The sequence below is a fragment of the Streptomyces sp. NPDC087270 genome (assembly GCF_044744625.1).
In the GTDB taxonomy this organism is placed as follows: Bacteria; Actinomycetota; Actinomycetes; order Streptomycetales; family Streptomycetaceae; genus Actinacidiphila.
Map to the genome: position 1 here is coordinate 1 of NZ_JBIUYR010000004.1, position 48,060 is coordinate 48,060.

Consider the following 48,060-nt stretch of genomic DNA (forward strand, 5'->3'; position numbering starts at 1 on the left):
GCTCCCGCAACCCAGCAAGACCAGCACGCTCAACGCCCACGGTCCTCGCAACTCCCACAGATCACGGGTGTTGCGAGGACCACTAGAACCCAAGCCCGCCTGCGGGCCCTGCGTCGTGTCCGGCTACCGCCGCGTCACTTCAGCTCTGCCGGCGGGGTGCGCTGCGGGTCGACCTTCTGCGTGCGCACCAGCTGGCCCCAGACCACGTAGCGGTAGAGCGAGGTGTAGACGGGCGTGCAGGTGGTGAGCGTGATGTAGCGGCCCGGCTTGGTCTTGCCGGACTCCTTGGGGACCTGGTCGGTCACCGCGACGTTGTACTTCGAGGTCTGGTCGAGGACCTTGTAGACCTTGTAGACGTACCAGGTGTCCTTGGACTCGAAGACGATCGGGTCGCCGTCGTGGATCTTGTCGATGTTGTGGAACTTGGCGCCGTGGCCGTCGCGGTGCGCGGCGACGGTGAAGTTGCCGGTGCTGTCCCAGGGCATCGCGGACGGCGTGGGCTTGGTGTAATAGCCGGCCACGCCCTCGTTGAGCACGTCGGTGGAGGTGCCCTTCTTCACCAGCACCTCGTAGTGCTTGCCCATCGCCGGCACGTGCAGGAAACCTATGCCGTCCTTGGTGTCCAGGCCGCGCGGGGCGCTGTTGCCGCCGCCGGACGGGCCCTGGGCCCAGTCCTTGCGGACCTTGTCGCCCGCCTTGCGCGCGTGCCGGTCGGCGATCACGTTCGTCCACCACAGCGAGTAGACGACGAACAGCGCGAGGACCAGCCCCACGGTGATGAGGACCTCGCCGATGACGCTGATGGTGGCCGCGACTCGGCCCCGCCCGGTGCGGTTCTCGGTGGTCACGCTGTTCCGTTCTGTTGTCGCGCCCTCAGCCATTGACGAGCGCGTCGGGCTTGCCCTTGCTGCGCGCACGCTCCTCGGTGAGCTTGCCCCAGACGATCAGCCGGTTGGTGCTGGTGAACTCGGGGGTGCACGTGGTGAGCGTGATGTAACGGCCCGGCTTGGTGAAGCCGGACCCGGGCGGTACGGGTTCGAGGACGCTGACGTTGCTGGGCGGGGTGGTCGCCAGCGAACTGGTCACGGTGTAGGTGTAGTACGTGGTGGAGGTCTCGACCACGACCTGGTCGCCGGCGACCAGGTGGTTGATGTAGCGGAAGGGCTCGCCGTGGGTGTTGCGGTGGGCGGCGACCGCGAAGTTGCCGGTCTTGTCCCACGGCATCGCGGTGTTCACGGGAGCGCCGTCGTAGTGGCCGATCATGCCCTTGTTGAGCACCTTGGTGGTGCTGACGCCCTGGGCGATCGGGGCCTTGACGTCCAGCTTCGGGATGTACATGATCGCGAAGCCCTGGCCGGGGGAGAAGGTGCCCGCCGCCCGGCTGGGATCACCCGAGCCGCTGTCCCACTGGTGCTCCAGGTTGTTCGACGCGCTGTTGGCCTGGGCGTGCGCCCGGACGTTGGTCCACCACAACTGGTAGGTGACGAACAGCAGCATCACGACGCCGAGGCTGATGAACAGCTCGCCGACGATCCGGCTGATCACCACCGCGGGGCTGTCCTTGGCGGCCTTGGCGGCCCTGCGGGCCTCCACCCGGCTCAGCGGCACGGCCGGCTGCTGCTCGGCGTGCTCTGCGGCGGAGCCGGCAGCGGCGTTCGCCGCGGCCGTGGAGGGGCCGTTACGGCCCCGGGCCCGGTGGCCGCCGCCGCGGGCGGCCGCCTTGCGCCTGGCGGCGCGGCCACCGTCCACTCCGGCCGGCCCGGCACCGGGTGATCCTGGCACCGGCGCGAGGGTGGCCGTGGGGCCCGGCCCGTCCGCGTCGGCAAGGAGGGGCATCTGCGCGGTCTCGTCCGGCTCCGGCACGGACAGGGGTTCGGGTGCCGGGGCCGGGGCGGGGGCGGGGGCGGGTGAGCGAACGGGGCCGGGCATCAGGTCCGGAGCGGCCGGTTCCCCGATCGGCGCCGGCTGTGCCGGCGGCGGCTGTGTCGGCGGCGCCATCGGCTCGGGCTGCGGCTGCCGTGCCATCTCCTCCGCGCGGAACCAGGGCGAGCCGTGTGACTGCGGAGGTCCTTGCGGCCCCTGCGGCTGCGACTGCGGCGGGCCCTGGTGCTGCGGCGATCCCAGCGGCCCCGGCGAACCCAGCGGCTGCGGCGGACCCTCGACCACCGGAGGGCGGCCGGGCAGCGGGTCGTTGAGCGGGTCCGCGAGCTGTCCGACGGCAACCTCGAACTGCCCGGTGTCCTCGTAGGACATCGGGCCGTCGGAGGCACGCTCCGGCCGGAGCGTGGTCACCTCCCGGCCTTCCCGACGGGTACGCCCGTCCCGACCACCGGGGCCAGTCCGTGCGACCGTTCCACCGCCTCCGGTTCGCCGCACTCGGCGAGCCAGTTGGCGAGCATGCGGTGTCCCCACTCGGTGAGCACCGACTCCGGGTGGAACTGCACGCCCTCGACGGCGGCCTCGCGGTGCCGGAGCCCCATGATGATCCCGTCCTCCGTCCAGGCGGTCACCCGCAACTCGTCGGGCAGCGTGTCCCGTTCGACCGCGAGCGAGTGGTACCGGGTGGCGGTGAAGGGCGAGGGCAGCCCCGCGAAGACGCCGGAGCCCTCGTGCACCACCGCCGAGGTCTTGCCGTGCAGCAGTTCCGGCGCCCGGCCGACCACTCCGCCGTAGGCCACCGCCATGGACTGCACACCAAGGCAGACGCCGAAGACCGGTACGCCGGTTTCCGCGCAGTGCCGGACCATGTCCACGCACACCCCGGCCTCCTCGGGGGTGCCGGGGCCGGGGGAGAGCAGCACCCCGTCGAACCCCTCGTCGGCGGGCGCGAGTTCCACCTCGTCGTTGCGCAGCACCTCGCACTCGGCGCCGAGTTGGTAGAGGTACTGGACCAGGTTGAAGACGAAGGAGTCGTAGTTGTCGACCACGAGAATGCGTGCGCTCATCGGACTGCGGCCACCCCGTGCTGGACTGCGGTCATCCCGTTGTCGACGGTCACGTCGTTGAACGGCAGCAGCGGCTCCGCCCACGGGAACACGTACTGGAAGAGGATGTAGACGACCGCGAGGACCAGCAGGAGTGAGATCAACGCCCTCACCCACAGGTTGCCCGGCAGATGCCGCCAGATCCAGCCGTACATGCGGTGCCTTCCTTCTGAGTCCCCGCAACAGGGTAAAGGGAGATCGGCGACCAAGGGGGGTCCATGGGACAAAGCTTCGGCATGGGATCGACCTGTGCGCGCGCCCGTGCGGGCCGGTCGGCGGGGCCGTTCACGGCTGGTCCACAGGCTTCGCATAGCGGAGGTCCACCGATCCGGTGTAGCCGGGCAGCGTGGTCCGGCCGGCTGCCGCCACCTTCCAGCCGAGGCCGTACGCCTGCACGTACTGGAGGTAGTTGCGGATCGCCGGGCTGGCGTCGATCGCCTTCCGCAGCCGGCTCCGGTCGCCGATCGCGGTGATGCGGTAGGGCGGGGAGTACACCCGGCCCTGGAGGATGAGGGTGTTGCCGACGCAGCGGACCGCGCTGGTCGCGATCAGCCGCTGGTCCATGATGCGGATGCCCTGGGCGCCGCCCTGCCACAGCGCGTTGACCACGGCTTGGAGGTCCTGCTGGTGGATGACCAGGTCGTTCGGCTGCGGGTCGGGCACGCCGGGCACCAGCGGGGTGGCGTTCGGCGGGGCGTCGTCGAGCGTGACCTCGAGGGCCGGTCCGGTCAGCGGGGAGGTGCCGGCCGCCTTGCCGAGGGCGTCGATCCGGGCCCGCTCGGCGGGGCTGAGCCCGCCGCGCTGCCGGGTCAGCCGGTCCACGTCGGAGCGCACGTCCGCGAGCGACTTGTCCAGCTTCTCGTTCTGCGCGTTCTTCGCCCGGATGTTGTCCGACAGCTTCGGCAGCGGGTCGTCGCTGCGGATGTCGACGCCCTTGGCGGTGTCGAAGCTGGTCCAGAAGATCAGTCCGGCCAGCGCGAAGACTCCCGCACTGAGCACGCGCAGCGCTACCGTGCGGGATACAGCGCGAGATGTAGGGGCGGGGGAGGTGCCACCGGCTCCGGTCACCAAATACCCTTCTCCTTACAACCCAAGGGAAGCACTACGCTAACGGACGCCCGGGAGCGGCACCGCCTCCCACCGTCCCTCACCCGCCAGGCTGACCCCACAGACCCGTGCGGTTACGCAGCGCATCGACAGGAGATCCCTCGTGCCGAAGTCACGGATTCGCAAGAAGGCGGACTTCACCCCGCCGCCCTCCAAGGCCACCGCGATAAAGCTCGGCAACCGCGGCTGGGTCGCGCCGCTGATGCTGGCGTTCTTCGTCGTCGGGCTGGCCTGGATCGTCCTGTTCTACGTGACGCGGGGCGACCTCCCGGTGGACGCCTTCGGCAACTGGAACATCGTGGTCGGCTTCGGCTTCATCGCCGGCGGCTTCGTCGTCTCCACGCAGTGGAAGTAGCACGTCGGGGTTGGTCTCGCGCACTTGTCCACACGGTTATCCACAGTGGGGAAAAGGTCAGAAGATCTGTGGATAACCTCTACGGAGTTGACGCCGGTACGACCGGTGGTCGCTGCGGCGGCCACCGGTCTTTCGTTGATCTTGCAGGGAAAACCTGGTCAAACCGGGTCCGGTGACCCTCCGCACAGCGCTTCCCACCAGTTGTGCACAACGCGGTGAGCCGCCTCAGGAGATTCCGTCCCGCTGTGGATAACGTCTGATCAACGCCAGGGACACGGGCCGGCTCGACGGTCCTCCACGGTCAGGACGTGACTTGCGCCACAGCCACGCCGATGATGGCGATCGAGGCCAGCAGCACCGCCGCGGTGGACCCCCACTGCACCGCTGACCGCCGCTCCCGCGGGGCGTAGAGCATCCCTATGGCCACCAGGGTGCCGGCCACCAGACCGCCGACGTGCGCCTGCCAGCTCACCCCGCTCCAGGTGAAGCTGAAGAGGATGTTCAGGCCGAGCAGGATCAGGATCGGTCGCATGTCGTAGCGCGCCCGCCGCATGTAGACGGCGGTCGCGCCGAACAGTCCGAAGATCGCCCCCGAGGCGCCGATGGTGAGCGCGTCCGGCGCGAGCAGCAGCACCGCGGCGCTCGCCCCCAGCGCGGAGACGAAGTACAGCGCGAGGTAGTGCGCCCGGCCGATCCGCTGCTCCAGCGGGGCGCCGATCCACCACAGCGTCAGCATGTTGAAGCCGATGTGCAGCGGGTTGGTGCGCTCGTGCAGGAACGCCGAGGTGATCACCCGGTACCACTGACCGTCGGCGGCGCCGCCGCACACCTGGTGGCCGAACATGTCGTGCCCGCAGACCGCGTACAGCCCGTAGTTCTCCGACACCGTGCCGGCGCCGGACCCGCCGACCGCCAGCTCCACCAGCCACAGCGCGACGTTCACCGCGATGAGGATCTTCGTGATCAGGAACGGGTCGCCCGCACCCACCCGGCCGCCGGTGACCGTACGGGGCTGGGAGGTGTGGTGGGCGGACTGGTTGGCCTGGGCCACGCAGTCCGGGCACTGGAACCCGACCGACGCGCTGACCATGCACGCCGGGCAGATCGGCCGCTCGCACCGCGTGCAGCGGATACCGGTCTCCCGGTCCGGGTGCCGATAGCAGCAGACCGGCTGGTCCATGAAGTCCACTCCCCTGACGACACCCGACGACAACTCGCGCGCACCTGTGCCCGCGCCCTGCGCCGGCTGTGCACCCGTACGCCCCGCCCACTAGTACGTGCGGGCGGGGCGCGGTGTTCCCCGAAGACTACGGGATCGGCGTCAGGAGGTGCGCCGCTCGATCAGCACCGTCTCCAGGACCACGTCGCTGAGCGGGCGGTTGGTGTGCGGGTTCGTCGGGGTGCCGACGATGCCGTCCACCACCTTCCGGCTGGCGTCGTCGGCGACCTCGCCGAAGATGGTGTGCTTGTGGGTCAGCCAGGTGGTGGGCGCCACGGTGACGAAGAACTGCGAGCCGTTGGTGTTCGGGCCCGCGTTCGCCATCGCCAGCAGGTAGGGCCGGTCGAAGGCCAGGTCGGGATGGAACTCGTCGGGGAACTCGTAGCCGGGGCCGCCGGTCCCGTCCCCCAGCGGGTCGCCGCCCTGGATCATGAAGCCCGACAGGACGCGGTGGAAGACGGTGCCGTCGTAGAGCTTCCCGTGCGACGGATCACCGGTCCGCGGATCGGTCCACTCCCGGCTGCCCTCGGCGAGCCCGACGAAGTTCGCGACCGTCTTCGGGGCGTGGTTCGGCAGCAGCCGGATCACGACGTCCCCGTGGTTGGTCCGCAAGGTGGCGTAGAGCTGCTCGGCCACGTTCTACCTTCCATGAATCTTCACTGACAGGGACAAATCCTCGCACGGTCCGTCCGGTGCCGTGGGCCCGATCGCCGTCCCTGCCCGGGCCACCGCGGCGGGTACCACGGGAATCGGGCCGACTGACCCGTATGGCTTGCCGCACATGCCGTACTTCGGGCGGCCGGGCATGATTTCAAACCGGGTGGACAGGCGAAAACCGTACGCCACCGAACCACCGAGGAGGAGGTTCCTGTGACCCGCATCGACAGCGTGCGCCACGCGGCCGACGTGACGAAGGACAGCGTGCGGCACGCCGCGGAGGTGGCGGCACCGTACGCGACCACGGCGAAGGAGAACGCTGTGGTCTACGGCAGGCAGTACGGCAGGCAGGCCGGCGTCTACGGGCGCCAGGCGGGAGCCGTCGCCAGGCAGCAGTACGAGGCCAAGCTCGCCCCCCGGGTCGGCCAGGCCCGTGACCAGGCGTGGGCCGCGGTGCCGCCCAAGGCCGCGAGTGCCGTGGAGACCGCGGCCCGCCGCACCGCGGACGGCGCGAAGGCCGCCACCGAGTACACGGCCCCGAAGGTCGGTACCGCGGTCGCCGCGACCCGTTCCGTGGCCGGGCCGGCCAAGGACGAGGTCGTGCTGCGCGGTGCGGCCGCCCTGCAGGCCCTGCGCGGCCAGGTGTCCGCCACCGACATCGACCGGCTGGTCCGGCGCCGGGTGTTCCGCAGGAAGGCCGGGCGGACCGCTCGCGACGTGGTGCTGGTGGCCGTGTGCTGCGGCGCCGCGGTCGCCGCCTGGAGGTGGTGGAACAAGCAGAACAACCCGGAATGGCTGGTCGAGCCGTCCGAGGCCACCGATGTGGCGGACCGGGCATCGATGAACGGCAGCGCCACCCTCACGGTGGTGGACCCGCTCGACGGCGGCTCCGTGAACGGCTCTTCGGCCGGCTCGGCGTCCACGATCGACCACGTCGACGGCTCCGCCGGGGCCGGCGACCTGGACGACGAGGTACGCGCGAAGCAGGCGGAGGCGGACCGCAAGCGGGAAGAAGGGGACCAGTAGGAACCCGGCGGACCTGCTCCACACCGCTGGGAACCGCACCGGCCGGCGTCGCCCCGACGCCGGCCGGTGCGGCGTCGGGGGAGCGGTGAACGTCGGGGATCTGGTGGACGTCAGGGACCCGGTGGACATCGGGAGTGGATGCCCGTGCGGCGCGGTGGCCGCTCGGCTCAGGCCGTCGCCGCGTGCTCCGCTTCCGAACCGGCGCCCGACTGCTCCGGCATCATCGGGTCGGCGTCTTCGGCGTGCTGGTCCAGCACTGCGGGGACGCCCTTGAGCATGCGCAGCGCGAACACCGAGCCGACCAGCATCACCGCCGCGGCGGCCAGCATGGTGATGTGCATGCTGTGGGTGAACGCCTGCCGGGCCGCGTCCACGACGTGCTGCCCGGTCGCCCCGGCGAGCTGCCCGCCCGTCTGTACCCCGCCCGCCACGGACTCACGGGCCGCCGCCCTCTGATCGGCGCTCAGCTGCCCCGGCAGCCGCAGGTCGTTGCGGTACAGGGTGGTGAGCACCGAGCCGAGGATCGCGATGCCGAGCGCGCCGCCCAGCTCCATGCCGGTCTCGGAGATCGCCGCGGCCGCACCGACCCGCTTCCTGGACACGCTCGCCAGGATCGTGTCGGAGGTGACGGCGAAGGTGAAGGTGACGCCGAGGCCGTTCACGACGAGGATCGGCAGCAGGTGCCAGTAGTCGGTGTGCGGGGTGACCCGGGCGAGCGCCGCGGTGCTCACGGACATCAGCAGCAGGCCGAGCGCGACCGTACGGGCCCGGCCCACGCGGTGGACCAGCACCGAGGAGGCGGGCGCCCCGACGGCCGCCGAGAGCGGACCGGGCAGCAGCGCGAGGCCCGCCATGAGCGGCGACCAGCCGTGCACGACCTGGAAGTAGAGCGAGCAGGCCAGCGAGAGCGTGGACGAGGTGAACAGCGCGACGGTGTTCGAGGCCAGGGCACCGGAGAACGCCGCGTTGCGGAAGAACCCCAGGTCCAGCAGGGGCACGGCGAGCCGCCTCTGACGGCGCAGGAAGGCGGTCAGGGAGATCGCCCCGACCACCGCGCTGATCCACACCGCGGGGTCGTCGACGCCGTTGCGGGCGGCGGTCTTGATCGCGTAGATGATGCCGAGCATCCCGACGATCGACAGCGGCACGCTGATCCAGTCGAGCCGGCCCGGGTGCGGGTTCCTGGACTCCGGCAGGATGACCGTGCCGACCGCCAGCACCAGTGCCATCAACGGCACGTTGATCAGGAAGACCGAACCCCACCAGAAGTGGTCGAGCAGCAGACCGCCGACGACCGGGCCGAGCGCGAAGCTGGCCGCGCCGACGCCGCTGCTCACCCCGATCGCGGTGGTGCGCTCCTTGGGGTCGGTGAAGGCGTTGCGGACCAGGGACAGGGTGGAGGGCATGATCGTCGCCCCCGCGACGCCAAGCAGCGCGCGGGAGGCGATCAGCGTCCCCGGGCCGTCGGCGTAGGCGGTGAGCGCGGAGGCGGCGCCGAAGCCGGCCACGCCCATCAGCAGCAGCCGCTTGCGGCCGATCCGGTCGCCCAGGCTGCCCGCGAAGATCAGCAGACCGCCGAGGACGAAGCCGTACACGTCGACGATCCACAGCAGTTGCGTGGAGGACGGGTGGAGCTGGTCGGACAGGCTCGGCAGCGCGTAGTTCAGCACGCTGTTGTCGATGCCGAGGAGGGCGGCGGCCACGCAGCAGATGGCCAGTACGGCCCAGCGGCGGCCCCCGTCCACCGCACCGGGCGTCGGGGTCGGAGATGTCGTCGTCATGGGGACGAGCGTGGGCGGGGGCGCTGACCGCGCGCTGACCGGCGGCGCACCGCGCGCTGACAGCGGATGTCCGTGCAGGTCGGGGGGCTGTGCGCGCGGGTCGGGTGCTGTGCGCGCGGGTTCCGCGGGACGCGCTGGGGGGAGGTCGCAGGGGTGGTGCCGGGGCGGTGAGCGGCCGGCCGGCGCGGGGAGCAGCGGGCAGGAGTGGGGCGCAGCGACCGCGAGTCGCGTCACACGCCCACGAGGTACTCCGTCGCCCGGGCGAGCGCGGCCGCCCGGTCCAGCCCGGCGGTGCTCGCGTACGCCTGCTCGTAACGGCCGTCGCCCAGTGCCGTACGAGCGGCGGCGTCCGCGGCCCGGGCGTCGGGTCCGCCGGGCGGGCCCCCGCGCAGGGCGTGCGCGGCACCGAGCAGCAACGCGGCCCGGTGCGGGTCGCCGGTCAGCACCGCGAGCCCGGCGGCGGCCACGGCCACGAGCGCGCCGGTCATCGGGAACTGCATCGACACCCCACCGTTCGTGGCTGCCTCCCGAAGCCGGTCCCGGGCACCTGCCGCGTCGCCCTTGGCCACCGCGATCCGCCCGAGTGCGACCAGCGCCGAGGAACGCATGCTGTCGCTGGAGAACCAGCCGCGCGGGCACTCCTGGAGTGCCTGCTCGCACAGCGCCCGTGCCCTCGTGAGGTCGCCGGCCAGCCGGGCGGCCTCGCCGAGCCCGAGGTGGGCCATCGCCAGCGTCTCCGGCGAGCCGGCCCGCCGGGACAGTTGCAGGGCCCGCTCGCAGTACGCGGTCGCGGCCTCGTACTCCTCCGCCTGCAGGCTGTACGCGGCGCGGTTGCAGAGCAGTTCGGCCATGTCCAGGGCGGAGTCCAGTTCCTCGGCCAGTTGCAGGGCGCGGCCGAGCAGGTCGATGGCCTCTTGGAGCCGGCCGCGGTAGTCGGCGAGATCGGCGAGCACGTTGAGGCAGGTGATCATGCCCCAGCGGTCGCCCCGCTGCTCGAAGTACTCGAAGGCGAGGCCGCATTCGCGCTGCGCGGCGTCCGCGTCGGCGTGCGACATCCACGCCTGGAAGCCGGCGCCGAGGTGGCCCAGCGCGCGGTACCACGGGTCGTCCCGCTCGGAGAGCACCTCCTCCAGCACCGCGAGGGTGTCGAGGCTCTCGTCCGGCGCCCCCGCGAACGGCGCCCACAGCAGCGTGAGGACGGGGAAGCGCCGGGATATCCGCTGCATCCGGTCGACGACGACGGTGGCCGCCGCCACGTGTTCGGCGTACGCCTCGGCGTCAGAGAGCGCGCCGACCACGGCCAGCACGCAGAGGGCGTACTCCTCCTCCATGCCCTCCGGCGGGTTCGGCCCGAGTTCCGCGAGCACCTGCCGAGCGGCCCTGAATCCCTCGTAACGCACCCCGCGCAGCAGCCAGTACGACGACAGCGCCGCGATCAGCCGCATCGTGGCGGGGATGTCGCCGGCGGCGAGGGAGCGGTGCAGGGCGGCCCGGAAGTTGTCGTTGTCGTCGGAGTACAGCCGCAGCCACTCCACCTGTTCTGCGCGGCGCAGGTGCGGGTCGGCGTCGAGCGCGAAGTCCAGGAAGTAGGCGATGTGGGCCCGTTGGGTGCGCCCGGCCTCGCCTGCTTCGGCCAGCCGCTCGGCGCCGTAGGCGCGGATCGACTCCAGCATGCGGTAGCGGACCCGGCCGGAGGGGTCGGGCTGCTGGGCCACCACGAGGGACTTCTCGACGAGCGCGGCGATCAGGTCGAGGACGTCGTCCGGGGCGATGCGGGGAGTGCCGGCGGCGGGAGGACGGCTCCCGTCGGCGCCGGTCCGGTCGGACTGGTCAAGTGGGTCGGACGGCTGCTCGGGCTGGTCCGCGCAGACCACCTCCGCGGCGGCCAGCGTCCATCCGCCGGCGAAGACCGAAGCACGGCGCAGCACCGCCCGCTCGTCCGCCGGGAGCAGCTCCCAGCTCCACTCCACGACCCCGCGCAGGGTGCGCTGACGCGGCTGCGCGGTGCGGCTGCCACGGGACAGCAGCCGGAAGAGCGCGTCCGGCCGCACGCCGAGGCTGTACGGCACCTCGTCGTCGGTGGCGGGCAGCGCGCCGAGCCGGGCGGCGATGTCGACGACCGACAGCGAACGCAGCCGGGCCGCGGCCAGCTCGATCGCCAGCGGCAGTCCGTCGAGGGCGGTGCACAGCCGCAGCACGGCGTCCACGGTCGCCGGGTCGGCGGTCGGGTCGAAGTCGGGACGGACGGCCTCGGCACGCGCCACGAAGAGCCGCACCGCAGGGGAGGCGAGCACCATGCCACGGTCGGCGCCCGGCTGCGGAAGCGCCAGGGTCGGCACCGGGCAGAGCACCTCGCCGTTGATGCCGAGCGCTTCGCGGCTGGTGGCGAGGACCCGGAGCAGGGGCAACCCGGCGAGCAGGCGCTCGACGAAGTAGGCGGCCTCGGCCACCACGTGCTCGCAGTTGTCGAGTACGAGCAGCAGCGGGCGGTCGGCCAGCGCGGCTGTGATCCGGGCCAGCGGGTCGGGGGTGGCGCTGCCGCCGCCGCCCGCGGCGCCGGAGGTGGTCGCGGCCCCCGGGCCGCCGGCCGGCAACAGCCCGCCCTCGCGAAGTCCGAGGCCGGCGAGGACAGCCCGGGCCAAGGCTGCGCCGTCGTCGAGGCCGGCCAGTTCCACGAACCTCACGTCGTCCGGGTGCCGCCCGGCCACCTCCACCGCGAGCCGGGTCTTGCCCGCGCCGCCGGGGCCGATCAGCGTGACCAGCCGGCGGTGCGCCAACTGCTCGCCGAGCCGGGCGATTTCCGTCTCGCGGCCAACGAAGCTGGTGAGCTGGGCCGGAAGTTCGTGGTGGGCCCGCGGCGATGTTCCACGTGGAACATGAGCCTCCGGGACTGTTTCACGTGGAACATGCGCGGTTGTCCCGAGCGGTACGGCCGCGGGCCCGTCCGGGGAGGGGGGCGCGGGCGTGGTGCCGCCCGGCGCCGTCGAACCGGCGGACGCGGGCAGCTCCGACGTACCTGTCCCGACGGCCGGGCTGCCCGGTGCCCCGCTGATCGCTCCACCCAACGGCCGGTCCAGCGACAGGTCCAGCGACAGGTCCGGCGACCGGTCCGGCATCAGCGCCGGGTCGCCGCGCAGCACCGCGAGGTGGACCGCGGCCAGCTCCGGCCCCGGGTCGGCCCCCAGCGAGTCGGCCAGCTCCCGCCGGGCGACGTCGTACGCCGCCAGCGCCTCCGCCTGCCGCCCGCTGCCGTACAGCGCCTGCATCAACTGCCCCCGCAGCCGCTCCCGCAGGGGATGCGCGGCCACCAACTCCCCCAGTTCCGCGACCACCTCGCGATGCCGGCCGAGCGCCAACTCCGCGTCGACCCGGTCCTCCACCGCCCCCAGCCGCAGTTCCTCCCACCGCGCCGCCTGGGCCACCACGAACGGCGCGTCCCCCACATCCGCCAGCGCGGGGCCCCGCCACAATCCGAGGGCGTCCCGCAGCCGCCCGGCGGCCACGTCCGGCTGCCCGGCCGCCAGCGCCTCCCGCCCGCGCCGCGCCAGCCGCTCGAACCGGTACGCGTCCACCTGATCCGGCTCCGCCGCGAGGCGGTACCCCGACGGGTGCCCCTCCACCGCCACCGGCAGTACCTGGCGCAGCCGCGAGATCTGCGACTGCACCGCGTTCGCCGCCCCGGCCGGCACGTCCGCCCCGTACAGGCCGCTGATCAGCCGATCCGCCCCCACCACCCGCCCGGCATCCAGCGCGAGCAGGGCGAGCACGGCCCGCCGGCGCGGCCCACCCAGCCCGACCTCGGCGCCATCGACACCGATGACCCGCGTCGCCCCCAGAATCCCGAACATCACCACACCTCCGATTCTGTCGCACCCGCGGCCCCGGGCCCAGGTTCGACGAATCGCCCCGCGACCGGACCCCGCCCCAGGGTCCCGGGCCGCCCTCAGCCAGGAAGCGCCACCCCGCCGCCGACGCCCAGGTCCGCGTCGAGCTTGGCGACCAGCGAGGCACCGAGCCCCGGCGCATGGCGCGCGGCCCACTCCTCGGTCCGCGCGAGGAACCCCCGCAGTTCCCTCTGCACCCCTGCCAGCAACCCGGGCAACTCCGCCGGCGCGATCTCCACCGGCGGCCCCACCTGAGGCCCGACGACCGCCGGACCCACCACCGGCCCGTCCGGCCACACCCGCACCACCGCGCCGTCCCACTCGAACCACGGCGCCGGGTCGTGCCCGAGCCACGGACCCTCGCCCCCGTCGGCGACCTCACACCACTCCCGCCAGTCCTCCAACCCCGAGCAGCACCCCGGAACCACCACGGCCCCGGTCCCCTCGTCCCGCACCCGCAGCCCGCCCGGCGCGATGACCTTCTCCACCGCCAGCAGCCCCCGCACCAACTCCTCGGCCCCCACCGCCGCCCCCTCGTCCCCGAGCAATCCCCCGTACACCGCCATGGTCGCCAGCACGGTCCCGACCTCCGCCGCCGTCATCCGCCCGGACACCCGTACCCACCCGAAAGCCGGCACCCCAGAGGCGACCTCCCACGGCGCCGCCCCCACCTGCCCCGCCACCTCGACCACCGCATCCATCTCCACCATCCCCCCACCATCCCAGCCCCCCAGCCACCAAACCCCGCCCTTTCCCCGGCCGGGCCGTCTCCCCATGCCCCGCGCGCGAAAGGCCGAGGGGCACGGGGGACGCGCGAACGAACGCGGCCCCTCCGCGCACGTGGCGGGTTCCAGCGATCGCGTCGAGGTGGGTGAGTATCGACCGCTCGAGCGTCCCGGGACCGTCCGGCCAACGAGGCCCTCCCGGGCCCACCGGTCCTCCCCAGGCGTTGAGGGCTCACCTCAACACCACGCCACGGCGGGCCAGGACGGCAAGGACGGTGTCGCGGGCCCGAACCCGCTGCCGGCTGTCCCGGTGTCCGGGCTTGCTGCCGTCGCGGCGGCGTACCGCCTAGCAGGCGTCGTACCGCCACGCACCGTTCTCCAGGGCCCACGCCTGGCCGTCCTGGTCAAGGAGGCTGTTGTCGTACGTGTAAGTGACGGTGCCGAGGGTGCCGGAGAGCCGGTCCACCGTGACGGTCTTGAGCTTCTGGTGGCCGTACGCGGTGACGCTCTGCTGGAGTTCCTGGCCGTAGGTGTGCTTGTCGGTCTTGGCCTGGCAGCGCTCGGACAGCATGGCGTAGCCCTTGTCAGCGTCCGGCGCGAAGTAGGCCGTGGAATAGGTCCGGACCGCCGCGACGAGTTCGTCCTTGCCGGCACCCGCGGCGCCGCTCGGGGTGGCGCGGCTGATCGCGGTAGGTGTCGAGCCGCTGCTCGATACGGCCGTCGCGGGAGTGGCCGTCCCGGCATCGTCGTGATGGTGGCTCGACGAGCAGCCGGCCAGCGCGACCAGCGCGGCGACGGACACGACGGCAATACGGATGCGCATGTTCCCCCCGAGATCAAGTCCGAGCGGTCACACCGTAGCGCCGTCCCTGCCACCAATGGGTGCCGTATACGTGCCGAACGCTCAGCGGCCCCTTCACCCGAGACGGGTGAAGGGGCCGCTGAACTGCGAAGCACACGGTGGAGCCTAGGAGATTCGAACTCCTGACATCTGCCTTGCAAATTCTTCCGGGGCAGGTTCGTGACCTGGGCGGATGCGGCCATCAGGCCACTGGCCTGGGAAAACACCCCCCTTGTTTCCGCTGGTGGTGAGGGCCCTCGCGAGGCGTGTGTGCTAGATGTGTGCCGCCCGGCCGACGCGTTGTGTGCCCTGGGGGCGACCACCCGCCGGCATCAGCCCTGCTCATCTCGGGGCCGCCTGCACACTCGGACGGGCACCCGCGAAGACGAGGCCGCCGACCCGGACCGCAGCAGATGCGGAACGGGTCGGCGTCCGGGTGCCACTACGTGGACTCCTCTTGCACGGTTGGCCGACACCGCGAGAGTGCGGGGGTTCGGCCCAGTCGCACTAGAAGTTGCGCATCACCAGCCTCACGACGAGGACGGCCAGGCCGGCCACCCACCGCCACAGGCGGTTGCCCGCAGCATCGGCGAAGCCCCGGGCCACCCAGGACCACAGGACGAGGGCCTTGCGGACCCGGGGGCTGCGGGACTCGGACGGGCCACAGCGCTCACAACGCGCAGACGGCTTGCGGGAACCGCGGTTGGGGGGACGACGGTTAGCCCGCCGCCCACGGCGGGGACGGTTAGCCCGCCCGCGGCGGCTCTGGGCTGCGCCCTTGGGCGACGCCCGCCGACGCCGGCGATTAGACTTGCTCATGAGGGATTCCTTTGCGATGCATCTGCATGACGGGGTTCCTCGGAGGGCCCGGTGCGGTCCGGTTTTCGAGGCCGTGGACCGGCCGGGCTCCTTCAAGGCGTGGCTGGATAGAGCCGGTGACCCGGAAGGGCGGCGGCTCACGGAGGTAAACCAGTACCTGACCTGCTTTCTCACATGATTAGACGCACCGACGTCAAAACTGCCCGTCGAATGCACGCTCTAGGGCTTCACATCTTGCAATCCGGCGAATAGGATTCGACGGATTGCTGGAGATCCTACACGCCCGCTGACTGCCGGAATAACACCCGCCCGAAAAGGGCGGAGTCAAGATTGCACCTCCGTCCACGCACGAGACGCGAAGATCACCATGTCTACCATCCCACCACTCCGATGAACGGCCATTTCCCCGAGGAGGATACGCGCGGCATCTTCGTCGCCGTGCTCCAGAAGCATTTCAACAGTGGACTGAAGCTGCACTACCGACGCTGAGATACTCATGTGGCGTAAGATCCGGAATGCCTCATTCCGCTTGCCAGCCCCGAGGAGTGCGAGGACCTCCCCAGTCGGCGAGCGCTTGCCGACCGCCGGGAGGGACGGCGCCTGCGCGTTGCGCCGGTCCCCCTCGCCACGAACCAGTGGACATCCGCTGTTGCGCCGGTCCCCCTCCATCGACACCGACCTGGCGGCGCGTCGATCCTTGCAGGCCGAGGAGCCGCAGCAGACTTCATGGCGCATGTCGATCAACTGGTCAAGCTGGTAAGGAACGCTGCGCCCCGCAGCCACCGCTACCTTCGCCGCCTCGGAGTACAAGCGGGCCAGAGACCGCTCCTGTGGAGCTCGCCGCCCGTGGAGCCAGTGGGAGACCGCAGCTTCGGAGACACCGACCCGCCGCGCCACCGATGCCATCGTGAGCGGTGCGAACAGGGAGTACAGCTCGTTCAGGGCAGCGGTGAATTCCCGCTCGATCCGCCCGTCAATGTCGACTTTTACCGTACGCGGCACAGGACCTCCGGCTGCTTACGCGAGGGAGAGCGCGACCGCCATGCGGCGACGCGGGTCGACACTACATCGGCCAGCGGGCCCTCGGAAAGCTGTTGCAAGGAGGAATACCCTACCGCGCTGTAAAGAATCCTGTTCGTGCACCCCGCTGCCGGGAAGGGCGCATATCTGCACGAAGCACCGCAACTAGAACATACGGGCTCATCGTGTCCCGCCGTGACCGTGGTATAAATAATCCGGTGGCAGTGGGCTCTCAGCACGACAGCCCGCCCAGCCGCCCCTTGAACTACTTCCGAAGATCCGGTGGTGCTGGTGCGAATGTCCGACCTCCCCTCGTGGGAAGACACTTCCCTGGGAACGATGAAGCGGGTCGCCCTCTGGCTGGTGACCGTTGTCGGTGAAGGCGAAGTCTTCACGAAGGAAGAGCTGCGCCGAGCGTTCCCCGGTGTCTCGCAGGTCGACAGGCGCATGCGCGACCTGCGGGACTTCGGGTGGGTGATCAGCACGAACAGAGAGGACGGGAGCCTCGATCCGGTGGAACAGCGGTTCGTGAAGCCCGGGATCCCCGTCTGGGAGCCCGGGAAGGCAACCCGTCCGCGTGGCACGATCGCCATCGGGGCCGGCAGGCGGCGCGAGGTCATCTCCGGTGACGGCAACATGTGCCGCTCGTGCGGCATCACGCCGGGTTCCGTCTACGAGGGGACCTACGAGCAGGCACAGCTCGACATCGCGCGACGGGACGTGCTCCATCCGGATGGCACCACAAAAGAAGAGCTGGTCACCGAGTGCCAGCGGTGCCGCCTCGGTGCCCGTGAACTTGTAGTGGATCTGGCGAAGGTGCTGAGCGCCGTCAACGCGCTGCCCGTCGCAGAGCGCCGCGCTCTTGCCGGCTGGGCCGAGGCGGACGAGCGGGTCTTCAGCGCGGCCGAGCGGATCTGGGGGGAGTACCGCTCCCTGCCTGAGGAATCCCGCGTCGCAGTACGTGCGGCGCTCGGGCTCTGAACAGCACCGCGAACAAGATATCCAGCAGGGGGAGAGTGCAGTGACACAGGACTACGGGCGTCCCGCCCGCGCCGAGGAGAACCGCGCCACGGTGGCCCGGCGGCTCAAGGAACTCGCCGATGCCGACGGGGCCCGCGAGACCCTGACGATCGAGTGGCGGGGCAAGCCCGGCCACTTCGACGTCATCGAGATGCAGGTGGGGGACCTCTACTACAACCCGGCCACACACCGCATCCGCGCCCAGCGCAGCCACGACGTGGGCCGGGACAGGCTGCTGGACACCGAGCCCTGGAGCAACAAGAGCCAGGAATACCTCGACCTCCTGCTCAAGGCCCTGCCTTCTGATCCCTCCCGGCCGGACCCCGAGTTCGTCCACCTGGCGGAGAGCCTCCGGGACTACGGGCAGAACGACCCCGGCCTGATCACCCGTGACGGCGTCCTCGTCAACGGCAACACCCGGCGGGCTGCGCTTCTGCAGGAGTTCGGGCCGACCCGCGCCATGCGCGTCGCTGTCCTGCCTGAGTCGTGCGACTGGTCCGACATTGCCGCCGTCGAGCTCTCGCTCCAGCTGCGCAAGGACCACCGCAGGGACTACTCGTACATCAACCGGCTGCTCGCCATCGATGAGATGGCGGCGCAGGGAACCTCACTGCCGGCTATTGCGACGGCCTTCCGCAGCACCGTAGATGCGTGTCGGCGGGACCAATGGGTCCTCAACATCATCCGGACCATGATCAAAAGGAGCGAGGCCAGCGGGAAGGCGCTCCCCCTCATCGCGTTCGAGGACCACACGGAGAAGCTGCGCGAGCTGCACCGCAAGTACGCCAAGGAGACCGCCAGCAATCCGGACAAGGCGGAGCTGATGCTGGAGTCCCGCCTCTCAGCCATCGCTCTGGGCTTCTCGAAGACCGACGTGCGGCTCATCGAGTCCGACTTCCAGGACCGCTACCTGGCGAAGGCCCTTCCCGAGGGCCTGCAGCCCGCAGCGCCGGCTGCGGGCGAGGTGAAGATCCCCGGGCTGGCGCGGTCGGTGAAGGGACCGTCCGACAGGCTGGCCTCGGCCCGCGCGATGACCGATGCGCTTCTCCAGGCCAGGGCGCTCAGCTCTGCGGATGTATCGCTCAGCAGCCGCGACGGGGTCCGTGCGCAGAACACGCTCGCGACGTACAAGAACGCCTTCGAGGAGTCTTTCGAGTTCGCCGGCAAGGACGCCCGGGTCCGCAAGCGCAAGCAGGCCGCTCCCGCCCGACTGGCCGACGCGTGCCAGGACATTGACCAGTGCGTCACCGACCTCGTCATGTCCCGCAGTTCGCGCAGCCTCGACGAGGACGCCTTCGATGACGCCGTGGCCAAGCTCAGGAAGAGCCTGGGTAAGCTCGCCGTCGAGGTCAAGCGCACCATCCCCGAGCCCGGGGACGAAACCTCCTGGCTGGTCGGACTGCTCAAAGAAGGGCTGTGAGTGCCGGACACCGCTGCTCCCAGCCTCGTTCTCGGGTTCGACATCAGTCGGACCCGGGCGCTGCTGCGCACAGTTCCCGAGTACAAGGCAGACTTGGCCCGGCTGCTGTCCCGGTTCCCCAGCGGCCGGATGACCGAACTGCTCGCCGCCGCGATCCCGGTCGATGAGTTCGTCGCGGGCCTCGAAGTGCTCGCCGACTGGCCCGACCCGGACGGCGTCGTCTGGGACGGCGCCTTCCAGGCACTGGTCGAGGAGATGCTCGATACCGCCGAGACCGCGGAGCGGTTCCTCAACGGCGGGACCGACGGGGAAGCCGTCGCGCCGGACGACCTCGACGGCCTGCTGGGCGACGGATGGCGCGGCGATCTGACCTCCTTCCAGCAGCGGGACGCAGCCCGGCTGCTGTCGCTGCGGCACGGGGCGAACTTCAGCGTGCCGGGGGCCGGCAAGACCCGGGTAGCGCTGGCCGTGTTCGCCGCGCTCCGCGAGCGCGGCGAGGTCGACCGGCTGCTCGTCGTCAGCCCCAAGTCCGCCTACGAAGCCTGGCAGTTCGAGAGCCGTGTCTGCTTCGAACGGCCGTTGGACGTCCAGGTGGTCGGCAGCCGGATGCCCGAGTCCGCCGACGTCCTCCTGGTGAACTACGAGCGGCTCGGCCGTTCCCAGTTCGGCCTGGCCGAGTGGCTCACCTCCGTGCCCACGATGCTGGTCCTGGACGAGGCCCACCGCATGAAGCTCGGCGGCGCCGGCGTGTACGGAGCCGTCTGCCTGGCGCTGGGGCCGCTGAGCACCCGCCGGCTCATCCTCACCGGTACCCCGGCGCCGAACGGGGCGAAGGACCTGGAGAACCTGCTGTCGTTCGTCTGGCCCGGTCATGGCCGCCGGGTGGTGACGCAGGCCGTCGACGGGGGCGACCTCGCCGAGGCCAGCCGCGTCCTGCGTCCGCTCTACACCCGCACCACCAAGCACGAGCTCGGCCTCCCGCCTGTCGACCTGCGGCTGCGGATGCTGCCTATGCCCCCGCTGCACCGCGAGATCTATGACGCGATGGTCGGCCGCTTTACCGCCCGCGCCGAGGCCAGCCGCTCGGACTTCCAGGCGCTGGGCAAGGCGGTGCTCCGCCTGCTGATGGCCGCCACCAGCCCGGCCCTCCTCGTGGAGGGCGCCACCAAGTACGAGCCCCTCTCACTCCGGGTACCGCCGCTCACCGTCCCCGAGGGCGACCCCCTCATGGCGCTCCTCCGGAAGCTGCCGAGCTACGAGGTGCCGCCCAAGTACCAGGAGGCGCTGGCGATCGTGGCGGCCAACGCCGCAGAAGGGCGCAAGACGCTGGTGTGGGCCAGCTTCGTGCGGAGCATCACCACCCTGGAGCGCCTCTTCGCGGACTACCGCCCAGCCGTCGTACACGGGGGGACCCCGGACAGGGACGAGCAGTTGCGCCGGTTCCGCGAGGACGGGGACTGCGCGGTCCTCATCTCCAATCCGGCCACGCTCGGCGAGGGCATCAGCCTGCACCAGGTCTGCCATGACGCGGTTTTCATCGACCGCGACTTCCAGGCCGGACGCTTCCTCCAAAGCCTTGACCGTATCCACCGGCTCGGGCTCGCCCCCGATACTGTGACCCGCATCACTGTCCTGGCATCAGAGGGGACCGCAGACGAGGTTGTCGCCATGCGCCTCAGCGAGAAGCTCGACTTCATGGGCAGGATCCTCGACGACCCCTCGGTCCAGATGCTCAGCGACCTCGAAGAGGAGCCGGCCTTCGCCGCAGGCATGGACGCGGCGGACCTTCAGGCCCTGCTCCGCCATGCCCGGGGAGCAGAAGCCGAACACAGCTGATCCCGCCCGGTGGTCCTCGGATCAGAGCGAGCCGTGGTGCAGCAGCCGGTCCAATGCGTCCGCCTCGCGCTGGAGCACGGTGCGGCCGTCCCCGTCGCTGAAGGCAAGCAGCCTGGACCCCGTATCAAGACCTGCTTCGGCCAGCAGACCGAGTGGCAAGGCGACTCGTCCGTCGTCATCGACAGCGGTTTCAGCGAGTTCGCGGATCATGGCACCGAGTTCCCGCCTGCCGCGGTGCCTGTCCGCTAAGCAGGGACGGATAGGGTCACGTCCTGTGGATGACGGCATTGACGGGGTACAGGCCCCACTGTGGGGGCCGCAGCCTGAGCAGGATGCGGAGCTGGAGGCCGTGGCGGCGGCGATCCTGCGGCAGGATCTGGACGGAGCGCGCTTCGCCGGTGCGATCCGCAGGAGCATCGACATGCTCCTCGACGGGCAGCACACCGGCCGCTTCCGCTGGGAGCAGCTCTACAAGACCGAGAAGGCCCATATGGGGACCCTCGTCGAGATCAATCTCCAGCGTGAGTTCGGCTTCGGCGACGGGGAGGCGATGGACTACCGCATCGTCGGCATCGACGTGGACTGCAAGTTCTCCCAGACCTTGGGCAACTGGATGATCCCCCCGGAGGCCGTCGGGCACCTGCTGCTGGTGGTCTGGGCCAACGACGTCAAAGCGCAATGGTCCGCCGGCCTGGTGCGCGCGGCTCCCGGCAGTCTCAACGCCGGTGGGAACCGCGATGCCAAGACCACCCTGAACAAAGCAGGGCGGGAAGCCATCCGCTGGCTTTTCCGTGAGGCCCCGCTCAAGGAGAACATGCTGCTCGGGCTCTCGCCGGATGATGCGGACTCGGTCTTCGCCCAGAAGTCGGGACAGGGCCGGGTCGACGAGCTCTTCTTGCGTGCCCAGGGGAGGCGCGTCAGCCGGACCGTGGTCGCCACCGTGGCCATGCAGGAGGACTACATGAAGCGGGTCCGCTACAACGGCGGCTCCCGCTCGCGCCTCCAGTCCCGCGGCATCGTCATCCTCGGCCATTACACAAGCCACGGCGACATCGCGCGTCTGCTGGGCGTGCCGGTCCCCCAAGCAGGCGACTCGGTCAGCGTCCGGCTCGCCCGCCGGCAGGCGTACCACAGCGACGCGCCCTACATAGAATTGAACGGGGAGCAGTGGGTACGAGCACTGCCGTCGGACCCCGAAGAGACCGTTCCGAAACTGCCCGAGATATGAGCGCGAAAGCAAACGACGCCGACGCAGGCGCTGCATGGACAGCGCCGAAGGGCTCGTGGGCCTCATCAGCCGCCAACCGGCGCAGCATGCTGGGAAACCGCGCTCGCGATACCGCCCCGGAGCTGGCCCTGCGCTCCCTCGTCCACGCGGCCGGGCTGCGCTACCGCGTCGCGGCCAAGCCGCTGCCCGGCATGCGCAGGACCGCCGACATGGTGTTCCGTCCTGTCCGGGTCGCGGTGTTCGTCGACGGCTGTTTCTGGCACGGATGTGGCCAGCACTTCGTGCCACCGAAGACCAACCCCGACTATTGGCGGGAGAAGATCGGCGGCAACATGCGCCGCGATCGCGAGACCGACGCACGATTGGAAGACGCCGGATGGCTAGTCCTGCGCTTCTGGGAGCACCAGGCGGCGGGCGAGTGCGCGGCGGCCGTGGTCGCGGCTGTCAGCGAGCGCAAGGCAATGCGGGAGCGCCGGAGCGGACCGTGATCTGGCCGGGGCCGGCATTGTGCCTGCGCCCCGGCCCAACGCGGCTCAGCTGATCTTGGCTTTGTTCACGGCGAACAGCTCGTGCCTCTCGTGGCCTTCCTGACCCACAAAGGCCTTGAACTCGCCGAGGGTATAGGCGTAGGTGCCGCCAGAGCGCTTCGCCCGCTCGATCACGAAGTCCCTCTCGAGGTGGGCCAGATGGCGCTCCACCTCGGGCTCGCTCAGCTCCACCCCGCCCTTCTGGAGCTTGGTGATGATCTGGCTCATGCCGACCGGACGGTCAGCCCCGCGCAGAAGCTTGTAGACGGGGTCGTGGATCACCTCGGTGGTCTCCACAAGTTTGACAGGCTTGCCCTGCTTCGTAAGAGCCGCGTGAATGGACTTCCCAACCGCTGCAGCCACAGGCGGGGGGAAGGCGTTGCCGATCTGGCGGTACCGCGTGGTCTTGCCGCCAGTGAACTTCCACTCCCCTTCCTCCCAACCCTGGATGCGGGCGACCATCTCGCACGTCAGCTTCGGTCCTGGCTTGCCTTCGGGCGCGGTCCACCCAGCCTTCGGTGGCGCGTCAGCCACACCCATGGCATCTACGCCCAGCTTCGCCCATGCGGCCTTGGCCCTGGTGGGTCCGAGGTCGGCGCCGCCGTGCTTCTTCGAGCCGCCGACAATCGTCGGGGCGATGCTGAGAGCGCCCTGCGCCCATGCCGCAGCGCCCTTCCAGCCCTCGGAACCCATCATGCGTTCCAGGGTTCCGCCCACCGTCGGCTTATCCCCTTCGAGCGGTTCAGGCCAGGTGAAGTATTCGGCGTACTCGCGTTGCAGGGCGACCAGCACGAAGCGGGGCCGCAGCTGCGGGACGCCGAAGTCCGACGCCTGGAGCAGCCTCCACGAGGCCACGTAGCCGCACCTCTGAAGCTCGTCCAGTACGTGCTGGCGGTACGCCGCGAAGCGGTTGGCGCTGAGGCCGCGCACGTTCTCCAGCAGGAGGGCCTTCGGCTCTACAGTCTTAACCTGGCTGACCGCCCAGGCGAAGAGATCGCGCTCGTCGGTGGCCCCGAGCTGTTTGCCGGCGATCGTGAAGGGCGGGCAGGGCACCCCCCCGGCGAGTAGATCGATGCCGTGGTAGTCCTCCGGGTGCCACACGTCCCGGCTGGCCACATCGCCCTCTACGACCTGCCAGTCCTTCCGGTTGCGCCGAAGCGTCTCCGCTGCGTTGGGGTCGAGTTCAACCGCCAGCTTGTGCCCGAAGCCTGCCCGCTCCAAGCCCAGGGCCTGGCCCCCCGCCCCAGCGCAGATCTCGACCGCAAGAAGCTTCGACATTCGTCCTCCATCACGTGCACACCGCCGGGCCGACAGACCGTGGTCCGGCCTCTTTCGCTCTGCGCGTCCGATGAGATTCGAACGCACTAGCGACCCGTCCTCTGCGGACGAACATCCCAGCTTCTTTCCGGACAGTCCAGCATGACGGCCGAGTACATCTGACCGTGAACGCGAACCCCGGCACGCCAGTCTAAGTGCAGGTCGAACCACAGCCTGGGACGCCGCCCCCGCATCGGCTCAGCGCCAGTCACCACAGTGACCCACCCGCGCCTCTGGCTGCGGCAAGCCCTGCCTAGTCGTCCCGGGGCGCCTACGGATCTGACAACGCGAGCTTCCCTTCAAGACCGCGGCTGCACAAGATCGGCCCACTGAGCTGCTGCGAGTCCTGGTCGGACCCTGGTCGTTCTTCGAGTCCGAGTTCGTTGTGTTCGACGTCTCGGTGCCCTTGCTGGTGCCGTGCGCACCCGTCTCGACGACCTGCACAGAAAGCCCAGCGAGCGGCGGCCGAACTGGCGACGCTGGAGCAGGCTGCGGCCTGATGTGTGCCAGATAGGTGCTGAACGCCAGCGGCCCCTTCACCCGAGACGGGTGAAGGGGCCGCTGAACTGCGAAGCACACGGTGGAGCCTAGGAGATTCGAACTCCTGACATCTGCCTTGCAAAGGCAGCGCTCTACCAACTGAGCTAAGGCCCCGTGTCGCAGACAGCGTACCCGTTGCGGGGGGTCGAGCTGAAACGGGTTGAGGGGGTGGGACGGGTGGCACCCTCGCGCCCGGGCGGGGGCACTGGCAGAGTCGGGTCCGACGGATCGGGGTCGGTGAAGGGGGCGGACGGCAGGCCATGGGCGAGGTCTTCGCGGGTCGGTACGAGCTGGTGGACCCGATCGGGCACGGCGGGGTCGGGGCGGTGTGGCGGGCATGGGACCGGCGCAGGCGGCGATACGTGGCCGCGAAGGTGCTCCAGCAGAGTGACGCCCACGCGCTGCTGCGCTTCGTACGGGAGCAGGCGATGCGGATCGACCACCCGCATGTGCTGGCCCCGGCGAGCTGGGCCGCGGACGACGACAAGGTGCTGTTCACCATGGACCTGGTGTGCGGCGGGTCGCTGTCGCACCTGGTCGGGGAGTACGGCCCGCTGCCGCCGCGGTTCGTGTGCGTGCTGCTCGACCAGCTGCTGGCCGGGCTGACCGCGGTACACGCCGAGGGCATCGTGCACCGGGACATCAAGCCCGCCAACGTCCTGCTGGAGGCGACCGGCACGCGCGCCCCGCACGTGCGGCTGTCGGACTTCGGGATCGCGATGCGCAAGGGCGACGCCCGGCTGACCGAGACCAACTACGTGGTCGGCACCCCCGGCTACTTCGCCCCGGAGCAACTGCTCGGCGCCGAACCGGACTTCGCGGCGGACCTGTACGCGACCGGCCTCGTCACGCTCTACCTGCTGGGCGGCCGGAAGCCGGACGCGCAGGCGGTGCAGGACCGGTTCCTGGAGATGGGCATGCCCCCGGCGCCGTTGGGCGTGCCGGGCCCGCTGTGGCAGGTGGTCGGCACCCTGCTCCAGCCGGACCCGTACGCGCGGTTCCGTACGGCGACGGGCGCGCGCAAGGCGCTGGGGGCCGCCATGGAACTGCTGCCGGAGGGTGCGCCCGGCGAGGAACCGGTGGAGATCTTCGACCAGATCGGCCCGCTGCCCCCGGGCTTCGGCCCGGACGGGCCGACCGTCGCGGACCGGGTGGCCGGCGGCCCGCTGACCATCGACCTGTCCGGCCCGCCAGCAGAGCCTGCAGAGCCCGCGGAATCCGCAGGGCCCGCAGGGCCCGCAGGGCCCGCAGAATCGGCCCAACCCGCCGCCCCGCAACCGTCGTTCCCGTACCCGCCGGCCCACGGCCCCGCGACACCCGGCCCCGCAGCTCCCCGCCCCGCAACTCCCACTCCCGACCCGACCGGCGCCGCCCAGGCCCAGTCCTCGGCCGCCCGAGCCCCACGGCTGCCTGCCGGGACGCCGTACCCGGAGTACCCGGAGTCCGTACCCGCCCCGCAGCCGCCCGGAAAGCGCCGCCAGGCGCGCCACGCCGCCCCGACCCCTGCCGCGGCCTCGGAGGCCGTCCCCGCGCCCGCCATGGCGCCCGACAGCCCGCAGGGGCCCCCGACCCACCCGCCCACCCGCCCCGACCACGTGGCGCTGCCGCTGCCCGAGCCGGTCCCCTCGGCCGGGCCCAGCCATGCCGCCGCCCACTCCTCCGCCGACACCGCCTCCACCGAACTCCCGGCCCGCCGCGCCAAGCCCGGCCCGCCGGCCAGAGTCGCGGTCCCCGTCCTGGTCCTCGCCCTGCTCTGCTTCGCGGTCGGCATCGCGGCCCTGATGGCGTCCTGAGCGAACCCGACGTCCCAAGGTCCCGATGTCCCAAGATCCCGACGTCCCGGGACCGCGCGGGCTGCGGAAGTCCGCGCCGGGTCAGCCCCGTGCCGGCCGCCACCGTGCCGCGCCGAACCACACCGCGAGCACGAGCAGCAGCAGTGTTCCCACCGCGAACGCCCCGTACGCGACCAGGCGCAGCGCCGAGGAGGACGAGCCGCCGGTCGCGGTGCCGTCGGCCGCCGCCACGTCATGCGCGTCGACGCCGATCCCGGCCGCGCCCGGGTTCCCCGAGTACGCCGGGGCGGCCTGCGCCGCGCCATGCACCTGGACCCGCAGCGTGACCGGCACCGGCCCGCTGACCTGCTTGGCGACGTCCGGATGCACGGTGACCGCGAAGTAGTACCAGCCCGCGACCGCCACCCGCTGCACCATGTCGTCGTCCGACGAGCGGTTCGCGTAGGCCACCGTCGGCAACTGCTCGACCAGCGAGGTGGGCGCGCCGGAGTACGAGCCGTCGGCACCGTCGACGTACTGCCGGACCGGGCTGAAAGCCGTCAGCCGCACACCGGTGTTGACGAAGTCGAGCGAGCTGCCGATCAGCGGCGCGCTGGAGAAGTCCGCGAAGACGGTGGGCTGCTGGCCCCAGTCCACCGGGACCTTGTAGAAGCGGGTCTCGCCGGGCAATACCCGGTCCTTCCAGACGCCGGTCCTGATCGCGGCCGCGGTCTCGAAGGAAGGGCCGCCGGACGCCTGCCGCACGGTGCCGGTGGTGAGCGGGGTCGGGGAGGCGGTGGCGCCGGTCGTGGCGGGGGCGGGCGGCGGCACGGAGCCGGGCTTCAACGGCGGTTCGAGCACGTAGCGCAGTTCCAGCGGCCAGGCCGCCTGATCCGAGCCGGGGTCGGAGGTCCGGTGCACCTGGAGGGTGTACTGGTCGGCGCGCCGGCAGTCGTCGTCCTCGTCGCCGGTGGCGCGCTCCACCGCGGTGCCGACCGGGCGGGCGTCGCCGTCGTCGTCGAAATGGCCTTCGCGGCTGTCGCACTCCGAACCGTCGGCGCTGACCAGCTTCAGCTCGAGGCCGTCGTCGTAGGTCACCTTCGAGCCGGACCGCGGCACCGCGAACGCCGAGGCGTAGGCGGAGGACTTCGCGTCCAGCGCGATGCCGTACATCCGGGTCTCGCCGGGCTTGATGCTGTCCCGGTACGTGACGCCGGCCTTCATCGCGGGCGCGTCGGCCGTGGTCGCCGCGCCGTCGAGCACGCTGCCCCGCGGCTGCCAGGTGGCCGGCGCGGTGGGTGCCGGGGCCGGGCTCCCGCCGTCCGCCGCCGCCGGGCCCGTGGCCGCGGCCAGCAGCAGTAACGCGGCGGCCACACCGAACGTCGTGCGCTTCATCCCCTGCTCCTGTCCCCACCGATCAGAGCGCGATGCACCGGCACCGTATCGAAGCCCGCGGGAACGGCGAAGGCCCCGGTCGCGCTGTGCGACCGGGGCCCGGAGATCGCCCCCACGCCTTGCGGCGTCCTGCTAACGGCGTCTCACACGTCTGTGCCGGAGCCACCCGGGACCGTGTCAGTGGCTTCCGTCCACAGGTCCTGCTCGGCGCGGTCCGCCTGGATCTGCCGGTACACGAACAGCCCGGCAACGGCGGCCAGGGCGATCAGGAGAATCTTCTTCATCGCCTGACCCTCCTCCTTCTAGCGTGAGACGAGCTTCTGACCCGCCCGACTATACACAGCAGCCGATACCGAACGGTTACCTGGCACCGAAAACGGGTAGGGCATCACGCCCGGTGGAAGTAGCGCTCCCGCGACCGGCCGAACCTCACAGGCGCCGAACCCCACCCAGCCGAACCTCACCCGCCGCGGAACCCCGACGCAGCGGCCTCGGCCGGAGAACGACGAAGGCGGCCCGGTCCTCAGGGACCGAGCCGCCTGTCTGCGAGTGGGGCTACCAGGACTTGAACCTGGGGCCTCTTCCTTATCAGGGAAGCGCTCTAACCGTCTGAGCTATAGCCCCGCGCTGCACCGAAAGATTAGCGCACCAGGGGCCGTGGCCCAAAATCGGTTACTCGTCCTCGGCGAGAGTCAGCTCGATGCCGCCCACGAAACCCGAGGAGAGGTTGTAGATGAAGGCACCGAGCGTCGCCAGCGCGGTGGCGAGCACCACGTCGATGACCGCGATCACCGTGGTGAAGAGCATCACCCGGGACAGCGACAGGAAGCCGACGAGGTCGAAGCCGCCCTTGCCGCCCTCGGTGGAGGTCGCGTCGCTGATCGTGGAGCCCACGGCGCTGAACACGCCGATGGTGTCGAGCACCATCCACAGCACGGCGACCGCGATGATCGTGCAGATGCCCAGCGCGATGGAGAGCAGGAAGCTGACCTTCATCACCGACCACGGGTCGGCCTTGGCCACCCGCAGCCGCGCCTTGCGGGTGCGCGGCGCCGTCCGGGCCGCGGGCCGCGGTCTGCGCACCCCGGCCGCCGCCGGCGAGCCCGAGGTCCCGCCGGGAGCCCCGGCAGGAGCGCCCGGCGGGCGAGGCGGCGCATAGGCGGCCGGCGGCTGATGCGGCGACTGACGGGTGTCCGTCACGGTGTGTCCCCCCTCCTGCGGACCCTTGCGGTCCGCGGAGCCGCTAGGCCCGGCTCCCCCGGCCGAGCCATGGGCACCGCCTGTCCGGCCGGCACCGTGCGCACCGCCCGTCCTGCCGGACCCGCCCGCGGCGCCCATGGCTCCACTCACGGCTTACTCCTCTGGTTCACCGGCCGCGGGCTCGGTGCCCGGGACCGCAGCGTCATGCCCTGTCGTGCTCGTGTCGTCCTGCGCCGCTGCCTGCGCCGCCGCGCCGTCCTGCTCATCCGGCTCCGCGCCGTCCAGCTCCACGCCGTCCGGATCATCCTCCGCTTCGGCGTTCCGCGCGATACCTACCACCGCGTCCCGCTTGCCGAGATTGATGAGCTGAACGCCCATGGTGTCACGACCGGTCTCCCTGACCTCGTTGACCCGCGTGCGGATCACACCGCCGCTGAGCGTGATGGCGAGGATCTCATCGGTCTCCTCGACCACCAGCGCCCCGACCAGAGAGCCCCGGTCCTCCACGATCTTCGCTGCCTTGATACCGAGCCCGCCGCGCCCCTGCACGCGGTACTCGTCGACCCGCGTCCGCTTGGCGTACCCGCCGTCGGTGGCGGTGAAGACGAACGTACCGGGCCGGACGACGTTCATGGAGAGAAGTTCGTCACCCTCGCGGAAACTCATGCCCTTGACCCCGGAGGTGGCCCGCCCCATCGGCCGCAGCGCGTCGTCCGTCGCGGTGAAGCGAATGCACTGCGCCTTGCGGCTGACCAGCAACAAGTCGTCCTCGGCGGAGACCAGCTCGGCGCCGATCAGCTCGTCGGACTCGGCCGCGCCACCCTCCTCGGCCGCTCCCGCGTCGCGCAGATTGATCGCGATGACGCCGCCGGAACGCGGGGAGTCGTAGTCCTTCAGCGCGGTCTTCTTCACCAAGCCGGACTTCGTGGCGAGCACCAGATACGGCGCCGCTTCGTAGTCCTTGATGGCCAGGATCTGGGCGATCCGCTCGTCCGGCTGGAAGGCCAGCAGGTTGGCGACATGCTGGCCGCGGGCGTCGCGTCCGGCGTCCGGGAGCTCGTACGCCTTGGCGCGGTAGACGCGTCCCTTGTTCGTGAAGAACAGCAACCATTGGTGCGTGGTTGTGACAAAGAAGTGGTCGACGATGTCGTCCTGCTTCAGCTTGGTGCCGCGCACGCCCTTGCCGCCGCGCTTCTGCGAGCGGTAGTCCTCGGTCTTGGTGCGCTTGACGTAGCCGCCACGGGTGATCGTGACGACGATGTCCTCTTCGGCGATCAGGTCCTCGATGGACATGTCACCGTCGAAGGGCACCAGCTTGCTGCGCCGGTCGTCGCCGAACTTGTCGACGATGGCCTGCAGCTCCTCACTGATGATCTGCCGCTGGCGCTCGGGGGAGGCCAGGATCGCGTTGTACTCGTTGATCTTCGCCTGGAGCTCGTCGTGCTCGGCGATGATCTTCTGCCGCTCCAGGGCGGCCAGCCGGCGCAGCTGCATCTCCAGGATCGCGTTCGCCTGGATCTCGTCGATCGTCAGCAGGCCCATCAGGCCCTCGCGCGCGGTCTCGACGGTGTCGCTGCGCCGGATCAGCGCGATGACCTCGTCGATCGCGTCGAGCGCCTTGAGCAGGCCGCGCAGGATGTGGGCGCGCTCCTCGGCCTTGCGCAGCCGGAAGCGGGTGCGCCGGACGATGACCTCGACCTGGTGGTTCACCCAGTTCCGGATGAACGCGTCCAGCGACAGCGTGCGCGGCACCCCGTCGACCAGCGCCAGCATGTTGGCGCCGAAGTTCGACTGGAGGTCGGTGTGCTTGTAGAGGTTGTTCAGCACGACCTTGGCGACGGCGTCGCGCTTGAGCACGATCACCAGTCGCTGGCCGGTGCGCGAGGAGGTCTCGTCGCGGACGTCCGCGATGCCGCCGATCCGGCCGTCCTTCACCAGGTCGGCGATCTTCTGCGCGAGGTTGTCCGGGTTGGTCTGGTACGGCAGCTCGGTGACGACCAGGCACTGCCGGTTCTGGATCTCCTCGACCTCGACGACCGCGCGCATGGTGATCGAGCCGCGGCCGGTGCGGTACGCGTCCTCGATGCCACGGCGGCCGACCACCAAGGCGCCGGTCGGGAAGTCCGGGCCCTTGATCCGCTCGATCAGGGCCTCGAGGAGTTCCTCGGAGCCGGCCTCCGGGTTGGCCAGGAACCACTGGGCGCCGTCGGCGACCTCCCGCAGGTTGTGCGGCGGGATGTTGGTGGCCATGCCGACCGCGATCCCGGCCGAACCGTTGATCAGCAGGTTCGGGAAGCGGGACGGCAGGACCGTCGGCTCCTGGTTGCGGCCGTCGTAGTTGTCCGTGAAGTCGACGGTCTCCTCGTCGATGTCCCGGACCATCTCCATGGCCAGCGGCGCCATCTTGCACTCGGTGTACCGCATGGCGGCGGCCGGGTCGTTGCCCGGCGAGCCGAAGTTGCCGTTGGAGTCCACCAGCGGCATCCGCATCGACCACGGCTGCGCGAGGCGGACCAGCGCGTCGTAGATCGAGGAGTCGCCGTGCGGGTGGTACGTACCCATCACGTCACCGACGACGCGGGCGCACTTGTAGAAGCCCTTCTCCGGCCGGTAGCCGCCGTCGTACATCGCGTACAGCACCCGGCGGTGCACCGGCTTGAGGCCGTCGCGCACGTCCGGCAGGGCGCGCGAGACGATGACGGACATCGCGTAGTCGAGGTAGCTGCGCTGCATCTCCGTCTCGAGCCCGACGGGCTCGATGCGCAGTCCGCCGGACTCGTTGCGCTCGTCCATCTCGGACGCGGGGAGATCGGGCACGGGAGGGGTGTTGGGGGTCTCGTCGGCCATCGCTGTCTGATAGTCCTTTCACACGGCCGGAAGTCGGGGCCGACTCAGATGTCCAGGAACCGGACGTCCTTGGCGTTGCGCTGGATGAAGGTGCGGCGCGCCTCCACGTCCTCGCCCATCAGGACCGAGAACAGGTCGTCGGCCTGCGCCGCGTCGTCCAGGGTGACCTTGCCGAGCACGCGGTGGTCGATGTCCATGGTGGTGACCCGCAGCTCTTCCGCGTTCATCTCGCCGAGGCCCTTGAAGCGCTGGATCGAGTCCTCGCGGATGCGCTTGCCGCTCTGCTTGCCCAGCGCGACCAGCGCGTCGCGCTCGCGGTCGGAGTAGGCGTACTCCCAGTCGTCGCGGCCCCACTTCACCTTGAACAGCGGCGGGCGGGAGAGGTACACGTGCCCGGCCTCCACCAGCGGGCGCATGAAGCGGAAGAGGAAGGTCAGCAGCAGCGTGTTGATGTGCTGGCCGTCGACGTCGGCGTCCGCCATCAGGATGATCTTGTGATAGCGGAGCTTGTCGATGTCGAAGTCCTCGTGCACACCCGTGCCGAAGGCCGAGATCAGCGCCTGGATCTCCTGGTTCTGCAGGATCTTGTCGATCCTGGCCTTCTCCACGTTGAGGATCTTGCCGCGGATCGGGAGGATCGCCTGGTACTGCGGGTTGCGGCCGGACTTCGCCGAGCCGCCGGCGGAGTCACCCTCGACGATGAAGATCTCGCACTTCGTCGGGTCGTTCGACTGGCAGTCGCTCAGCTTGCCGGGCAGCGACGCGGACTCCAGCAGCCCCTTGCGGCGGGTGAGGTCCCGCGCCTTACGGGCCGCGACCCGGGCGGTGGCCGCCTGGATCGACTTGCGGATGATGTCCGTGGCCTCGTTGGGATTGCGGTCCAGCCAGTCGGTGAGGTGCTCGTGCACGACCTTCTGGACGTACGTCTTCGCCTCGGTGTTGCCGAGCTTCGTCTTCGTCTGGCCCTCGAACTGCGGCTCGCCGAGCTTCACCGAGATGATCGCGGTCAGGCCCTCGCGGATGTCCTCGCCGGTGAGGTTGTCGTCCTTCTCCCGCAGCAGCTTCTTCTCCCGCGCGTAGCGGTTGACCAGGCCGGTCAGCGCCGCGCGGAAGCCCTCCTCGTGGGTGCCGCCCTCGTGGGTGTGGATCGTGTTCGCGAAGCTGTAGACACCCTCGCTGTACTGGGTGTTCCACTGCATCGCGACCTCGACCGACAGCAGCCGCTCCTTGTCCTCCGCCTCGATGTCGATCACCGTGGGGTGGACCATCTCGCCCTTGCGCGAGTTGAGGTACCGCACGTAGTCGACGATGCCGCCCTCGTAGTAGTACGAGGCGGAGAGCGGCTTGCCCTCCTCGTCGACGTGGTCGGGGCGCTCGTCGGTCAGCGCGATCCGCAGGCCCTTGTTGAGGAACGCCATCTCCTGGAGGCGCCGGGAGAGCGTCTCGAAGGAGTAGTCGGTGGTCTCGAAGATGTCGGGGTCGGCCCAGAAGGTGACCGAGGTGCCGGTCTCCTCGGTGGCTTCGTGCTCGGCCAGTGGCGCGGTGGGCACGCCCAGCTTGTACTCCTGCGTCCAGCGGCGGCCCTCGGTGCGGATCTCGACAGCGACGCGCGTCGACAGCGCGTTGACCACGGAGACGCCGACGCCGTGCAGACCGCCGGAGACCGCGTAGCCGCCGCCGCCGAACTTGCCGCCCGCGTGCAGCACGGTCAGCACGACCTCGACGGCCGGCTTGCCCTCCGAGGGGATGATGCCGACCGGGATGCCGCGCCCGTTGTCCACCACACGCACGCCACCGTCGGCGAGGATCGTGACATCGATGGTGTCGGCGTAGCCGGCCATCGCCTCGTCGACCGAGTTGTCGACGACCTCTTGCACGAGGTGGTGCAGGCCCCGCTCACCGGTCGAGCCGATGTACATACCGGGGCGCTTGCGCACCGCCTCAAGCCCTTCCAGCACGGTGATCGCACTGGCGTCGTAGGACTTGTTGGAGTTCTCGTTGGGGTTGCCGGAATCGGCCACGAAGCGCCCTTTCTGGCACAGCACGAGCCTGGTCCCACCGAGGTGGGACCGGCTGCGATGTTCTGACTGTGGTTCGACGGTTCCGCTGGGGTACCCCTGCCGGACTCGCCGGACTGCCAGGGGAGGGCGGTCTCGTATCAGTCTACCGGTAGCGCCGACATGAGTGGGGCTTTGCCGGTACCTGAGTTCCCATGTGCCGCCCAAACCCTGCCGCGCCCGACTCCCTACACGCGGACCCGGTGCCGAAACCGCTCACGCGGGCGTCCAGGGCTTCCGGCTGTCAACCCTTCGCTACGCTCAGCAGGGGCATCCGTGCGCCACTCGCTCACCCGTATGTGTCACCGGGACCGCGGCTGCCGGGCGCCCGCAACCGGCCGTACGACCGGCTCGGTCCGGCCGGCGCCAGCACCTTGATCACCCGCACCGTGCCGTGCCCGAGATCGGCGTTGAGCCGGGCCACCAGGGTGGGCGCGAGCAGCCTCAACTGCGTGGCCCACGCGGTGGAGTCGCACTGGACGGTCAGCACCCGCTCGTCCTCGTCGTACCGGTCCGGCGCGCAGTGCAGCGCCACCTCGGGTCCGACGAGCTGGGGCCAGCGGCCCATCACCCCGCCGACGGCGGCCGGCGCCTCCCAGCCGCGCTCGGTGATCAGCCGGTTGATCGCCGCGCCCAGCGGCAGCGGGTCACGGCCGTCCGCCCGGGCGCCGCTGCGCAGGCCGCCCCGGCGGGCCTGCTTCTTCTGCACCGCGGCCGCGCCCCGGGCGCGCGCCTGCTCCTTCGCCGCCCGCAGCGCCACGCGGGCGAGATCCACGCCCGATGTGCCGCCCGACGTGCCGGCTGCGGCCGACGGGTCCGGGCCGCCGGATGCCGCGCTCGACGCCGCGCCGGACCCGGCGGTGGACGCGGTGCCCGCCGCCGCGCCGTCCTGCCGCGGTACGGCCCTGCCGCCGCCGTCCTCGCGCCGCGCCTTCGCCCGCTCGCCTTCGCTCATGCCCGCTGCACCGTCCCGTTCTGCACCGCGAACCGCGAGCCCACCAGCACTCCCGGCACGTCGTCGTCGACCGCGGCCGTGACCAGCACCTGCTCGCCGGGCGCGACGAGTTCGGCCAGCCGCTCCCGGCGCCGGGTGTCCAGCTCGGCGAAGACGTCGTCCAGCACCAGCACCGGCTCCCGGCCGTCGGAGCAGAGCAGTTCGTACGACGCCAGCCGCAACGCGAGGGCGTACGACCACGACTCGCCGTGGCTGGCATAGCCCTTCGCCGGCAGCGGGCCGAGCTTCAGCACCAGGTCGTCGCGGTGCGGGCCGACGAGCGTGACACCGCGCTCGATCTCCTGCTTGCGGGCCTCGCCCAGCGCCTCCAGCAGCCGCCCGTACAGGTCCTCGCGGCCGGTCGCGCCCGCCATCCGCTCGTCGCCGATCGAGCCGCGGTACTCCAGGCCGACCGGGCCGCCGCCGGGCGCGAGTTGCTCGTACGCCTTGTCGGCCAGCGGCTGGAGCGCGGCGACCAGGTCGAGCCGCTGGGCGAGCACTTCGGCGCCGACGCGGGCCAGGTGCTGGTCCCACACGTCGAGCGTGGACAGGTCGGCGCCGCCCGTCCTGCCACCGGGGCCCGCGGCCGCCCGGCTGCCGTGCCGGCGGGCCAACGCGGCGGACTTCAGCAGGGTGTTGCGCTGCTTGAGTACCCGTTCGTAGTCGGCGCGCACGCCGGCGAGGCGCGGCGCGCGGGCGGTGACCAGCTCGTCGAGGAAGCGGCGGCGCTCGCCGGGGTCGCCCTTGACCAGCGCCAGGTCCTCCGGCGCGAACAGCACGCTGCGCAGGATGCCGAGCACGTCCCGCGGCCGGACCTGCGAAGAGCGGTTGATCCGGGCCCGGTTGGCCTTGCCCGGGTTGATCTCCAGCTCGACCAGCTGCTGCCGGTCGCCCTGCACCACCTGGGCGCGTACCACCGACCGCTCCGCGCCGAGCCGCACCAGCGGGGCGTCCGAGGCGACCCGGTGGCTGCCGAGGGTGGCCAGGTAGCCGACCGCCTCGACCAGGTTGGTCTTGCCGTGCCCGTTGGGCCCGACGAAAACCGTGACGCCCGGGTCGAGGGGGACCTCGGCCCGGGCGTAGGAGCGGAAGTCGGCGAGCGAAAGGTGCGCTACGTGCATCGCGTGCTGTGGCGCTGGGCGCGCCGACCTCCCTGCTGTGACGTGCGGTGCGGTACCGCTCGGCCTATTCGGCCGCGGTGACCGCGTGACCGCCGAACTCGTTGCGCAGCGCGGCGATCATCTTCATCTGCGGCGAGTCCTCCTGGCGGGACGAGAAGCGGGCGAAGAGGGACGCGGTGATCGCGGGCATCGGCACCGCGTTGTCGATCGCGGCCTCCACGGTCCAGCGGCCCTCACCGGAGTCGTCCGCGTAACCGCGCAGCTTCTCCAGGTGCTCGCTCTTGTCGAGCGCGTCCACAGCCAGGTCGAGCAGCCAGGAGCGGATCACCGTACCCGACTTCCAGGAGCGGAAGACCTCGCGGACGTCGGTGACCGAGTCGACCGCCTCCAGCAGCTCCCAGCCCTCGGCGTACGCCTGCATCATGGCGTACTCGATGCCGTTGTGGACCATCTTGGCGAAGTGGCCGGCGCCGACCTTGCCGGCGTGCACCGCGCCCGAGTCGCCCTCGGGCTTGAGGGCGTCGAAGATCGGCTGGGCCTTGGCGACGTCCTCGTCCTTGCCGCCGTACATCAGCGCGTAGCCGTTGGCGAGGCCCCACACGCCGCCGGAGACGCCGCAGTCGACGAAGCCGATGCCCTTGGCGGCCAGCTCGTCGGCGTGCTTCTCGTCGTCGGTCCAGCGGGAGTTGCCGCCGTCGACCACGAGGTCGCCGGGGGAGAGCAGCTCGCCGAGTTCGTCGATGGTGGCCTGGGTGGCCGGGCCGGCCGGGACCATGACCCACACCACGCGCGGCCCGTGGAGCGCGTCCACAAGTTCCTTGAGGCTGTGGACATCGGCGAGGTCCGGGTTCCGGTCGTACCCGATGACAGTGTGGCCGGCGCGGCGGATGCGCTCGCGCATGTTGCCGCCCATCTTGCCGAGACCGATGAGACCGAGCTCCATCACTGACCCTTCGTTCGAAGCATTCGACGCGTCACGCCTGACGCGTGACCGCGGCACCTGGCTGGACCGCCTTGCCTGACCTGATCCGACCACGAGCCTACGTCGGCCCGCGTTCCCGGCCTCAGCCGGACAGGCGCACCGGCATGATCAGGTACTTGTACGCGTCGTCGGCCTCGGCGTCGACCGCCGGCCGCCCGCTGAGCAGAGCGGGCTTGGTGGAGGTCGTGAAGGACAGCTGGGCGGCCGGGGAGTCGATCGCGCTCAGGCCGTCGAGCAGGAACGTCGGGTTGAAGGCGATCGAGATGTCGTCGCCGTCGAGCTTGGCGTCGACCCTTTCCACAGCCTGTGCGTCGTCGCTGGAGCCGGCCTCGAGGGTGAGCACGCCCTGCTCGAAGCTCAGCCGCACCGGGGTGTTGCGCTCGGCGACCAGCGCGACGCGCTTCACCGCCTCGACCAGGGGCGCGGTCTCGATCACCGCGACCGAGGCGAACTCGGTGGGGAAGAGCGTGCGGTACTTCGGCAGGTCGCCTTCGAGCAGCCGGGTGGTGGTGCGGCGACCGGCGCCCTCGAAGCCGATCAGCCCCTCACCGTCGCCCGCGCCGGCCAGGGCGATGGAGACGGTGTCACCGCTGGTGAGCGACTTGGCGGTGTCCTGAAGGGTCTTGGCGGGCACCAGCGCGACCGCGGAGATGTCCGCCTGCTCGGGCTTCCACAGGAACTCGCGGACCGCGAAGCGGTACCGGTCGGTGGCGGCCAGCGTGACGGTGTCGCCCTCGATCTCGATCCGCACACCGGTGAGCACCGGCAGGGTGTCGTCGCGCCCGGCGGCGATGGCCACCTGGGCCGCGGCGGCGGCGAAGACCTCACCGGGGACGGTGCCCGAGGCGGTGGGCATCGCTGGCAGCGCCGGGTACTCCTCGACGGGGAGGGTGTGCAGCGTGAAGCGGGAACTGCCGCAGACCACGGTGACCCGCACGCCGTCGGTGGAGATCTCCACCGGGCGGTTGGGCAGCGCCCTGGAGATGTCGGCGAGCAGCCGGCCGGAGACCAGCACGGTGCCCTCTTCGTCGACCTCGGCCTCGACCGAAACCCGCGCCGAGACCTCGTAGTCGAAGCCGGAGAGGCTGAGCTTGCCCTCCTCGGCCTTGAGCAGCAGTCCGGCGAGTACGGGCACCGGGGGACGGGCCGGGAGGCTGCGGGCTGCCCAAGCCACTGCCTCGGCGAGTACGTCGCGCTCCACCCGGATCTTCACCGGAACCGCCTCCTGCTTGTTGCTGGCTGTCGGGGACCAGTCTGACGCACAGGACTGACAGTAGGTGCGGGTTGGCGTCAAGCCGTGACCCGAGCCGCGGGGCGGTGCCGGGCCGAGTTGTGCACACCCCCCGCTTCGAAACGACTTCGCAGCTCTCTATGTGTAGTCGTAGTAGTAGGGGTTGTGGATACCGTGGATAACCGGTTCCTTCGCAGGTCAGGCCCGGTTTTTTATCCACCGAGCCTGTGGGTGACGGCGGTGGATAACCAGGGGCTGCTGTGGACGGCGGAAAGTTGTGCACACCCGATACACAGGGCGACCCGACTTGTCCCCAGCTCCGTCCCCAGAAATACCCGGGTTCTCCCCAGCCCAACCCACCTCCTTGGTGTGACGGCTTTCACTCGTTCGTGGGATCGATCGTGTTTCGTTGCCGAACAGTGGACGAGCATGTGGAGAAGCGGCCCGAAGCTGTGCACAACCCAGGGCATCCTGTGGGCGAGCGGTGGACAACTTCTCATCCCCGGTGCAGGGTTGCCCGATTCATCCACAGTCTGTGGATATGGGTTACCCACATTTCCACACCCCGCTGAGCTGGGCAGACGGCCCTTGAGCCGACTGGCCTGTGGAGACGAATCTGGACAACTCCGGTGTCCCCAGGGTGTGGACGGCGGTCCGGCGACGTTTCTGTGGAGAAACGGATCTCCGGTGGGGGTAATCGAACAGCCGGAAACGGCGAGTGCCCCGGGAGCGGGGCTCCCGGGGCACTCGTGGGCGGTCGTGGGCGCGGTCGTGGGCGGTCGAGGACGCTCGTGGGCGCGGTCGAGGACGGTCGAGGACGCTCGAGGACGCTCGAGGACGCTCGAGGACGCCCCCGCCGTCAGCTCTTGATGCGGTTCGTCAGCTCCGTCACCTGGTTGTAGATGGAGCGGCGCTCGGCCATCAGCGAGCGGATCTTCCGGTCGGCGTGCATGACCGTCGTGTGGTCGCGGCCGCCGAAGAGCGCACCGATCTTCGGCAGGGACAGGTCGGTCAGCTCACGGCACAGGTACATCGCGATCTGCCGGGCGGTGACCAGCACCCGGCTGCGGGAGGACCCGGACAGGTCGTCCACCGCGAGCCCGAAGTACGCGGCCGTCTCCGCCATGATGGCGGTGCCGCTGATCTCCGGTACCGAGTCGTCGCCGCCCGGGATCAGGTCCTTCAGCACGATCTCGGTGAGCTGGAGGTCGACCGGCTGCCGGTTGAGGCTGGCGAAGGCGGTGACCCGGATCAGCGCGCCCTCCAACTCGCGGATGTTGCGCGAGATCCGCGAGGCGATGAACTCCAGTACCTCCGGCGGCGCGTTGAGCTGCTCCTGCACCGCCTTCTTCCGCAGGATCGCGATCCGCGTCTCCAACTCGGGCGGCTGGACGTCGGTGATCAGGCCCCACTCGAACCGGTTGCGCAGCCGGTCCTCCAAGGTGACCAGCTGCTTCGGCGGCCGGTCGGAGGAGAGCACGATCTGCTTGTTCGCGTTGTGCAGGGTGTTGAAGGTGTGGAAGAACTCCTCCTGCGTCGACTCCTTCTGGGCCAGGAACTGGATGTCGTCGACGAGCAGGATGTCCATGTCCCGGTACCGCTTGCGGAAGGCGTCCGCCTTGCCGTCCCGGATGGAGTTGATGAACTCGTTGGTGAACTCCTCCGAGCTCACGTACCGCACCCGGGTGCCCGGGTAGAGGCTGCGCGCGTAGTGCCCGATGGCGTGCAGCAGGTGCGTCTTGCCGAGACCGGACTCGCCGTAGATGAAGAGCGGGTTGTACGCCTTGGCGGGTGCCTCGGCGACGGCGACCGCGGCCGCGTGCGCGAAGCGGTTGGACGCGCCGATCACGAAGGTGTCGAAGAGGTACTTGGGGTTCAGCCGCGCGGTCGGCTCGACCGCGCCGCCACCGTTCCCGCTGCCCGGCTGCTCGCTGCGCGCGGCCGGCACCCCGCCCGGCTGCTGGTACCCGGCCGGCGGCATGTACGACTGCGGACCGCCCTGGTGCGGGCCGGAGCGGCCCTGCTGCTGGTGCCCCTGGTGCGGCACGCTCGGGTAGCTGTCGCGCGGCTCGGGCCGGTAGCGCCGTTCGTCGTACGGCTCCGGGCGGCTGTCGTACGACTCGGACCTGCCGCCGTCGTAGGAGTCCCGGGGGGAGCGCCGCTCGTCATAGGAGTCGCGGCGCACCTCGTACGGCTCGCGTTCCTGGAACTCGACCGGTGCGGGCACGCCCCAGCTGCCGAGCTTGGGCTGCTGCCAGTCCTGGCGGTCGTCAGGGTAGGCGGGGCGCATCCGCATCTCGTGGGCGTCGCGCGGATCGCGGTTGTCACGGTTGTCGCGGGCGCCGAGAGGGTCACGGGCGTCGTGCTGGTCGCGGGGGTCCCGGCCGTCGCGCGCGTCCCGGGGGTCCCGGCTGTCGTGCTGGTCGCGGGAGTCGTGCATGTCGCGCTGGTCGTGGTCGTCGGCCGTTTCCACGGGAGGCCGGGGCGGGTGATCCTGCTCGCCGCCCGAGGCGACCGCGATCGCGATCCCGACCGAGTGACCGAACTCACTGCTGAGCACCTTGGTGATCAGCGGCAGCAGCCGGCCCTCCAACACGTTCTTGGCGAACTCGTTGGGAGCGGAGAGCACCGCGGTGCCGGCCACCAGGGCCAGCGGCTGGGTGCGCTGCAGCCACTCCGTGTCCTTCGGTTTCAGCTCGCTGTCCACCAGGAGCTTCTGCAGGACCCGTGGCCACACTGCGGCAAGATCGGCAGTCACGTCGGCCACAGTGCACGCTCTCTCGGGTCGCTTGGTGGTGCGGAAAACTCCCGCGAAAGTGTGAACCTCCGGAGGGGCGGGGAGTGTACGAAGTTCGGTACCTGGATGAGCCCGGAGTCCAGTCACGGTAGTCAGGCCAGTGTGCGCGGTTCAAGTCGTTGTCCACAGGGTGTGTACAAACCTCGGGGTGTCGCGGCCGGGTTTGACCGGATGGCCTAGCCGCACGTACCGTATCGAGGTCGAGTTGTCGATGGCTGCTGCCGCCTGCCTACCGATGGGCGAAGATCTTCCGGGTGCCTCCGGCCTCCGGGTGGTTGTCAAAGCGGTACACCCGATCAGTCCGCGAGCTTCCTCGTGGGCGCACGGTGACAGCCAGGCGACGCACCGCTGCCATCCCGATCCCCCTGGAGCCCCAGAGTGAGCAAGCGCACCTTCCAGCCGAACAACCGTCGCCGCGCGAAGACCCACGGCTTCCGTCTGCGCATGCGGACCCGCGCCGGCCGTGCCATCCTCTCGACCCGCCGTGGCAAGGGCCGCGCCCGCCTGTCCGCCTGATTGCCACAGGTCTCATGCCGTGCTGCCCACCGAGAATCGGCTGAGGCGGCGCCAGGACTTCGGCGAAGCGGTTCGCCGTGGACGCCGGGCGGGTCGCCCGCTGCTGGTCGTCCATCTGCGCCGCGACGCCACGGACCCGCATGCGCCAGGGGGAGGCAGTCCCCCGGCGCGTGCGGGTTTCGTCGTAAGCAAAGCGGTCGGCAACGCCGTGCAACGCAACCTGGTCCGGCGTCGACTGCGTCATCTGGTCCGGGAACGTCTGCCGCTGCTGCCCCCCGGTAGCCTTGTGGTAGTACGCGCGCTCCCCGAGGCGGGAAGCGCGGACCATGCACAGCTAGCCCTCGACCTGGACGCCGCGCTCCAGCGGTTGCTGGGCCGTGACACCCGTGGCGACGCCGAGGGGAGGGTGGCTCGATGAAATACCCACTACTGGCACTGATCAAGCTCTACCAGTGGACGATCAGTCCCCTGCTCGGCCCGGTGTGCCGGTACTACCCCTCCTGCTCGCACTACGGATACACGGCCATCGACCGGCACGGCGCCATCAAGGGAACCGCGCTGACCGCGTGGCGCATCCTGCGGTGCAACCCCTGGTCGCCAGGTGGCGTGGATCACGTCCCGCCGCGTAAGCGGCCGCGATGGCACGAACTGCTGCGCCGCTACCTGCGGGGCGGCTCCGACGGGCCCGTCACGCCCGAGCCCACCGGACCCTCTCACGCCCAAGGAGCCTGACCGTGGGGATCTTGAACCCCCTCTATGACGCCGTTTCGTGGATCATCGTCCAGTTCCACTCGCTGTACAGCCTGGTTTTCGACAAGGACAGCGGTTGGGCGTGGGGTCTGTCCATCGTCTCCCTGGTGGTCCTGATCCGGACGGCGCTGATCCCGCTCTTCGTGAAGCAGATCAAGTCCACCCGGAACATGCAGGTGCTCCAGCCGAAGATGAAGGCGATCCAGGAGCGCTACAAGAACGACCGGCAGAAGCAGTCCGAGGAGATGATGAAGCTGTACAAGGAGACGGGTACCAACCCGCTCTCCTCGTGCCTGCCGATTCTGGTCCAGTCGCCGTTCTTCTTCGCCCTGTACCACGTGCTGAGCAATGTGGCGAAGGGCCACGAGGTCGGCGTGATCCACATGAACCTCGTGGAGAGCGCGAGCAAGGCGCACATCTTCGGCGCCCCGCTGCCGGCGAAGTTCCTGGACTCCACCGCCACCCTGGCGCACCTGAACACCAGCCACGCCGAGGTACGCACCGTCACGATCATCATGATCGTGCTGATGTCGTTCTCGCAGTTCTACACGCAGCGCCAGCTGATGACGAAGAACGTGGACATGTCGGTGAACACGCCGTTCATGCAGCAGCAGAAGATGCTGATGTACGTGTTCCCGCTGATCTTCGCGGGCTTCGGCATCATCGCCCCGGTCGGTGTGCTGCTGTACTGGCTGACCACCAACGTCTGGACGATGTGCCAGCAGCTGATCGTCATCCGGCGCAACCCCACCCCGGGCAGTCTCGCGTTCAAGCAGCGGCAGGAGCGGCTGCGGGCCAAGGGCAAGCTGGTGGAGCCGCCCGAGGAGGTCAAGGCGAAGGAAGCGGTCGAGCAGGCGCGCGCCAACCGCACCCAGCCGAAGCGGCAGAGCAAGTCCCAGCGGACCTCCGGCGGGACCGCGACCAGCACGCGTACGGCTGGTGGCTCCGGTTCCGGGACCGCGACGTCCGGGAAGGCGTCCGACGAGTCCGACGCTTCCGGTGGGTCCGGCGGGTCCGGCGCCTCGAAGTCGTCCGGCGGTTCCGGTGCCTCCAAGTCCTCGGGTGCCTCGAAGTCGTCCGGTGCGTCGAAGTCTTCCGGTGGGAAGCAGTCCGGCGGCGGGAAGGGCGGCGCGCCCCGCGCGGGCGCGCCCAGGGCCGGTGCGCCGCGGGCGGGCGGTTCCAAGCAGGGCGGCGGTGCCTCGGGCAAGCAGTCCGGCGGCGCGAAGCCCAAGCCCGGCAACCTGTCGAAGAAGAAGTAAGAGGAGAGTCCAGGCGTGAGCGACGTCAACACGACCACGGCACCCGAAAGCGGCTCGTCCGCCGGCCTGACCCGGCTGGAGCAGGAGGGCGAGATCGCTGCGGACTACCTCGAGGGTCTGCTCGATATCGCCGACCTCGACGGCGACATCGACATGGATGTCGAGGGCGAGCGTGCGTCGGTGTCGATCATCGGCGACGGTGGCAGCCGTGATCTGAACAAGCTGGTCGGGCGGGAGGGTGAGGTCCTGGAGGCGCTGCAGGAGCTGACCCGGCTCGCGGTGCACCGGGAGACCGGCGAGCGCAGCCGGCTGATGCTGGACATCGCCGGGTTCCGCGCCCACAAGCGGGCCGAGCTGGCGAAGCTCGGCGCGAGCGCGGCGGCGGAGGTCAAGCAGACCGGTGAGCCGGTGAAGCTGGACCCGATGACGCCGTTCGAGCGCAAGGTCGTGCATGACGCGGTCGCCGCGGCCGGTCTGCGCAGCGAGTCCGAGGGCGAGGAGCCGCAGCGCCGCGTGGTCGTTCTGCCCGCGTAGCACCGCGACCGGCCCGCCCGCGCACCTGCGCGTGACCGATCCGTCGGCCCCGTCTGTTCGCAGACGGGGCCGAACCTTGTAACCCTGATGGTGTACGTCTGCCTTCCCAGCGCCTGGAGAACCGAGGCGCGGACATCCGAGGAAAGGACCGCCCCCGTGACCGAGGCAGCAGCGGAGCTTCCCGCGCCGCCCGAGCAGGCCAAAGAGGTCTTCGGCGACCGGTTCGGCGATGCGGTGCGCTACGCCGGGCTGCTCGCCGACGTGGGGGTCCAGCGTGGGCTGATCGGCCCGCGCGAGGTGCCCCGCCTGTGGGAACGGCACCTGCTGAACTGCGCGGTGCTCTCCGAGGTGGTCGAGGCGGACGTGTCGGTCTGCGATGTCGGCTCCGGTGCCGGGCTGCCCGGTATCCCGCTGGCACTGGTCCGGCCGGATCTGGAGATCACCCTGCTGGAGCCGCTGCTGCGGCGGACCACCTTCCTCGAAGAAGTGGTCAGGCTGCTCGACCTGGCGAACGTCACGGTGGTACGCGGCCGGGCCGAGGAGATGGTCGGCCTGCTGGCACCGGTGGACGTGGTGACCGCCCGCGCGGTGGCCCCGCTGGAACGGCTGGCCGGCTGGGGTCTGCCGCTGCTGCGGCCGCACGGTGAGATGGCCGTCCTCAAGGGCGACACCGCGGAGGAGGAGCTGAAGGCGGCCCGAGCTGCCCTCGGCCGGCTCGGTGCGGTGGGCGCGACGGTGGTGCACGTCGGCGAGGGCGTCGTCGAGCCGCTCTCCACCGTGGTCCGGGTCCAGGTCGGCGAGAGCCCCGGAGGGGTACGGGCGGCCAGCAGGCGGGCCAAGGCGGCGCGCGCACACCGTGCCTCGCGCAACGGTGCGGGCGGCCGGCGCCGGCGCTGAGGGCAGCGGTCCATCCTCAGTCTGTCGCCGCCGCCCGCGTCATCTGGCGGCGGCGACGTTCGTGAAGCCCCCGGGCCGTCTCCCAGGTCGGCTTTCTACGCCATCCAACCGGCCAAAACGGAACAATCCGGAGTGTCTACGGAGTTAGTGTCGCGCCGCTGTGCATCGTGTTCCACGTGAAACGTCGCTCACTGCTCCCCGGAGTTCTCACCCGTGGCCGCGCCGCGGCCGAAGCGCATGCCAGTAAACCCGTCAAGAAGACTCCTCCTGTGGATAGTTCTCGGGATTTATCCACAGGCGGCCGGGGCTCGCTGGTTCAGCACCCCTCAGGCATGGCAGGCTCTCCTCATAGCGAGCCTGAAGTCGAGGAGAGTGAGTCCTTGCGGTCCGACGCCAACATTGCGGGACCGATGGCCGATCCGGTCCCCGGTCCCCGCTCAGCCGAAACCGCCGGAGGACCCCTGTCCGGGCCCCCGGGGTACGGGAGCGATGTTTCACGTGAAACATTGCCTCCCATGGATGACACCCCTATTGGCCGCGCGGCCCAGTTGGCCGTCGAAGCGCTCGGCCGCGCCGGCGAGGGGCTGCCCAGACCTGCCCAGACCCGGGTGATGGTGGTCGCCAACCAGAAGGGCGGGGTGGGGAAGACCACCACCACCGTCAACCTGGCGGCCTCCCTGGCACTGCACGGCAACCGCGTTCTGGTGATCGACCTCGATCCCCAGGGCAACGCCTCCACCGCGCTGGGCATCGACCACCACGCCGAAGTCCCGTCGATCTACGACGTCCTGGTGGAGAGCAAGCCGCTCTCCGACGTCGTGCTCCCGGTCGCCGATGTCGAAGGGCTTTTCTGCGCACCCGCCACCATCGACCTGGCGGGTGCGGAAATCGAACTCGTCTCCCTGGTCGCTCGTGAGAGCCGGCTACAGAAGGCGATCGAGGGCTATGAACAGCCGCTGGACTACGTGCTGATCGACTGCCCGCCCTCGCTCGGCCTGCTGACGGTGAATGCCCTCGTGGCCGGCGCCGAGGTGGTCATCCCGATCCAGTGCGAGTACTACGCGCTGGAGGGTCTGGGTCAGCTCCTCAAGAACGTCGACCTGGTCCGCGCCCACCTCAACCCGCGGCTGCACGTCTCCACGATCCTGCTGACGATGTACGACGGCCGGACCCGGCTCGCGGCCCAGGTCGCGGAGGAGGTGCGCACCCACTTCGGCAAGGAGGTGCTGCGCACCAGCATCCCCCGGTCGGTGCGTATCTCGGAGGCGCCCAGCTACGGCCAGACCGTGCTCACCTACGACCCGGGTTCCAGTGGCGCCCTCTCCTACCTGGAGGCGGCCCGGGAGATGGCCCTACGGGGCCTTCCTGCCAACATCGCGGTCGAGTACGACCCGGAGCACGCCGAACAGCACCAAGAGCACAACCCGCACAGTATGTCGGAGGGGATTCAGTGAGTGATCGACGCAGAGGGCTCGGCCGTGGTCTTGGCGCGCTGATCCCGGCCGCGCCGCAGTCGGCCGGAGGCACGTCCGCGAACCAGGCGACGTTGGACCGCGGTGTCGCCGCGGCCAAGGTGGCCGGACTGACGGACCGCCGCGCGGCCGAGGCCGTACCCGCGGTGGTGGACATCCCTGTTTCACGTGGAACCGAACCGGACCTGTCCGGGGCGGAGGCGCCGGTCACCGGTGCCTACTTCGCGGAACTCGCGTTGGATGCCATCACCCCGAATCCTCGGCAGCCGCGAGAGGTCTTCGACGAGGACGCCCTCAACGAACTCATCACCTCCATCAAGGAGGTGGGCCTGCTCCAGCCGGTGGTGGTGCGGCAGATCGACACCGCTCGCTATGAGCTGATCATGGGTGAGCGCCGGTGGCGCGCCTGCCGGGAGGCGGGGCTCGAGCGCATCCCGGCGATCGTTCGCGCCACCGACGACGAGAAGCTGCTGCTGGACGCCCTCCTGGAGAACCTGCACCGGGCTCAGCTCAACCCGCTGGAGGAGGCCGCGGCTTACGACCAACTGCTGCGTGACTTCGCCTGCACCCATGAGCAGTTGGCCGACCGGATCGGCCGCTCCCGCTCGCAGGTGTCCAACACGCTGCGCCTGTTGAAGCTCTCGGCACCGGTACAGCGCCGGGTCGCCGCCGGGGTGATCTCGTTCGGGCACGCCCGGGCGCTGCTCTCCCTGGACGATGCCGACGAGCAGGACCGGCTGGCCCATCGGATCGTTGCCGAGGGACTGTCGGTGCGCGCGGTCGAGGAGATCGTGACGCTGATGAACAGCGAGCCCGCGACCGCCCGTAAGGTCGCCGCGCCGCGGGCCGGCCGTCGGGTCTCGCCGGCGCTGACGCACCTTGCCACCCGGCTCTCAGATCGCTTCGACACCAGGGTGAAGGTCGACCTGGGTCAAAAGCGCGGAAAGATCGTTGTGGAGTTCGCCTCGATAGAGGATCTGGAGCGCATCCTGGGATCAATGGCCCCCGGTGAGGGCAAGGTCCTGGAGAACCGGCTGGAGGCCGAATCCGAGGACGGTGACGACGCCGAGGACAGCGCCGAGTGACCTGTCGGCACCCCGGCAGGCTGCGCCGGGGTGCCGACAGGCTGGTTGGCTGACAGAAACGGGGTCTTCGCCAGATGGGACGTCGGCTCGCACCGCTCACTCTCGACAATCTCACCGACCTTCCCAAACCGTGTCGACGCTGTGTCTTCTGGGAACTCGATCCGGTCAGCGGTGAAGCGGCCGTCAAGGCAGGCCGACCCGAACTGGAGAAGGAGTCCTGGATCTCCGCGGTGCTGCTGGAGTGGGGCTCATGCGGCCGACTGGTCTACGTCGACGAGATGCCGGCCGGCTTCGTGCTCTATGCCCCGGCCGCCTATGTGCCCCGCTCCACCGCCTTCCCCACCAGCCCGGTGTCGGGAGACGCCGTCCAGCTGATGACGTCCCGGGTGCTGCCAGGCTTCCAGGGGCAGGGGCTCGGCCGGGTACTCGTGCAGACGGTCGCGAAGGATCTGGTCCGCCGTGGCTTCCGGGCCATCGAGGCGTTCGGCGACGCCACGTGGGAGTCCCCCGACTGCGTGCTCCCCGCCGACCATCTGACCGCCGTGGGCTTCAAGACGGTACGGCCGCATCCGCGCTTCCCCCGGCTGCGGCTGGAGTTGCGCACCGCGCTCTCCTGGCGGGAAGACGTCGAGATGGCGATCGACCGCCTGCTGGGAGCGGTACAGAAAGAGCCGGCCCTGCGGCCGCTGTGACCGCTGTGACCGCTCCGACGATGGAGACGCAGAAACGGCGGGGGGGGGGGGGGGGGGGGGGGCGCCCCCCCCCCCCGGGTTGGGAAAACGCGCGCGCGGGGGGGGGGGGGGCCCACGGAAACGGGGGGGGGCGGGCGCGCGGGCCCCCCCCCC

The 48,060-nt window shown here is 70.5% G+C and carries 41 protein-coding genes and 2 tRNA genes; 17 read left to right on the forward strand and 26 right to left on the reverse strand.

The annotated features are described in order from the left end of the window. Nucleotides 1–134: 134 nt before the first annotated feature. The 5 genes from ACIPAE_RS09115 to ACIPAE_RS09135 form a co-directional block, all read right to left on the reverse strand. A complete protein-coding gene (locus tag ACIPAE_RS09115) occupies nucleotides 135–881 on the reverse strand; it encodes a class E sortase (protein ID WP_366414207.1) in 747 nt (248 codons plus the stop codon). Then, a complete protein-coding gene (locus ACIPAE_RS09120; protein ID WP_402443980.1) occupies nucleotides 874–2,292 on the reverse strand; it encodes a class E sortase in 1,419 nt (472 codons plus the stop codon). The genes ACIPAE_RS09115 and ACIPAE_RS09120 overlap by 8 nt, the downstream gene beginning before the upstream one ends. Beyond that, nucleotides 2,289–2,945 (reverse strand): aminodeoxychorismate/anthranilate synthase component II, encoded by a 657-nt coding sequence (locus tag ACIPAE_RS09125; RefSeq protein WP_402443982.1) that lies wholly within the window; start codon nucleotides 2,943–2,945, stop codon nucleotides 2,289–2,291. Before ACIPAE_RS09125 ends, ACIPAE_RS09120 begins: the two co-directional genes overlap by 4 nt. Then, nucleotides 2,942–3,139, reverse strand: a complete 198-nt coding sequence (locus ACIPAE_RS09130) for a hypothetical protein (RefSeq protein WP_328466688.1) — start codon at nucleotides 3,137–3,139, stop codon at nucleotides 2,942–2,944. Before ACIPAE_RS09130 ends, ACIPAE_RS09125 begins: the two co-directional genes overlap by 4 nt. A 130-nt stretch (nucleotides 3,140–3,269) precedes the next feature. Next, a complete protein-coding gene (locus ACIPAE_RS09135) occupies nucleotides 3,270–3,989 on the reverse strand; it encodes a DUF881 domain-containing protein (protein ID WP_329374129.1) in 720 nt (239 codons plus the stop codon). Nucleotides 3,990–4,194: 205 nt separating this feature from the next. On the opposite strand from ACIPAE_RS09135, the gene crgA reads away from it, so the two are divergent. After that, nucleotides 4,195–4,446 (forward strand): cell division protein CrgA, encoded by a 252-nt coding sequence (gene crgA / locus ACIPAE_RS09140; RefSeq protein WP_329366956.1) that lies wholly within the window; start codon nucleotides 4,195–4,197, stop codon nucleotides 4,444–4,446. A 301-nt stretch (nucleotides 4,447–4,747) separates the two neighbouring features. On the opposite strand, the gene ACIPAE_RS09145 is transcribed toward crgA, so the two are convergent. Together ACIPAE_RS09145 and ACIPAE_RS09150 are read right to left on the reverse strand one after the other, a co-directional pair. Next, nucleotides 4,748–5,626 carry a rhomboid family intramembrane serine protease gene (locus tag ACIPAE_RS09145; protein ID WP_402443984.1) on the reverse strand — a complete coding sequence of 293 codons (879 nt, stop codon included), beginning with the start codon at nucleotides 5,624–5,626 and terminating at the stop codon, nucleotides 4,748–4,750. Between the two features lie 141 nt (nucleotides 5,627–5,767). After that, nucleotides 5,768–6,301, reverse strand: coding sequence for a peptidylprolyl isomerase (locus ACIPAE_RS09150; protein ID WP_402443986.1), 534 nt, complete (start codon nucleotides 6,299–6,301; stop codon nucleotides 5,768–5,770). Between the two features lie 234 nt (nucleotides 6,302–6,535). On the opposite strand from ACIPAE_RS09150, the gene ACIPAE_RS09155 reads away from it, so the two are divergent. Further along, on the forward strand, nucleotides 6,536–7,348 hold the full coding sequence (locus ACIPAE_RS09155; RefSeq protein WP_329366960.1) for a DUF5324 family protein: 813 nt from the start codon (nucleotides 6,536–6,538) through the stop codon (nucleotides 7,346–7,348). A gap of 167 nt (nucleotides 7,349–7,515) precedes the next feature. On the opposite strand, the gene ACIPAE_RS09160 is transcribed toward ACIPAE_RS09155, so the two are convergent. From ACIPAE_RS09160 to ACIPAE_RS09180, 5 genes are all read right to left on the reverse strand, one after another. Continuing rightward, nucleotides 7,516–9,129: an MFS transporter gene (locus ACIPAE_RS09160; RefSeq protein WP_402443988.1), complete on the reverse strand. Its 1,614-nt coding sequence runs from the start codon at nucleotides 9,127–9,129 to the stop codon at nucleotides 7,516–7,518. Nucleotides 9,130–9,359: 230 nt separating this feature from the next. Further along, nucleotides 9,360–12,977: an AfsR/SARP family transcriptional regulator gene (locus tag ACIPAE_RS09165; RefSeq protein WP_402443990.1), complete on the reverse strand. Its 3,618-nt coding sequence runs from the start codon at nucleotides 12,975–12,977 to the stop codon at nucleotides 9,360–9,362. Between the two features lie 95 nt (nucleotides 12,978–13,072). Then, a complete protein-coding gene (locus tag ACIPAE_RS09170; RefSeq protein ID WP_402443992.1) occupies nucleotides 13,073–13,723 on the reverse strand; it encodes a hypothetical protein in 651 nt (216 codons plus the stop codon). Nucleotides 13,724–14,084: 361 nt separating this feature from the next. Next, complete coding sequence (locus ACIPAE_RS09175; protein WP_402443994.1) at nucleotides 14,085–14,561, reverse strand: hypothetical protein; 477 nt, start codon at nucleotides 14,559–14,561, stop codon at nucleotides 14,085–14,087. A gap of 1,161 nt (nucleotides 14,562–15,722) precedes the next feature. After that, on the reverse strand, nucleotides 15,723–16,400 hold the full coding sequence (locus ACIPAE_RS09180) for a helix-turn-helix domain-containing protein (protein ID WP_402443995.1): 678 nt from the start codon (nucleotides 16,398–16,400) through the stop codon (nucleotides 15,723–15,725). Nucleotides 16,401–16,715: 315 nt separating this feature from the next. On the opposite strand from ACIPAE_RS09180, the gene ACIPAE_RS09185 reads away from it, so the two are divergent. Genes ACIPAE_RS09185 through ACIPAE_RS09195 form a run of 3 tightly spaced genes read left to right on the forward strand, consistent with a single transcriptional unit; the run spans nucleotide 16,716 to nucleotide 20,694 of the window. Further along, on the forward strand, nucleotides 16,716–17,399 hold the full coding sequence (locus tag ACIPAE_RS09185; protein WP_402444481.1) for a hypothetical protein: 684 nt from the start codon (nucleotides 16,716–16,718) through the stop codon (nucleotides 17,397–17,399). A 40-nt stretch (nucleotides 17,400–17,439) separates the two neighbouring features. Beyond that, a complete protein-coding gene (locus tag ACIPAE_RS09190; protein ID WP_402443997.1) occupies nucleotides 17,440–18,858 on the forward strand; it encodes a transcriptional regulator in 1,419 nt (472 codons plus the stop codon). After that, the gene (locus ACIPAE_RS09195) at nucleotides 18,859–20,694 is read left to right on the forward strand and encodes a DEAD/DEAH box helicase (RefSeq protein WP_402443999.1); all 1,836 of its coding nucleotides are present in this window, start codon (nucleotides 18,859–18,861) and stop codon (nucleotides 20,692–20,694) included. Between the two features lie 21 nt (nucleotides 20,695–20,715). Here the strand turns inward: ACIPAE_RS09195 and ACIPAE_RS09200 are convergent, their stop codons facing one another. Continuing rightward, nucleotides 20,716–20,904, reverse strand: coding sequence for a hypothetical protein (locus ACIPAE_RS09200; protein WP_402444000.1), 189 nt, complete (start codon nucleotides 20,902–20,904; stop codon nucleotides 20,716–20,718). Between the two features lie 64 nt (nucleotides 20,905–20,968). Between ACIPAE_RS09200 and ACIPAE_RS09205 the strand changes: the two genes are divergently transcribed. Next, nucleotides 20,969–21,922 carry a NaeI family type II restriction endonuclease gene (locus ACIPAE_RS09205; RefSeq protein WP_402444002.1) on the forward strand — a complete coding sequence of 318 codons (954 nt, stop codon included), beginning with the start codon at nucleotides 20,969–20,971 and terminating at the stop codon, nucleotides 21,920–21,922. Next, nucleotides 21,919–22,410, forward strand: coding sequence for a very short patch repair endonuclease (locus tag ACIPAE_RS09210; protein WP_402444004.1), 492 nt, complete (start codon nucleotides 21,919–21,921; stop codon nucleotides 22,408–22,410). Before ACIPAE_RS09205 ends, ACIPAE_RS09210 begins: the two co-directional genes overlap by 4 nt. Before the next feature lie 45 nt (nucleotides 22,411–22,455). On the opposite strand, the gene dcm is transcribed toward ACIPAE_RS09210, so the two are convergent. Both dcm and ACIPAE_RS09220 read right to left on the reverse strand, forming a co-directional pair. Continuing rightward, nucleotides 22,456–23,727 (reverse strand): DNA (cytosine-5-)-methyltransferase, encoded by a 1,272-nt coding sequence (gene dcm, locus ACIPAE_RS09215; RefSeq protein WP_402444006.1) that lies wholly within the window; start codon nucleotides 23,725–23,727, stop codon nucleotides 22,456–22,458. A gap of 620 nt (nucleotides 23,728–24,347) precedes the next feature. Next, nucleotides 24,348–24,420 (reverse strand) — tRNA-Ala (locus ACIPAE_RS09220). Between the two features lie 146 nt (nucleotides 24,421–24,566). Here ACIPAE_RS09220 and ACIPAE_RS09225 point away from each other — a divergent pair. Further along, complete coding sequence (locus ACIPAE_RS09225) at nucleotides 24,567–26,099, forward strand: protein kinase (protein WP_402444007.1); 1,533 nt, start codon at nucleotides 24,567–24,569, stop codon at nucleotides 26,097–26,099. 81 nt (nucleotides 26,100–26,180) lie between these two features. Here the strand turns inward: ACIPAE_RS09225 and ACIPAE_RS09230 are convergent, their stop codons facing one another. From ACIPAE_RS09230 to dnaA, 11 genes are all read right to left on the reverse strand, one after another. Then, nucleotides 26,181–27,473, reverse strand: coding sequence for a hypothetical protein (locus tag ACIPAE_RS09230; protein WP_402444009.1), 1,293 nt, complete (start codon nucleotides 27,471–27,473; stop codon nucleotides 26,181–26,183). A 143-nt stretch (nucleotides 27,474–27,616) separates the two neighbouring features. Beyond that, a complete protein-coding gene (locus tag ACIPAE_RS09235) occupies nucleotides 27,617–27,757 on the reverse strand; it encodes a DLW-39 family protein (RefSeq protein ID WP_328466668.1) in 141 nt (46 codons plus the stop codon). Nucleotides 27,758–28,023: 266 nt separating this feature from the next. After that, nucleotides 28,024–28,097, reverse strand: a tRNA-Ile gene (locus ACIPAE_RS09240). 48 nt (nucleotides 28,098–28,145) lie between these two features. Further along, entirely contained in the window at nucleotides 28,146–28,811 is a 666-nt protein-coding gene (locus tag ACIPAE_RS09245) for a DUF3566 domain-containing protein (RefSeq protein WP_402444483.1), read from the reverse strand. A 15-nt stretch (nucleotides 28,812–28,826) separates the two neighbouring features. After that, the gene (gene gyrA / locus ACIPAE_RS09250) at nucleotides 28,827–31,520 is read right to left on the reverse strand and encodes a DNA gyrase subunit A (RefSeq protein ID WP_329366979.1); all 2,694 of its coding nucleotides are present in this window, start codon (nucleotides 31,518–31,520) and stop codon (nucleotides 28,827–28,829) included. Nucleotides 31,521–31,564: 44 nt separating this feature from the next. Beyond that, the gene (gene gyrB / locus ACIPAE_RS09255; RefSeq protein ID WP_328466633.1) at nucleotides 31,565–33,565 is read right to left on the reverse strand and encodes a DNA topoisomerase (ATP-hydrolyzing) subunit B; all 2,001 of its coding nucleotides are present in this window, start codon (nucleotides 33,563–33,565) and stop codon (nucleotides 31,565–31,567) included. 301 nt (nucleotides 33,566–33,866) lie between these two features. Next, a complete protein-coding gene (locus ACIPAE_RS09260; protein WP_402444011.1) occupies nucleotides 33,867–34,532 on the reverse strand; it encodes a DUF721 domain-containing protein in 666 nt (221 codons plus the stop codon). Continuing rightward, a complete protein-coding gene (gene recF / locus ACIPAE_RS09265; protein ID WP_329366981.1) occupies nucleotides 34,529–35,692 on the reverse strand; it encodes a DNA replication/repair protein RecF in 1,164 nt (387 codons plus the stop codon). The genes ACIPAE_RS09260 and recF overlap by 4 nt, the downstream gene beginning before the upstream one ends. A gap of 64 nt (nucleotides 35,693–35,756) precedes the next feature. Then, nucleotides 35,757–36,692: a phosphogluconate dehydrogenase (NAD(+)-dependent, decarboxylating) gene (gene gnd / locus ACIPAE_RS09270; protein WP_366411227.1), complete on the reverse strand. Its 936-nt coding sequence runs from the start codon at nucleotides 36,690–36,692 to the stop codon at nucleotides 35,757–35,759. A gap of 64 nt (nucleotides 36,693–36,756) precedes the next feature. After that, on the reverse strand, nucleotides 36,757–37,887 hold the full coding sequence (gene dnaN, locus ACIPAE_RS09275; RefSeq protein ID WP_328466625.1) for a DNA polymerase III subunit beta: 1,131 nt from the start codon (nucleotides 37,885–37,887) through the stop codon (nucleotides 36,757–36,759). An 877-nt stretch (nucleotides 37,888–38,764) separates the two neighbouring features. Beyond that, nucleotides 38,765–40,672 carry a chromosomal replication initiator protein DnaA gene (dnaA, locus tag ACIPAE_RS09280; protein WP_402444013.1) on the reverse strand — a complete coding sequence of 636 codons (1,908 nt, stop codon included), beginning with the start codon at nucleotides 40,670–40,672 and terminating at the stop codon, nucleotides 38,765–38,767. Nucleotides 40,673–41,080: 408 nt separating this feature from the next. On the opposite strand from dnaA, the gene rpmH reads away from it, so the two are divergent. The 9 genes from rpmH (at nucleotide 41,081) to ACIPAE_RS09325 (ending at nucleotide 47,907) form a co-directional block, all read left to right on the forward strand. Further along, entirely contained in the window at nucleotides 41,081–41,218 is a 138-nt protein-coding gene (gene rpmH, locus ACIPAE_RS09285) for a 50S ribosomal protein L34 (protein ID WP_103886005.1), read from the forward strand. Between the two features lie 19 nt (nucleotides 41,219–41,237). Continuing rightward, entirely contained in the window at nucleotides 41,238–41,636 is a 399-nt protein-coding gene (gene rnpA, locus ACIPAE_RS09290; protein ID WP_328466619.1) for a ribonuclease P protein component, read from the forward strand. Beyond that, entirely contained in the window at nucleotides 41,633–41,950 is a 318-nt protein-coding gene (yidD, locus tag ACIPAE_RS09295; RefSeq protein ID WP_202234819.1) for a membrane protein insertion efficiency factor YidD, read from the forward strand. Before rnpA ends, yidD begins: the two co-directional genes overlap by 4 nt. Nucleotides 41,951–41,952: 2 nt before the next feature. Beyond that, entirely contained in the window at nucleotides 41,953–43,227 is a 1,275-nt protein-coding gene (yidC, locus tag ACIPAE_RS09300) for a membrane protein insertase YidC (RefSeq protein WP_329366991.1), read from the forward strand. Nucleotides 43,228–43,242: 15 nt separating this feature from the next. Further along, the gene (locus ACIPAE_RS09305; RefSeq protein ID WP_329366993.1) at nucleotides 43,243–43,761 is read left to right on the forward strand and encodes a R3H domain-containing nucleic acid-binding protein; all 519 of its coding nucleotides are present in this window, start codon (nucleotides 43,243–43,245) and stop codon (nucleotides 43,759–43,761) included. 156 nt (nucleotides 43,762–43,917) lie between these two features. Further along, nucleotides 43,918–44,658 carry a 16S rRNA (guanine(527)-N(7))-methyltransferase RsmG gene (gene rsmG / locus ACIPAE_RS09310; RefSeq protein WP_329366995.1) on the forward strand — a complete coding sequence of 247 codons (741 nt, stop codon included), beginning with the start codon at nucleotides 43,918–43,920 and terminating at the stop codon, nucleotides 44,656–44,658. Between the two features lie 332 nt (nucleotides 44,659–44,990). Continuing rightward, entirely contained in the window at nucleotides 44,991–46,112 is a 1,122-nt protein-coding gene (locus ACIPAE_RS09315; RefSeq protein ID WP_328466606.1) for an AAA family ATPase, read from the forward strand. Then, a complete protein-coding gene (locus tag ACIPAE_RS09320; protein ID WP_366411230.1) occupies nucleotides 46,109–47,215 on the forward strand; it encodes a ParB/RepB/Spo0J family partition protein in 1,107 nt (368 codons plus the stop codon). Before ACIPAE_RS09315 ends, ACIPAE_RS09320 begins: the two co-directional genes overlap by 4 nt. Before the next feature lie 74 nt (nucleotides 47,216–47,289). Continuing rightward, nucleotides 47,290–47,907, forward strand: a complete 618-nt coding sequence (locus ACIPAE_RS09325) for a GNAT family N-acetyltransferase (RefSeq protein ID WP_329366999.1) — start codon at nucleotides 47,290–47,292, stop codon at nucleotides 47,905–47,907. Nucleotides 47,908–48,060 lie beyond the last annotated feature (153 nt).

Excerpts from the sequence above, each read along its gene's own strand:
- ACIPAE_RS09115 (WP_366414207.1), bottom strand. The coding sequence starts at position 881 with ATGGCTGAGGGCGCGACAACAGAACGGAACAGCGTGACCACCGAGAAC.
- ACIPAE_RS09125 (WP_402443982.1), bottom strand. The coding sequence starts at position 2,945 with ATGAGCGCACGCATTCTCGTGGTCGACAACTACGACTCCTTCGTCTTC.
- ACIPAE_RS09130 (WP_328466688.1), bottom strand. The coding sequence starts at position 3,139 with ATGTACGGCTGGATCTGGCGGCATCTGCCGGGCAACCTGTGGGTGAGG.
- ACIPAE_RS09145 (WP_402443984.1), bottom strand. The coding sequence starts at position 5,626 with ATGGACCAGCCGGTCTGCTGCTATCGGCACCCGGACCGGGAGACCGGT.
- ACIPAE_RS09160 (WP_402443988.1), bottom strand. The coding sequence starts at position 9,129 with ATGACGACGACATCTCCGACCCCGACGCCCGGTGCGGTGGACGGGGGC.
- ACIPAE_RS09165 (WP_402443990.1), bottom strand. The coding sequence starts at position 12,977 with ATGTTCGGGATTCTGGGGGCGACGCGGGTCATCGGTGTCGATGGCGCC.
- ACIPAE_RS09170 (WP_402443992.1), bottom strand. The coding sequence starts at position 13,723 with ATGGTGGAGATGGATGCGGTGGTCGAGGTGGCGGGGCAGGTGGGGGCG.
- ACIPAE_RS09175 (WP_402443994.1), bottom strand. The coding sequence starts at position 14,561 with ATGCGCATCCGTATTGCCGTCGTGTCCGTCGCCGCGCTGGTCGCGCTG.
- ACIPAE_RS09185 (WP_402444481.1), top strand. The coding sequence starts at position 16,716 with ATGTCCGACCTCCCCTCGTGGGAAGACACTTCCCTGGGAACGATGAAG.
- ACIPAE_RS09200 (WP_402444000.1), bottom strand. The coding sequence starts at position 20,904 with ATGATCCGCGAACTCGCTGAAACCGCTGTCGATGACGACGGACGAGTC.
- ACIPAE_RS09210 (WP_402444004.1), top strand. The coding sequence starts at position 21,919 with ATGAGCGCGAAAGCAAACGACGCCGACGCAGGCGCTGCATGGACAGCG.
- dcm (WP_402444006.1), bottom strand. The coding sequence starts at position 23,727 with ATGTCGAAGCTTCTTGCGGTCGAGATCTGCGCTGGGGCGGGGGGCCAG.
- ACIPAE_RS09225 (WP_402444007.1), top strand. The coding sequence starts at position 24,567 with ATGGGCGAGGTCTTCGCGGGTCGGTACGAGCTGGTGGACCCGATCGGG.
- ACIPAE_RS09230 (WP_402444009.1), bottom strand. The coding sequence starts at position 27,473 with ATGAAGCGCACGACGTTCGGTGTGGCCGCCGCGTTACTGCTGCTGGCC.
- ACIPAE_RS09235 (WP_328466668.1), bottom strand. The coding sequence starts at position 27,757 with ATGAAGAAGATTCTCCTGATCGCCCTGGCCGCCGTTGCCGGGCTGTTC.
- ACIPAE_RS09245 (WP_402444483.1), bottom strand. The coding sequence starts at position 28,811 with ATGGGCGCCGCGGGCGGGTCCGGCAGGACGGGCGGTGCGCACGGTGCC.
- gyrA (WP_329366979.1), bottom strand. The coding sequence starts at position 31,520 with ATGGCCGACGAGACCCCCAACACCCCTCCCGTGCCCGATCTCCCCGCG.
- ACIPAE_RS09260 (WP_402444011.1), bottom strand. The coding sequence starts at position 34,532 with ATGAGCGAAGGCGAGCGGGCGAAGGCGCGGCGCGAGGACGGCGGCGGC.
- recF (WP_329366981.1), bottom strand. The coding sequence starts at position 35,692 with ATGCACGTAGCGCACCTTTCGCTCGCCGACTTCCGCTCCTACGCCCGG.
- yidD (WP_202234819.1), top strand. The coding sequence starts at position 41,633 with ATGAAATACCCACTACTGGCACTGATCAAGCTCTACCAGTGGACGATC.
- ACIPAE_RS09315 (WP_328466606.1), top strand. The coding sequence starts at position 44,991 with ATGGCAGGCTCTCCTCATAGCGAGCCTGAAGTCGAGGAGAGTGAGTCC.
- ACIPAE_RS09325 (WP_329366999.1), top strand. The coding sequence starts at position 47,290 with ATGGGACGTCGGCTCGCACCGCTCACTCTCGACAATCTCACCGACCTT.